The 57,331-nt window shown below is 64.6% G+C and carries 50 protein-coding genes and 1 pseudogene (1 of these 51 cut by a window edge); 16 read left to right on the forward strand and 35 right to left on the reverse strand.

The window, feature by feature from the left end; translation table 11 throughout:
• Positions 1-188 (forward strand): annotated as a pseudogene (locus ACZ92H_RS28460) (IS1595 family transposase); the annotation flags it as partial.
• A gap of 61 nt (positions 189-249) precedes the next feature.
• Here the strand turns inward: ACZ92H_RS28460 and cheY are convergent.
• The 14 genes from cheY to flhD form a co-directional block, all read right to left on the reverse strand.
• Positions 250-648: a chemotaxis response regulator CheY gene (gene cheY / locus ACZ92H_RS28465; RefSeq protein ID WP_010396677.1), complete on the reverse strand. Its 399-nt coding sequence runs from the start codon at positions 646-648 to the stop codon at positions 250-252.
• Positions 649-795: 147 nt separating this feature from the next.
• The gene (locus ACZ92H_RS28470; protein ID WP_092799765.1) at positions 796-1,866 is read right to left on the reverse strand and encodes a protein-glutamate methylesterase/protein-glutamine glutaminase; all 1,071 of its coding nucleotides are present in this window, start codon (positions 1,864-1,866) and stop codon (positions 796-798) included.
• A 113-nt stretch (positions 1,867-1,979) separates the two neighbouring features.
• Complete coding sequence (cheD, locus tag ACZ92H_RS28475) at positions 1,980-2,588, reverse strand: chemoreceptor glutamine deamidase CheD (protein WP_131378402.1); 609 nt, start codon at positions 2,586-2,588, stop codon at positions 1,980-1,982.
• Positions 2,589-2,597: 9 nt separating this feature from the next.
• Positions 2,598-3,470 carry a CheR family methyltransferase gene (locus tag ACZ92H_RS28480; protein ID WP_131378400.1) on the reverse strand — a complete coding sequence of 291 codons (873 nt, stop codon included), beginning with the start codon at positions 3,468-3,470 and terminating at the stop codon, positions 2,598-2,600.
• A 70-nt stretch (positions 3,471-3,540) separates the two neighbouring features.
• Positions 3,541-5,274: a methyl-accepting chemotaxis protein gene (locus ACZ92H_RS28485; protein ID WP_465051884.1), complete on the reverse strand. Its 1,734-nt coding sequence runs from the start codon at positions 5,272-5,274 to the stop codon at positions 3,541-3,543.
• A 181-nt stretch (positions 5,275-5,455) separates the two neighbouring features.
• The gene (locus ACZ92H_RS28490) at positions 5,456-5,962 is read right to left on the reverse strand and encodes a chemotaxis protein CheW (RefSeq protein ID WP_092799771.1); all 507 of its coding nucleotides are present in this window, start codon (positions 5,960-5,962) and stop codon (positions 5,456-5,458) included.
• A gap of 30 nt (positions 5,963-5,992) precedes the next feature.
• Complete coding sequence (gene cheA / locus ACZ92H_RS28495) at positions 5,993-8,203, reverse strand: chemotaxis protein CheA (protein ID WP_465051883.1); 2,211 nt, start codon at positions 8,201-8,203, stop codon at positions 5,993-5,995.
• Positions 8,204-8,246: 43 nt separating this feature from the next.
• Positions 8,247-8,612, reverse strand: a complete 366-nt coding sequence (locus tag ACZ92H_RS28500; protein WP_034758362.1) for a response regulator — start codon at positions 8,610-8,612, stop codon at positions 8,247-8,249.
• A gap of 83 nt (positions 8,613-8,695) precedes the next feature.
• Positions 8,696-9,244: a chemotaxis protein gene (locus tag ACZ92H_RS28505; RefSeq protein WP_092799775.1), complete on the reverse strand. Its 549-nt coding sequence runs from the start codon at positions 9,242-9,244 to the stop codon at positions 8,696-8,698.
• A 47-nt stretch (positions 9,245-9,291) separates the two neighbouring features.
• The gene (gene motB, locus ACZ92H_RS28510) at positions 9,292-10,269 is read right to left on the reverse strand and encodes a flagellar motor protein MotB (RefSeq protein ID WP_131378394.1); all 978 of its coding nucleotides are present in this window, start codon (positions 10,267-10,269) and stop codon (positions 9,292-9,294) included.
• A 58-nt stretch (positions 10,270-10,327) separates the two neighbouring features.
• The gene (gene motA / locus ACZ92H_RS28515) at positions 10,328-11,188 is read right to left on the reverse strand and encodes a flagellar motor stator protein MotA (RefSeq protein WP_092799779.1); all 861 of its coding nucleotides are present in this window, start codon (positions 11,186-11,188) and stop codon (positions 10,328-10,330) included.
• Positions 11,189-11,407: 219 nt separating this feature from the next.
• Positions 11,408-12,169, reverse strand: coding sequence for an SAM-dependent methyltransferase (locus tag ACZ92H_RS28520; protein WP_465051882.1), 762 nt, complete (start codon positions 12,167-12,169; stop codon positions 11,408-11,410).
• A 117-nt stretch (positions 12,170-12,286) separates the two neighbouring features.
• Positions 12,287-12,847 carry a flagellar transcriptional regulator FlhC gene (flhC, locus tag ACZ92H_RS28525; protein WP_131378390.1) on the reverse strand — a complete coding sequence of 187 codons (561 nt, stop codon included), beginning with the start codon at positions 12,845-12,847 and terminating at the stop codon, positions 12,287-12,289.
• Positions 12,848-12,979: 132 nt separating this feature from the next.
• Complete coding sequence (gene flhD, locus ACZ92H_RS28530; RefSeq protein ID WP_034758381.1) at positions 12,980-13,297, reverse strand: flagellar transcriptional regulator FlhD; 318 nt, start codon at positions 13,295-13,297, stop codon at positions 12,980-12,982.
• 606 nt (positions 13,298-13,903) lie between these two features.
• Here flhD and kynU point away from each other — a divergent pair.
• The 5 genes from kynU to ACZ92H_RS28555 all read left to right on the forward strand — a co-directional run bounded on the left by kynU (position 13,904) and on the right by ACZ92H_RS28555 (position 19,941).
• Complete coding sequence (gene kynU / locus ACZ92H_RS28535; RefSeq protein WP_131378388.1) at positions 13,904-15,154, forward strand: kynureninase; 1,251 nt, start codon at positions 13,904-13,906, stop codon at positions 15,152-15,154.
• Between the two features lie 20 nt (positions 15,155-15,174).
• Positions 15,175-16,047, forward strand: a complete 873-nt coding sequence (gene kynA, locus ACZ92H_RS28540) for a tryptophan 2,3-dioxygenase (protein ID WP_465051881.1) — start codon at positions 15,175-15,177, stop codon at positions 16,045-16,047.
• A 136-nt stretch (positions 16,048-16,183) separates the two neighbouring features.
• A complete protein-coding gene (locus ACZ92H_RS28545; RefSeq protein ID WP_465051880.1) occupies positions 16,184-16,732 on the forward strand; it encodes an RBBP9/YdeN family alpha/beta hydrolase in 549 nt (182 codons plus the stop codon).
• Positions 16,733-16,858: 126 nt separating this feature from the next.
• Entirely contained in the window at positions 16,859-18,913 is a 2,055-nt protein-coding gene (locus ACZ92H_RS28550; RefSeq protein ID WP_465051879.1) for a toxin-antitoxin system YwqK family antitoxin, read from the forward strand.
• Between the two features lie 2 nt (positions 18,914-18,915).
• Positions 18,916-19,941, forward strand: coding sequence for a leucine-rich repeat domain-containing protein (locus ACZ92H_RS28555; RefSeq protein WP_465051878.1), 1,026 nt, complete (start codon positions 18,916-18,918; stop codon positions 19,939-19,941).
• A gap of 15 nt (positions 19,942-19,956) precedes the next feature.
• On the opposite strand, the gene ACZ92H_RS28560 is transcribed toward ACZ92H_RS28555, so the two are convergent.
• Positions 19,957-20,988 (reverse strand): hypothetical protein, encoded by a 1,032-nt coding sequence (locus tag ACZ92H_RS28560; RefSeq protein WP_131378382.1) that lies wholly within the window; start codon positions 20,986-20,988, stop codon positions 19,957-19,959.
• A 134-nt stretch (positions 20,989-21,122) separates the two neighbouring features.
• Here ACZ92H_RS28560 and ACZ92H_RS28565 point away from each other — a divergent pair, with 134 nt between their 5' ends.
• Entirely contained in the window at positions 21,123-21,854 is a 732-nt protein-coding gene (locus ACZ92H_RS28565; protein WP_465051877.1) for an alpha/beta fold hydrolase, read from the forward strand.
• Here the strand turns inward: ACZ92H_RS28565 and ACZ92H_RS28570 are convergent.
• The 3 genes from ACZ92H_RS28570 to htpG all read right to left on the reverse strand — a co-directional run bounded on the left by ACZ92H_RS28570 (position 21,843) and on the right by htpG (position 24,662).
• Complete coding sequence (locus ACZ92H_RS28570) at positions 21,843-22,208, reverse strand: hypothetical protein (protein ID WP_465051876.1); 366 nt, start codon at positions 22,206-22,208, stop codon at positions 21,843-21,845. The two genes, ACZ92H_RS28565 and ACZ92H_RS28570, sit on opposite strands and share 12 nt — an antisense overlap.
• Complete coding sequence (locus ACZ92H_RS28575) at positions 22,205-22,654, reverse strand: hypothetical protein (RefSeq protein WP_465052386.1); 450 nt, start codon at positions 22,652-22,654, stop codon at positions 22,205-22,207. Before ACZ92H_RS28575 ends, ACZ92H_RS28570 begins: the two co-directional genes overlap by 4 nt.
• An 88-nt stretch (positions 22,655-22,742) precedes the next feature.
• Complete coding sequence (htpG, locus tag ACZ92H_RS28580) at positions 22,743-24,662, reverse strand: molecular chaperone HtpG (RefSeq protein WP_465051874.1); 1,920 nt, start codon at positions 24,660-24,662, stop codon at positions 22,743-22,745.
• 67 nt (positions 24,663-24,729) lie between these two features.
• Here htpG and ACZ92H_RS28585 point away from each other — a divergent pair, with 67 nt between their 5' ends.
• Entirely contained in the window at positions 24,730-25,731 is a 1,002-nt protein-coding gene (locus ACZ92H_RS28585; protein WP_465051873.1) for a hypothetical protein, read from the forward strand.
• A gap of 36 nt (positions 25,732-25,767) precedes the next feature.
• Here ACZ92H_RS28585 and ACZ92H_RS28590 read toward each other — a convergent pair whose 3' ends face one another.
• Entirely contained in the window at positions 25,768-27,201 is a 1,434-nt protein-coding gene (locus ACZ92H_RS28590; protein ID WP_131378370.1) for an aminotransferase-like domain-containing protein, read from the reverse strand.
• A 130-nt stretch (positions 27,202-27,331) separates the two neighbouring features.
• Between ACZ92H_RS28590 and ACZ92H_RS28595 the strand changes: the two genes are divergently transcribed.
• The 3 genes from ACZ92H_RS28595 (at position 27,332) to ACZ92H_RS28605 (ending at position 31,383) form a co-directional block, all read left to right on the forward strand.
• The gene (locus ACZ92H_RS28595; protein WP_465051872.1) at positions 27,332-28,252 is read left to right on the forward strand and encodes a DMT family transporter; all 921 of its coding nucleotides are present in this window, start codon (positions 27,332-27,334) and stop codon (positions 28,250-28,252) included.
• Positions 28,253-28,429: 177 nt separating this feature from the next.
• On the forward strand, positions 28,430-29,623 hold the full coding sequence (locus ACZ92H_RS28600) for an aminotransferase-like domain-containing protein (RefSeq protein WP_131378366.1): 1,194 nt from the start codon (positions 28,430-28,432) through the stop codon (positions 29,621-29,623).
• A 401-nt stretch (positions 29,624-30,024) separates the two neighbouring features.
• Entirely contained in the window at positions 30,025-31,383 is a 1,359-nt protein-coding gene (locus tag ACZ92H_RS28605) for a diguanylate cyclase domain-containing protein (RefSeq protein WP_131378364.1), read from the forward strand.
• 93 nt (positions 31,384-31,476) lie between these two features.
• On the opposite strand, the gene ACZ92H_RS28610 is transcribed toward ACZ92H_RS28605, so the two are convergent.
• The 5 genes from ACZ92H_RS28610 to ACZ92H_RS28630 all read right to left on the reverse strand — a co-directional run bounded on the left by ACZ92H_RS28610 (position 31,477) and on the right by ACZ92H_RS28630 (position 39,151).
• Positions 31,477-33,780 (reverse strand): TonB-dependent hemoglobin/transferrin/lactoferrin family receptor, encoded by a 2,304-nt coding sequence (locus ACZ92H_RS28610; RefSeq protein WP_465051871.1) that lies wholly within the window; start codon positions 33,778-33,780, stop codon positions 31,477-31,479.
• Positions 33,781-34,031: 251 nt separating this feature from the next.
• Entirely contained in the window at positions 34,032-35,609 is a 1,578-nt protein-coding gene (locus ACZ92H_RS28615) for an FGGY-family carbohydrate kinase (protein ID WP_131378360.1), read from the reverse strand.
• Between the two features lie 3 nt (positions 35,610-35,612).
• The gene (locus tag ACZ92H_RS28620) at positions 35,613-35,897 is read right to left on the reverse strand and encodes a hypothetical protein (RefSeq protein WP_131378358.1); all 285 of its coding nucleotides are present in this window, start codon (positions 35,895-35,897) and stop codon (positions 35,613-35,615) included.
• 78 nt (positions 35,898-35,975) lie between these two features.
• Positions 35,976-37,544, reverse strand: coding sequence for a glycerol-3-phosphate dehydrogenase/oxidase (locus ACZ92H_RS28625; RefSeq protein WP_465051870.1), 1,569 nt, complete (start codon positions 37,542-37,544; stop codon positions 35,976-35,978).
• Positions 37,541-39,151 (reverse strand): FAD-binding oxidoreductase, encoded by a 1,611-nt coding sequence (locus tag ACZ92H_RS28630; RefSeq protein ID WP_465051869.1) that lies wholly within the window; start codon positions 39,149-39,151, stop codon positions 37,541-37,543. Before ACZ92H_RS28630 ends, ACZ92H_RS28625 begins: the two co-directional genes overlap by 4 nt.
• 139 nt (positions 39,152-39,290) lie before the next feature.
• Here ACZ92H_RS28630 and ACZ92H_RS28635 point away from each other — a divergent pair, with 139 nt between their 5' ends.
• The 3 genes from ACZ92H_RS28635 to ACZ92H_RS28645 all read left to right on the forward strand — a co-directional run bounded on the left by ACZ92H_RS28635 (position 39,291) and on the right by ACZ92H_RS28645 (position 42,266).
• Positions 39,291-40,367 (forward strand): AraC family transcriptional regulator, encoded by a 1,077-nt coding sequence (locus ACZ92H_RS28635; protein ID WP_465051868.1) that lies wholly within the window; start codon positions 39,291-39,293, stop codon positions 40,365-40,367.
• 95 nt (positions 40,368-40,462) lie between these two features.
• Positions 40,463-41,245 carry a 3-hydroxybutyrate dehydrogenase gene (locus tag ACZ92H_RS28640; RefSeq protein WP_131378350.1) on the forward strand — a complete coding sequence of 261 codons (783 nt, stop codon included), beginning with the start codon at positions 40,463-40,465 and terminating at the stop codon, positions 41,243-41,245.
• A 172-nt stretch (positions 41,246-41,417) separates the two neighbouring features.
• Entirely contained in the window at positions 41,418-42,266 is an 849-nt protein-coding gene (locus ACZ92H_RS28645) for a DUF2071 domain-containing protein (protein WP_465051867.1), read from the forward strand.
• Here the strand turns inward: ACZ92H_RS28645 and ACZ92H_RS28650 are convergent.
• The 3 genes from ACZ92H_RS28650 to ACZ92H_RS28660 form a co-directional block, all read right to left on the reverse strand.
• Complete coding sequence (locus ACZ92H_RS28650) at positions 42,238-43,878, reverse strand: methyl-accepting chemotaxis protein (protein ID WP_465051866.1); 1,641 nt, start codon at positions 43,876-43,878, stop codon at positions 42,238-42,240. The two genes, ACZ92H_RS28645 and ACZ92H_RS28650, sit on opposite strands and share 29 nt — an antisense overlap.
• Positions 43,879-44,125: 247 nt before the next feature.
• The gene (locus ACZ92H_RS28655; protein ID WP_465051865.1) at positions 44,126-44,716 is read right to left on the reverse strand and encodes a hypothetical protein; all 591 of its coding nucleotides are present in this window, start codon (positions 44,714-44,716) and stop codon (positions 44,126-44,128) included.
• A 61-nt stretch (positions 44,717-44,777) separates the two neighbouring features.
• Positions 44,778-45,149 (reverse strand): winged helix-turn-helix transcriptional regulator, encoded by a 372-nt coding sequence (locus tag ACZ92H_RS28660; RefSeq protein ID WP_131378342.1) that lies wholly within the window; start codon positions 45,147-45,149, stop codon positions 44,778-44,780.
• A gap of 115 nt (positions 45,150-45,264) precedes the next feature.
• Between ACZ92H_RS28660 and ACZ92H_RS28665 the strand changes: the two genes are divergently transcribed.
• Complete coding sequence (locus ACZ92H_RS28665; RefSeq protein WP_465051864.1) at positions 45,265-45,972, forward strand: glutathione S-transferase family protein; 708 nt, start codon at positions 45,265-45,267, stop codon at positions 45,970-45,972.
• 119 nt (positions 45,973-46,091) lie between these two features.
• A complete protein-coding gene (locus ACZ92H_RS28670; protein WP_131378337.1) occupies positions 46,092-48,176 on the forward strand; it encodes a S9 family peptidase in 2,085 nt (694 codons plus the stop codon).
• Positions 48,177-48,350: 174 nt separating this feature from the next.
• Here the strand turns inward: ACZ92H_RS28670 and ACZ92H_RS28675 are convergent, their stop codons facing one another.
• The 8 genes from ACZ92H_RS28675 to ACZ92H_RS28710 all read right to left on the reverse strand — a co-directional run.
• The gene (locus tag ACZ92H_RS28675; protein WP_465051863.1) at positions 48,351-50,402 is read right to left on the reverse strand and encodes an esterase-like activity of phytase family protein; all 2,052 of its coding nucleotides are present in this window, start codon (positions 50,400-50,402) and stop codon (positions 48,351-48,353) included.
• Between the two features lie 73 nt (positions 50,403-50,475).
• A complete protein-coding gene (locus ACZ92H_RS28680) occupies positions 50,476-51,411 on the reverse strand; it encodes a helix-turn-helix domain-containing protein (RefSeq protein WP_131378333.1) in 936 nt (311 codons plus the stop codon).
• Positions 51,412-51,468: 57 nt separating this feature from the next.
• Positions 51,469-52,386 (reverse strand): helix-turn-helix domain-containing protein, encoded by a 918-nt coding sequence (locus ACZ92H_RS28685; RefSeq protein WP_465051862.1) that lies wholly within the window; start codon positions 52,384-52,386, stop codon positions 51,469-51,471.
• Between the two features lie 16 nt (positions 52,387-52,402).
• Positions 52,403-53,878 (reverse strand): mannitol dehydrogenase family protein, encoded by a 1,476-nt coding sequence (locus ACZ92H_RS28690; protein WP_131378329.1) that lies wholly within the window; start codon positions 53,876-53,878, stop codon positions 52,403-52,405.
• Positions 53,878-54,927: an ABC transporter ATP-binding protein gene (locus ACZ92H_RS28695; RefSeq protein WP_131378328.1), complete on the reverse strand. Its 1,050-nt coding sequence runs from the start codon at positions 54,925-54,927 to the stop codon at positions 53,878-53,880. The genes ACZ92H_RS28690 and ACZ92H_RS28695 overlap by 1 nt, the downstream gene beginning before the upstream one ends.
• 147 nt (positions 54,928-55,074) lie before the next feature.
• The gene (locus ACZ92H_RS28700; protein WP_092799841.1) at positions 55,075-55,893 is read right to left on the reverse strand and encodes a carbohydrate ABC transporter permease; all 819 of its coding nucleotides are present in this window, start codon (positions 55,891-55,893) and stop codon (positions 55,075-55,077) included.
• 10 nt (positions 55,894-55,903) lie between these two features.
• Positions 55,904-56,764, reverse strand: coding sequence for a carbohydrate ABC transporter permease (locus ACZ92H_RS28705; RefSeq protein ID WP_465051861.1), 861 nt, complete (start codon positions 56,762-56,764; stop codon positions 55,904-55,906).
• A gap of 148 nt (positions 56,765-56,912) precedes the next feature.
• On the reverse strand, positions 56,913-57,331 hold the final stretch of the coding sequence (locus ACZ92H_RS28710) for an ABC transporter substrate-binding protein (RefSeq protein ID WP_465051860.1). The gene runs 892 nt beyond the window's last position; the window shows 419 of its 1,311 coding nt (coding positions 893-1,311); the start codon falls outside the window, past its right edge; it ends in the stop codon at positions 56,913-56,915.

Here is a 57,331-nt window from a genome sequence, read left to right on the forward strand (position 1 = left end):
ACGTGCAGAACGTCAATGCGTATCACAGCCGCCTGCGCGAATGGTTAAGGCCGTTTCACGGCGTGGCGACGCGCTATCTGCCAAACTACCTGGGATGGCGCTGGATACTCGACGCCAGACGCATCCGTTCACCAGAAACGTTATTGAAAGCAACGCTGGGAGCGTTCCCACACTTGACGGTGACATAGCCAAAAAAAACGCTGCCGGTTTGCACGGGCAGCGTTTTTCGCAATAACGCTCCAAGCTGGATCAGGCGCCGGCTTTTTCCAGCTTCTCGAAAATCTTGTTCAGCTTTTCATCGAGGGTCGCGGCCGTGAACGGCTTGACCACATAACCGCTGGCGCCCGCTTGTGCGGCGGCGATGATGTTTTCCTTTTTCGCTTCAGCCGTCACCATCAGCACGGGCAGCTTGGCCAGTGCCGGATCGGCGCGGATATGCTGCAGCATCGTCAGGCCATCCATGTTCGGCATGTTCCAGTCCGAGACAACGAAATCGTACGATTCCGCGCGCAGCTTGGCCAGGCCCATGACGCCGTCTTCCGCCTCGTCGACGTTGGCATAACCCAGTTCCTTCAACAGATTCCGGACAATGCGGCGCATCGTCGAAAAATCGTCAACGACTAAAAATTTCATCTTTGGATCAGCCATGAATAACTCCGTTGTTTCTGTAGCGGTTTGTTAATAATATCGACATGAATGCCGACATTATGGTCGACACTACGGCAGCAAGTTGTAGGATAGCATTTTCGTTGCTTTTAGGCGAACAAACTTGCCTCAGATCATATAAAACGTGGCTTACACGCGCAAAGCGCGCATGCCATGTGCCGCCAGGTGGCCCAGCACCATGCCGGGCAGCGCCGTCAGGGCACCGACCTCATGTGCAGCCCCGATGGCGATGGCCTCGCGCGGCATGCCGAACACCACGCAGCTGGCTTCATCCTGGGCGAAATTATACGCTCCTGCCGCCTTCATCTCCAGCATGCCTTGCGCGCCATCCTTGCCCATGCCGGTGAGGATCACGCCGACGGCATTCTTGCCGGCCGACTGCGCGGCCGAGCGGAACAGCACGTCGACGGACGGACGGTGGCGGTTGACCGGTTCGCCCTGGTCGATCTTGGTCATGTAGTTGGCGCCGCTGCGCGTCAGGGTCAGGTGCGAATGGCCGGGCGCGATGTAGGCGTGGCCGGGGAGCACCCGTTCGCCGCCCGCCGCTTCCTGCACCGAGATCTTGCACAGGGAATCGAGGCGCCGCGCGAACGAGCGCGTGAAGCCTTCGGGCATGTGCTGCGTGATCAAAATGCCGGGGCAATCGGACGGCATCTGCATGAGGAATTCGCGGATCGCTTCCGTGCCGCCCGTCGAGGCGCCCACGATGATCAGCTTTTCACTCGACGTCAGCGGGCTGCGCAAGGCCGGCAGCGGCGCGGCCGTCTTGTCGCTGGCCGACGGCAGGGTGCGCGCGCGGATGCGCGCCTTGGAGGCGGCGCGGATCTTGTCGGCGATCATGTCCGTATATTCGCGCATGCCGCTCTGGATCGAGATCTTCGGCTTGGTGACGAAATCGACGGCGCCCAGTTCCAGCGCGCGCATGGTGATCTCCGAACCGCGCTCCGTCAGCGACGACACCATCAGCACCGGCATCGGGCGCAAGCGCATCAGCTTTTCCAGGAAATCGAGGCCATCCATCTTCGGCATCTCGACGTCCAGGGTCAGCACGTCCGGATTGGTCTGCTTGATCATCTCGCGCGCCACCAGCGGATCGGGCGCCGCGCCCACGACTTCCATGTCGGGCTGGCTGTTTACAATTTCCGTCATGACGCTGCGGATCAGCGCCGAATCATCCACGATCAATACCTTGATCTTCATAGTCATCCTTCCAGGCCTGGCGGCCCTTATTCTTCATCGGTAAGTACACCTGGCAAGCCTGTATAGCGCATGGGACAAAAGCCCGGCGCACAGCAGGTTTGGCCCGGTGTTTGTTAAAACAGCTCGATCTCGCCGCCGACCGGTGCGACTTTCAGGCGGCTGGCGTAATCGAGTTCGCGGCGCACCAGCGTATCGTTATGCGTCTGCATCAGCTTTTTCACCAGCACCTTGCCGCTGCGGGGGAAAAAATACACCTTGCGCGGGTGGATGTCGTTCAGGTCTTCCGCCACCACGCGCATCTTTTCCGCCTTCAGGTAGTTGATGACGAAGGCCGCGTTGCGCTCGCCCACGTTGATGGCCGTGAAGCCGCGCAGCACGGCGCCGCCGCCGAATACCTTCGCTTCCATGTTCTCGCGCCGCGCGCCCGCCTTCAGCAGGTCGTTGATCAGGATTTCCATGGCGTAGGTGCCATAGCGCATGGAGGCCGAGATCGGGCTATTCGGGTCGCTGCCGCCGTCCGGCAGCATGAAATGGTTCATGCCGCCCAGGCCCGTCACGCGGTCGCGGATGCAGGCCGAGACGCAGGAGCCCAGCACGGTGACGATCAGCATGTCCTTGTTGGTGAAGTAGTACTCACCGGGCAGGATCTTGGCGGCGTCACAATTGAACGTCCTGTCGTAATAGACGTTAGTGGCGAATTGCTCTTTGGGTTCCAGGCTCATATTTCACTCTCATGTACGATGCAACGATGCCTTGGGCGCGCTGCCCCTTGGCTGGTCGAGCTCATAGACTGTTTTACCGCGCAGCTTCAATGAATCCGACACGTACAGAAAATTCTCCGAATGGCCCGCGAACAGCAGGGCATCGGGTTTCATCAACGGCACAAAGCGCGCCAGGATCTTGCGCTGGGTCGCCTTGTCAAAATAAATCATCACGTTACGGCAGAAGATGACGTCGAACTGGCCCGTCAGCGGCCAGCTGTCGGCCAGCAAATTGAGCGGCTTGAAGGTGATCATCTGGCGCAGTTCCGGGCGTACCCGCACCTGCCCCTCGCGGTCGCCCTTGCCGCGCAAGAAGAAGCGCCGCGCGCGGTCGGCCGGCATCTTGTCCAGGCGGTCCAGGTTGTAGACGCCATTGGCGGCCGTGGCCAGCACGTTCGTGTCGATATCGGTGGCGATGATGGTGACCGGCGGCGTCAGGGTGTTGAACGCCTCGCACACCGTCATGGCGATCGAATACGGCTCTTCGCCGGTGGAACTGGCCGAACACCAGATGGTGATCGGCCCGCTCAATTTCTTCACGTGCTCGGCCAGCAGGGGGAAGTGATGCGCTTCGCGGAAGAACGACGTCAGGTTGGTCGTCAGCGCATTCGTGAAGGCCTCCCACTCGTCGCCCATGCGACCCGCTTCCAGGTCGTCCAGGTAGCGGACGAACGAGGAAATGCCGGTCGCCCGCAAACGCCGCGCCAGGCGGCTGTAGACCATCTCCTGCTTGCTGTCGGCCAGCGCGATGCCGGCCCGCTTGTAAATCATGGCGCGGACCCGCTCGAAGTCCTTGCCGGTGAAGTCAAACTCCTTGACCGAATCCGTTTTAGTTTGCGGCATTTGTTTTTACCTCTCTATGACTACTCTGAACAATGCCTTTGCAGTATAACTAGCGGGACCGGGGGAGGTCTTAAAACTCTTCCCAATCGTCGCCGCCGGCCGCCGCCAGCTTTTTCGCGGGTGCCGGCGCTGCCGCCTTTTCCGCCTTTGCAACCCTTGCCGCCCGCGCCGTGCCGGCCGCCTTCAGGGCCGGACGCGCCGCCACCGCCTTGGCAGGCGCGGCAACGGCCGCCTGCACCGCGGCGGGCGCGCGGCTTTCGCCACCGAGCTTGAAGATGCTGACGGCGTCCGCCAGCATCTGCGCCTGGTCCTGCATGCTTTCGGCCGCCGCCGCCGCTTCCTCGACCAGCGCCGCGTTCTGCTGCGTCATCTGGTCCATCTGCGCGATGGCCTGGTTGACCTCTTCGATGCCATGGCTTTGCTCCTGCGTCGCCGCCGTGATCTCGCCCATGATATCGGCCACCTGCCGGATCGAAGTGACGATCAGGCCCATGGTCTGCCCCGCCTCGTCCACCAGGCGGCTGCCCGCGTCGACCTTGTCCACCGAGTCGCCGATCAGGCCCTTGATCTCTTTTGCCGCGCCAGCCGAGCGTTGCGCCAGGTTGCGCACTTCCGTCGCCACCACGGCAAAACCGCGCCCCTGCTCGCCCGCGCGCGCCGCTTCCACGGCCGCATTCAAGGCCAGGATATTCGTCTGGAAGGCGATGCCGTCGATGACACCGATAATATCGACGATCTTGCGCGAACTGTCCTTGATGGAACCCATCGTATCGACCACTTGCGCCACCACCTTGCCGCCCTGCTCCGCCACCGACGATGCCGACACGGCCAGCTGGTTGGCCTGGCGCGCATTGTCCGCGTTCTGCTTCACGGTCGACGTCAGTTCTTCCATCGACGACGCCGTCTCCTCCAGCGAACTGGCCTGGTGTTCCGTGCGCGCCGACAGGTCCGCATTGCCGCTGGCGATCTCGCGCGACGCCAAGGTGATGGTTTCCGTTCCGTTGCGCACGTTGCTGACCGTCTGCACCAGGCTGTCGTTCATGTCCTTCAATGCCTGCTGCAGCGCGCTCGTTTCATCCTTGCCTTCGACCACCACGCGCGACGTCAGCTCGCCCGCCGCCACCTTCTGCGCCACTGCCAGCGCGCCAGACAAGGGCTGCGTGATCGAGCGCGTGATGAAGACGGCGCACCAGGCGCCGATGGCCACGGCCACGCCGCCCAGGATCAATAGTACCGTCATCAGGCGCGCATCGGCCGCCAGCGAGCCATCCATGAAGCTTTGCTGCGCCACGTGCTGCAGGTCGAGCAGCTTGTTGATGTCGGCCAGCGTCTTCTTGTTCAGCGGGTCGATGCGCGTGGCGATGACCTTGGCCGCGCCTTCGCTGTTAAACGCCAGCACCTGCCCCATCGCCTCCTTGAAGGCGGCATCGACGTCGCCATCGACCTTGGAAATATTCGCCAGCAGCGCCTGCTCGCTATCGGACAGGCCCAGGCCAGCGAGCTTCGCGCGCGCGCCGTCGTACAGCTTGCGCTGCTCGCGCACCTTGTTTTCTTCCGCCTGCATCAGGCCCACGTCGCCCTGCAAGCCGATATTGCGCATGGCGATGCCCGTTTCCAGCATCGCGCTTTTCATCAGCGATGCCTGCGTATTCTTTTCGCTTGCCACTGCCAGCCCGCTCAGCAGCTGGGCCTTGTTACGGTAATTCAGTGCATTCGCCGAAACGACCACCACCACCAGGATGGCGAGGATGCTGCCAAAGCCAAACCCCAGCCGCGTGCCTATCTTAAAATCGCGCAAACTCATTACAGTCTCCAATATAGATGTGTGAACGGCGCCCGTTCAACCGGACGGCGCCGTGTTGTGGCCTGGTCTCTGACGGACCTTGCAGCCTGCCGGCACACCTCTGGCTGTGCCGGTACATGCATATCTGTAGTGATACTTTGCGGTGAAACGGCGGCGCCCCTGGCGCCGCCTGCCAGCCAGCTTACGCGGCCAGCTTGTCGATCAGGCCCATCTCGCTGCTCGACATCAGCTTGTCGATGTCGACCAGGATCAGCATGCGCTCGTCGATGGTGCCCAGGCCGATCATGTAGTCGGTCGAGAAGGCGGTGCCCATTTCCGGCGCCGGCTTGACCTGCTCCGGGCTCAGGGTGGTCACGTCGGAGACGCTGTCGACCACCATGCCGACGATGCGGCCACCGATGTTCAGGATGATCACCACCGTGAACTGGTCGTACACGGGCGTGCCCAGGTTGAACTTGATGCGCATGTCGACCACGGGAATGATGATGCCGCGCAGGTTGATCACGCCCTTGATGAATTCAGGCGCGTTGGCGATGCGGGTGACCGCTTCGTAGCCGCGGATTTCCTGGACTTTCAGGATATCGATGCCGTACTCTTCCGAGCCCAGGGTAAAGGCGAGGAATTCACGGCCGGCGATGTCCTTGCCGTCGCCCGGTTTGCTGCCGGAAAGTGCTTGAGTATCTGACATGGTGCGTTTTCCTATCTTTATCTATCGGTGTTACGAAAAAATGGACTCGTCCGCCAGCTGGCGGGAGGAGCGGATCAGGGCGGCGACGTCGAGAATCAGCGACACGCCGCCGTCGCCCAGGATGGTGGCGCCGGAGATGCCCACCACCTTGCGGTAATTCGATTCGAGGTTCTTCACCACGACTTGCTGCTGGCCCACCAGGTCGTCGACGAACAGCGCCGCCTTGCGCCCTTCCGTCTCGAGGATCACGCAGATGCCTTCGGACGGGCTGGTAAAGCGCGGCGCGATGTCGAACATCTGGTACAGCGGGATCAGTGGCAGGTATTCGCCGCGCACCTTCACCACTTGCCCCTTGCCGCTGATGTCCTTGATGTCTTCGACGGCCGGCTGCAGCGATTCGATGACAAAGCCAAGCGGCAGAATATATACCTCGTCGCCGACGCGGATCGACATGCCGTCGAGAATGGCCAGGGTCAGCGGCAGCGAGATGGAAATCGTCGTGCCGAAGCCCTTGGCCGAGCGGATGTCCACCACGCCGCCCATGGCGCTGATATTGCGCTTGACGACATCCATGCCCACGCCGCGGCCCGACACGTCGGTCACCGCTTCGGCGGTGGAGAAACCGGGCGCGAAGATCAGCTGCCACACTTCGGCGTCGCTCATCGTCTCGGACACGTCCAGCCCTTGCTGCATGGCCTTGGCCAGGATGCGCTCGCGGTTCAAGCCCGCGCCGTCATCGGATACTTCGATGATGATGTTGCCGCCCTGGTGGCTGGCCGACAGGAACAAACGGCCCGCTTCCGTCTTGCCGGCGGCCACGCGTGCGGCCGGCATTTCCACGCCGTGGTCGATACTGTTGCGCACCAGGTGCGTCAGCGGATCGACGATGCGCTCGATGAGGCCCTTGTCGAGCTCCGTGGCGGCGCCGTTCGTGATGAAATCGACCTTCTTGCCCAGCTTGGTCGCCAGGTCGCGCACCATGCGCGGGAAGCGCGAGAAGACGAAATCCATCGGCATCATGCGGATCGACATCACCGCTTCCTGCAAGTCGCGCGTATTGCGCGTCAGGTGGCTGACGCTGTCGAGCAGTTTTTCATGCAGCATCGGGTCGAGCGCGCCGGCGCGCTGCTCGATCATCGCCTGCGTGATCACCAGTTCGCCCACCAGGTTGATCAGCTGGTCGACCTTTTCAATCGAGACGCGGATCGACGACGATTCGGCACCCGCCTTGTCGCCCTCTTTCTTGGCCGGCTTCTTGTCCTGCTCCGCATCGGCCGCTGCCGTCACGGGCGCGGCGGCAGCCGCGGACGCCACGGGACTGGCCTTGGCCGCGTCGGCGCGGATCTGCTCCAGCGGCTGGAAGAAGCCGTAGCCGCGTTCGGCGTCGCTCTGCACGCCGGCGGCGGCGCGGATTTCATCCAGCGGCTGGAAAAAGCCATAGCCGGGATCGGCCGGTGCCTGCGCGGCGGCCGGTGCCGGCAAGGGATCGAAGAAACCGTAGCCCTGGGCTTTTTCCTGTGCCGCGCGGGCCGCCTGGGCCGCATCGGCTTCGCCGGGCGCCAGCGGCGGCGCCTGCGTGATCACCATGTCGTCCGGATTGAGCACGAACGAGCAGATGGCCAGGATATCGTCCAGGCTTTCATGCGTCGTGACTTCCAGCACCTTGCGCGCGTCGGCCAGGCTCGATACGACGACGTCGCCCAGCAAGCCCAGTTCGGCCGCCAGCGCGTCGACTTCGCGCGCTTCCATCGTCGGCAGCTCCAGGCGGTAGCGCTGGCCGCCGGCATGGCTGACGACTTCCTTTTCCGCCGTATGGAAAGCCGGCGCGACGGGCGTGAGCGCCGCCACGGGCACGTCCTGCGAGAACGACTGCAGCATCATGCGCACGTTGGCGACGGCATCCTGGTCGACGGGGCTGCCCAGGCGGTGGCCGTCGAGCTGCATCTTGAGGATATCCTTGGCCGCCAGGAAGGCGTCGACGTGTTCCGCCGTCAGGGCCATCTGGCCCTGGCGGATGCGGTCGAGCAGCGACTCGAGGATATGCGTCACCTCGCTCATGTCGGACAGGCCGAACGTCGATGCGCCGCCCTTGATCGAATGGGCGGTGCGGAAAATGGCATTCAGGTCTTCGGCGTCGGGCGCCGCAATATCGACGGCCAGCAGCAGCCGTTCTTTTTCAGCCAGCAGTTCTTCGGCCTCATCGAAAAAGACCTGAAAAAACTGGCTAATATCGATGGTCATAGGGTGACTCCGTCATGTGCATCGTTGCGCTGCGCGGCTGGCATCAGCCAATCACCTTCTTGACCACTTCGATCAGGCGTTGCGGATCGAACGGCTTCACCAGCCAGCCATTGGCGCCGGCGGCACGTCCCTTCGACTTCATTTCATCGGACGATTCCGTCGTCAGCATCAGGATGGGCACCTTCTGGTAGGTCGGCAGCTCACGCAGCAGCTTGATCAGCTCCAGGCCGTCCATGCGCGGCATGTTCTGGTCCGTCAAGACCAGGTCCACGGTTTGCAGCTTGGCTTTTTCCAGTCCATCCTGGCCGTCGACGGCCTCCACCACCTGGTAACCGGCGGCTTTCAGGCTGAACGCCACCATCTGGCGCAATGAGCTGGAATCGTCCACTGCAAGTATCGTTTTGGCCATCTTTGCTCCCACTTATTCCGGGCATCCTGCCCGAGTATTTGATTAATCAATCCATGCAACCGCAAGCGCTCCGCATTGGCATGCTAGAACAGCTCGATGTCGCCACTTTCCAAATGCTGCTGGCTGACGGCCTTGCGCAGCACGCTGCGCAGCTCCAGGCTTTGTATCGCCAGCGCCATGCTGACCCGCCCCAGCAGGGCGACGATTTCTTCATTGTCGCTCTCCGGCAGCATTTCCGCGCCGTGCGAACCGAGGGTGCCGAGGAATTCGCGCAAGCCCGTCACGCGCTTCAAGGTGCGCTCGATCAGCTGGCTGGTCATGTCCTGGAACTGCAGGCTGGTGATGGCGGCATTCACATAGCCCCCCACCTCGTCCTGCAGCGCCAGCAGTTTTTCCCGCTGCTCCGCCGGCGGCACGCCGCCGTCGAGCAGCATGGCGATCGTGTCCTGCTGCGCCGCAACGGCCGCATGGATCGCCATGAAATTGAAGGACAGCTTCTCGATCGCCTCTTCCAGCAAGATGCCGGTCTGCACCAGGTCGGTTTCCACCTCCGTCAAGTGCTTGCGGCCATGGTCCGACACGCCAGACAGCAGGCGCTTCACATGCGAGCCAAGTATTTTCTTTCTTGTCATAAAGGTCTCATTGTTTCAATACACCACGCGTTGACGGGCCTTGCGTGTTATTTTTTCGCCGCTGCCGGGCTGGGGACGGGAGCTGCCGCAGGCGGCGAACTGGCCACCAGCCCCGAGGCGACGGCGGCGGAAGCGGCGTCGCTCACCGGCAGCTCCATCGCCGAACCATCGCGCAGGACGTTTTCTTCCGTGCGCTTGTTCATGACGATGATGCTGATGCGCCGGTTGATCGGGTTGAACGGGTCGAGCTTGTCGAGGTGCGCGGCCGAGCCCAGGCCCACCACGCGCAATACTTTTTCTTCCTTCATGCCGCCGATCACCAGTTCGCGCCGCGACGCATTCGCCCGGTCGGCCGACAGTTCCCAGTTGCTGTAGCCGGCATCGCTCATGTACGGCGTCGAATCCGTATGCCCGGACAGGCCGATCCGGTTCGGCACTTCATTGAGCACGGAGCCGATGGCATGCAGGATTTCCTTGGTGTATGGCTGCAGATTGGCATTGGCCAGCGCAAACATCGGACGGTTCTGCTCGTCGACGATCTGGATGCGCAAGCCCTCGCTGGTGATGTCGAGCAGCAGCTGGTTCTTGTACTTTTTCAGCAGCGGATTGGCGTCGATGGTCGCTTCGATGCGCGCCTTCAGCGCCTGCAGGCGCCGGCCCTCTTCGCGCTCCAGCGCGGCCTTGGCCGAATTGAGGTCGAAGGACTTGCGCTGCTGCTCTTCCTGCGCCTTGCGCACCTGCCCATCCTGGCGCGACAGGTCCTGGCCGCCGCCCTGGATCACGGAATTGCTTTCGCCGCTGCCGGAACCGCCCGCCATCGCCACTTTCAGGGGCGTCTTGAAGAATTCGGAAATGCCGTTCAAGTCGCCCTTCGACGTGGAGCCCAGCAGCCACATGAGCAGGAAGAAGGCCATCATGGCCGTGACAAAGTCGGCGTAGGCGATTTTCCACGCCCCGCCATGGTGCCCGCCAGCCGTCTTCTTGATACGCTTGACGATAATCGGGCGCATGCCTTCATCGGCCATGGCGTCCCCCTTCCGTGTGCTGCAAATGACTCATGGTATCCAGGCGTATTTTCACTGCTTACTTCGTTTTCGATTTCTTGATGTGGTCTTCCAGCTCGTTGAACGTCGGGCGTTCCGTCGAGAACAGGACCTTGCGGCCGAACTCCACGGCCAGCGCCGGCGCATAGCCGTTCAGGCTGGCCAGCAGGGTCACCTTCACGCACTGGAACATCTTGCTCGACTCTTCCAGCTTCTGCTCCAGCAGGCTGGCCAGGGGACCAACGAAGCCGTAAGCGAGCAGGATGCCGAGGAAGGTGCCGACCAGCGCGTGCGCGATCAGCATGCCCAGTTCGGCCGGCGGAATGCCCACCGATTCCATCGTGTGCACCACGCCCATGACGGCGGCGACGATACCGAAGGCGGGCAAGCCGTCGCCCACCTTGGCGATCACGTGGGCCGGCACGGCGCCTTCGTGATGGTGCGTCTCGATCTCGTTGTCCATCAGGTTTTCGATCTGGAACGCATCCATATTGCCCGACACCATCAGGCGCAGGTAATCGGTCATGAATTCGACGATGTGATGGTCGGCCAGCACGGCCGGATACTTGGAAAACAGCGGGCTTTCTTCCGGCTTGTCGATGTCGCCTTCGATCGACATCAAGCCTTCCTTGCGCACCTTGCTCAACACTTCAAACAGCAGCGACATCAGCTCCATGTACAGTTCTTTGGTGTAGCGCGAGCCCTTGAACAGGCTGGGCAAGGCGGCCAGGGTAGCCTTGATCGCCTTGTTATTGTTACCAACAAGAAAGGCGCCCAGGGCGGCGCCGCCGATCATCAGCAGTTCCAGCGGCTGGAACAGCGCCGCCAGATGGCCGCCCGCCAGCGCGAAACCGCCAAAGACCGAGGCGCAGACGATGATGTATCCGATTATGACTAACAAGTGCCCTGACTCCCAATTAGGACCGGGCTGACGCGCCCGGCATGCTCAAACCAGCTCCCTGCGGCCGGCGGCTGTGCCGCGGGCGGAGAGCAGCGGCAAAAAAGTAACCGAAGGTAGATTGAAACGGCCCGCATTTCAACACTATTTCAACAAAATGCCGTGTGGAACTACAATAACGTGAGATTGTCCTCCGGGCAAGCAAATAACGCAGACAATTGCTTAAAAGCACCATATGTAGAGCAAGGGGCCACGCTCTGTGGCGGCAATGGTCTTATCCGGTGCCCGCGCGGCAATCTTGAATTCGTAACTAAGAAGCATACTACCAGGCAACATTTCCCTTTCCGCCTTGACCCACAGGGCCGCCATCGCCGCCGGCGACAGGTAGGCGAACACCGCATCGTACTGGCCGAAATCAAGCGCCTCATAGTCGCCGCGCAGGAAACGCGCGCGGCTACGCCCCAGCCGCGCGCGCAAACGGCTTACCAGCCAGGGCAGCGGCGCCAGTTCGATGCCGTCGAATTGCCCGTCCGGCCGGCGCCTCGCCAGGTCCAGCACCAGTCCGCCCAGGCCGCTGCCGATATCGACCAGGCGCACGCCGGGCCGCTGCGCGATCAACTCCGCCACGGCTTGCCAGACCTTCGGCCCCGAGGGATAGAACGGCACTTGCGTGCGAAAGGTGGACCAGTACAGGCTCAGCAGGAAAATAAAGGCCAGCAGGAAAACGCCGGGCGGCAGATCCAGCCGGCTGGCGCCCAGCAAGGCCGGCGCGAACAGCAGGCCGATGGCGCACCACCAGCGCGCCAGGCCCGCGCGCCAGGTGATGGCCGCCGCCAGCGCGCCCTGCACGCCCGCCACGGCCAGCAGGGACATGGCGACGCCGGCACGCGCCAGTCCATACACCAGCAGCAACATCAAGGGAAAAGCCAGCACCTGGATCAGGATGGCCTTGAGCGCGGGCGCGCGGAGGATTTGTTGCAGCATGGCCAAGTGAAAGGAAAAAACGCCAGTGTAAGCGATGCCGGCATGACAATGGAGACATGAAAAAGCCGGAGCGCGGTCAGGCGACCGGCTCCGGCTTTCCTTATATCGAGGTGCAGCTCAGACAGGCAAGCCCGGCACTGCGGCGGCCGCCTCATCGCGCGCCTTCTTGGTCTTGCCGGCCCGCGAAGGCATGTGGCACAGGCCGCAGACATAATCGGCATTCAGGTCCAGGCAGTTGACGACAAACTTGCCGCCACACTTGCCGCAGGGCGCCATGGCCAGCATCTTGCTGCTGAAAAAGCGCACCAGGGTCCAGGCGCGCGTCAGCGACAGCAGCGGCTCTTCGCCCGCCTCAGGCGGCATTTGCTCCAGGTACAGTTTATATGCCTTCATCACGGCTTCGATGCCCGTGGCGCCGGCGTGCTCGACGAGAAATTTATGGATATTGATGAACAGCGAGGAATGGATGTTCGGCTGCCAGGTGAGGAACCAGTCGGTGGAAAACGGCAGCATGCCCTTCGGCGGGGAAACGCCCTTCAATTCCTTGTACAGGTTCAGCAGGCGCTCGCGCGACAGCGACACTTCCGTCTCCAGCAATTGCAGACGGGCGCCCAGCTGAATCAATTCGATGGCCAGCTGGATTTCCTGCGCTTCCGATACGACACTTTTCTTGGCCATGCTGGCTGCTCCACATTTTACTGATGCTAACTGAAGGTTTCCGGCAAAATATTCAGGCCAGGCCGCGTCGCCGAAGGCAGTACGCATGCACGACGAGGCAAGCGACGCCGCCATGGACGTCCTGGCGGGAACCTAGGCGATTTCTTCCACGCCCTGGCCGGCCATCAGGATGGCGGCGTGCGACTGGGCCAGCGAGCGGTCTTTATTGTAGTTCGTCAGCATGCCCAGGATGGCGCTGTCGTCGAAACGGAAGCGGGCCAGCATCATGTTGCCGCCAGCCAGTTTCAGGATCTGGGCATTACTCATGCCTTCGATCAGTTCGGCGATTTCGGCGGCAATGCCCAAACGGAAGATGGCCGTTACCTTGTCTGCACGAATCATTTGCTGGGCCAGCATCAGGTAGCTCAGGTTAGCGTCGCGAATCTCAGCCATCATATCGTTAGCAGTCATTTCCATCTCCTCAATCCGTTGAATTCTGCTGGCAGTGTGTATTGCCAGTGAGATACATTCTGCAGGAGCAACATCAAACGCAACAGAGGTGCAGCTCTGTATTTTTGGTCGGGGAATGACGGATAGGATCGTAGGTGTTTGTCTGACAAACACCACGCGATCATGGTCGCACGCCTGTGGCGGCGCGGATGTGGGAAGTACGCAGGACACCAGATTTGGCTGGTTTACGGCCTGCAATTAATATCACTTTTTTACAACAACTTGACCTTAATCAAGCCTACTAAGCTATGTAACGGCGGCCTCGACAGGAACTTTAGGGCTTTTTTGAAAAATATTTCAAAAACCTGTTCCGCCTGCGCGACCGATTTCTGCCGTTCATGTAATCGTTGACGGCAGCGTTTGGCGGAACTTTAGGGTTTTTTGAAAATATTTTTAAAAATCGTGATTTTTTTCGTTGACGCCCCGCAGACAGGGATTTTTCGGATGCCTTTCCCGCCGCAAATCTGGCGTTATTGACGGGATTTGTTACACTGCCGGCTCCTGCGTGATACTTCAAGCCTCAAGTAATATCATGCCATCCTGATAAGTATCAACATGAAAGCCACCATGATTTCTCGACACGACTGCAGTGCGCGCGACCTCGACGACCCGCTGGCGCCCCTGCGCCTGCAGTTCGACCTGCCCGCCGGCGTGATTTACCTCGACGGCAACTCGCTCGGCGCGCGGCCGACAGCGGCGCTGGCGCGCGCCCAGCAGGTCATCACGGCCGAATGGGGCACGGACCTGATCCGCAGCTGGAACACGGCCGGCTGGTTCGACCTGCCCCGGCGCCTGGGCGACCGCCTGGCGCCGCTGCTGGGCGCGCACACGGGCGAAGTGGTCATCACCGACACCACCTCCGTCAACCTGTTCAAGGCCTTGGCCGCCGCCCTGCAGATGCAGGCCGCCGATCCGGCGCATGCCGCGCGACGCATCATCGTCAGCGAGCGCAGCAATTTCCCGACGGACCTGTACATGGCGCAAGGCCTGGCCGCATGGCTGGACCGTGGCTACCAGTTGCGCCTGGTCGACAGCCCCGCGGAGCTGGCGCACGCGATCGACGCCGACTGCGCCGTCGCCATGCTCACGCACGTGAACTACCGCACCGGCTACCAGCACGACATGGCCGCCATCAGCAGCCATTGCCACGCGCGCGGCGCGCTGGCATTGTGGGACCTGGCCCATTCGGCCGGTGCCGTGCCGCTGGACCTGAATGGCGCCGGCGCCGACCTGGCCGTCGGCTGCACCTATAAATACCTGAATGGCGGTCCCGGCTCGCCCGCCTTCATCTGGGTGCCGGAAAAACACCAGGCGCGCTTCCGCCAGCCTTTGTCCGGCTGGTGGGGCCATGCGGCGCCGTTCGCCATGGAGCCGGGCTTCGCGCCCGCCGACGGCATCGCCCGCGCCCTGTGCGGCACGCAGCCGATTCTCTCGCTGGCCCTGGTCGAATGCGGCCTGGAGATCTTCGCGCAGACCAGCATGGAAGCCATCCGCCACAAATCGCTGGCCCTGACCGATATGTTCATCGCACTGGTGGAACAGCGCTGCGCCAGTCATCCGCTGGGTCTCGTCACGCCGCGCGAGCACGCACGCCGCGGCAGCCAGGTGAGTTTCACGCATCCGCACGGCTATGCCGTGATGCAGGCGCTGATCGCGCGCGGCGTGATCGGCGACTACCGCGAACCGGCCATCATGCGCTTCGGTTTCACGCCGCTGTACACCAGCTTTGCCGACGTGTGGGATGCCGTCGAAATCCTGCGCGACATCCTCGACACGCAAGCCTACGACATCGCCGCCAAGCGCGATGCCGTCACCTGACCCCGGACCAGGATAACACCATGAGCAAAGACAATAGCAGCGGCTGCCCCATGCACGCAGGCGCCCGGCAAGGCGCGGAGTGGCATGGCGCGCAGATGGACTTCAGCGAATCGATGAGCTATGGGAATTACCTGGCACTGGACCGCATCCTCACGGCCCAGCATCCGCTCTCGCCCAACCACAACGAGATGCTCTTCATCGTGCAGCACCAGACCAGCGAACTGTGGATGAAGCTGATGCTGCACGAGATGCACGCCGTGCGCGCCAACCTGCAAAGCGGCGATCTGGCGCCTGCCTTCAAGATGCTGGCCCGCGTGGCGCGCATCATGGACCAGCTGGTGCATGCCTGGGATGTGCTGGCCACCATGACGCCGCCGGAATACACGGCCATCCGCCCCTACCTGGGCGCCTCGTCCGGCTTCCAGTCCTACCAGTACCGCGAAATCGAATTCATCCTGGGAAACAAGAACGCCGCCCTGCTCAACGTGCATACGACGGCGCCCGAAACCTACAAGGTGCTGGACGCCGCCCTGCGCACGCCATCCGTCTACGATGAAGCCATCAAGCTGCTGGCGCGCAGCGGGCTGCCTATCACCCCCGAGCGCCTGGACGCCGACTGGACCCTGCCCACGGCCGCCGACGCCTCCGTCAAGGCGGCGTGGCTGGAAGTCTACCGCGACCCGTCGAAGCACTGGGCCCTGTATGAACTGGCCGAAAAGCTGGTGGACCTGGAGACGGCGTTCCGCTTCTGGCGCTTCCGCCACGTGACGACGGTGGAACGCATCATCGGCTTCAAGACGGGCACGGGCGGCACGGCGGGCGTGAGCTACTTGCGCAAGATGCTCGACGTGGTATTGTTTCCTGAACTCTTCGCCCTTCGCACGGAGCTCTGAACATGCCAGATCAAGTCTGCTGCGCGGCGCGCCTTGCGGCCTGCGATGCCCGCTGTGCCTGCGCACGGCTGCGCGTCTCGGCCACAATGCTTTGCCGCTCGCTATGATTTGATCAGGCGTTTCAAAAGGAGAAAAAATGATGTCGCCTCTCGTCCTGACCCTGGCCGGCCTGTGGAATTCCGGGCCGCAGCACTGGCAAACCCGCTGGGAAGCGCGCCACCCGCAATGGTCGCGCGTGCCGCACGGTGAATGGCAGACGCCGGACAAGGACGCCTGGGTGGCGGAACTCGATCGCGCCATCGCCGCGTGCGCCCGCCCGCCCGTGCTGGCGGCGCACAGCCTGGCCTGCGTGCTGGTGGCCCACTGGGCTGCCAGCGGCTCGCCGCACAAAATCGCCGGCGCCTTCCTCGTCGCCCCCAGCGACGTGGAAGCGCCCTCCTACCCCGCCGGCACGACAGGCTTTGCGCCGATGCCGCTGCAAGCCCTGCCCTTTCCCAGCCTGGTGGTCGCCAGCGGCGATGATCCCTACGTGAGCTTCGCGCGGGCGCGCGCCTTCGCCGCCGCCTGGGGCAGCGATTTCACCATGATCGGCGACGCCGGCCATATCAATGGCGACGCCGGCTACGGCCCCTGGCCGGAAGGCGAGCAGCTGCTGCTGGACTTCTGCGCCGCGCACCAACCCTAAAGCGCGCGCCGGTGCGCGGGCACGCCTGCGCACCCACGCACGATAGGTGCGCGTGCATTTGCCCACAAGGAAGATCGCAGGCAGAATCGTGGCCTTTCCATAGCGGCGCCCGGCGCCAGCCTCACGATGAAACGTCTGCTTCTGCCTTTGCTCCTCTGCTCCGCGCTGGCCCACGCCAGCCCCTTTTACGAAGGCAGGAGCCTCGCCCATCCCGCCATCAGCGCCTCGCAAGACAGCGGCCTCGATATCGCCTTCCTCAAGGACAAGGACGGCGTGAATGGCTACTACTGCGAGTGCAAGAGCGGCAGCGCGAAACCCGTGCTGCTCGACCAGTTCGGCAATGCCGTCATCCGCTCCGTCTTCTACGCCTCGCTGGACAAGGAAACGGACGACAGCGTGCAAACCATGCTGGTGCTGTTCCGCCAGGGTGACAGGAACGGCTTGCGCGCCTACCGCTACCACCGCAGTTCCGGCAAGTACCGGCGCCTGGACGGCTTGCAGCCGGCCCTGAACCGCATCGTGGCGCAAAACGCCAATCCGAACGCAGGGCAAGTCAAGGCGGCGCTCGCCAAGCTGGCACCCATGGACTACAGCGTCGCCCGCGGCAAGAGCGGCAATGCGGACTTCGACGCCATCGACCATACGCAAGGCACCGTCGTCGGCTACTACAGCGACGACGGCCAGCCCGTGGCGGCCGGCGGCAAGGACGCCATCACCTACAAGAAAACCTTCCTGAAAAAAGCTGGCCATTACCTGACGGCCAGCTATACCCTGTACAGCGATGCGGGCGCGGGCATCCTGCCCAATTACCGGCTGTGGCAAGTGACGTGGGAAACGGCGCCGCGGCAATTCACGGGCAGCGAAGACGGCCCGTCCGTCATCTACAGCCTGGCCTGGGATGACGGCTCGGTGGTCGAGCGGGGCCAGTACGTGAAGGGCAAGCGCCAGGGAATGTGGGTGCGCGAAGGCATGCATGAAGGCAGCGTCAAGGGCAATTACGTCAACGGCCTGCAGGAAGGCCTGTGGCGCTTCGATTATCCCAGGCAGAGCGAGAGCGGCATGTACCGGGCCGGCAAGCGCGAAGGCCGCTGGACGGTGGTCAACTATGCCGACGCGGAGGAAGTGACGGGCTTCGACACCTACGCGGGCGGCCAGCTGAATGGCCCGCATGAGCGCCGCATGGGAGGCAAGCTGCAAACGCGCGGCAACTACGTCAACGGCACGCGCCACGGGCCATGGATCACGGAAGATGGCGACGGCAACTTCATCGAGGGCTTGCGCGACGGCCCGTGGAAGCTCAAGCTCAAGGACAAGGCCACGCAAAGCGTCACTTTTGTGCAAGGCAAAAAACAGGGAGAGGCGCTGGACACGGATGCGCAAGGCGCGCTGCGCCAGCGCGACCACTACCAGGCTGGCGTGCTCGAAGGCGCGCGCACGCGCTACCTGGGGCCGGCCGGCAAGGAATACGTGGTCTACACGGCCACCTACCGCAATGGCCAGCTGGACGGGCGCGAACAGGCATTCGACGACAGCGGCAAGATCCTGCGCCTCGACACCTTGTGGGACAACGGCAAGAAGCAGGGCCTCGACGCGCGCTATTACCCGAACGGCAAGCCGGAACGCCTGGCCATCGTCGACCAGGGCCGGCTGCTCACCCACCTGCGCGAATACTACGAGGACGGCCAGCTGCTCAACGACATCCACCGCTGCACCTTCAAGGAGTACGGCAGCACGCAAGAGGACGTGTGCGAGTACCACCACATGTACTACCCGGACGGCAAGCCGCAGGTCTACTACGCCTTCCAGTACGGCCAGCGCCAGGAGGGATACGAAAACTACCCGAACGGCAAGCGCAAGACCGAACTGCTGGTCGACCGCTCCGCCGACACCTCCGTCTTCAACGCCTATTACGAAAGCGGCCAGCTCAAATGCACGGAGCCGCGCAGCGGCCACCGCACGCGCACGGTGAATGGCCAGTCCATGATCAGCTACGCGTCGGCCGACCGCGACGGCGACAATATCTGCTACCACCCGAACGGCAAGGTGGCCAGCTTCTACACCTTCCGCAAACGCGTGCTCGTCGATTGCGGCAAGCGCTATGACGACACGGGCAAGCAGACCTTCCCCGGCCCGGAAGGCTGCCCGCCCCCCAGGCAAGTGACTTACCCCATCGGACTATGACAATGACGGAAACCAGGCAGCCGCAGCGCATCCACAATCCAGCCAGCATCGATGCCGCAAGCCTGCGCGCCGCCATCGCCGCCGACGGCAAGGTCATCGTGCAGTTCGGCGAGCACCATGATGCGACACCGCTGCTGGCGGACCTCGACGCGCTGGCAGCCAGCTGCGGCGCGGCGCTGGAAATCCGCTTCTACGGCCATCACTTCACGCCGTTCGACGCCGCCATCCTGCGCGCGCTGCCGCATGCGGCCAACCTCTCGCTCGACTGCCATACCAGCGCCGTCAATCTGGACACGCTGGGCGAGCTGCGGCACCTGCGGCGCCTGCAGCTGGGCGTGTACGACATGCAGGAACACGACATCCTGGCACTGGAGAACCTGCGCGCGCTGGAGTACCTGAGCCTGGGCGAGACGCGCAAGGCCAACATCGACCTGGCACCGCTGCGGCACTGGCCGCAACTGGGGCAGCTGCACACCACGGGCCATGTAAAAAACATCGCCGCCATCACGGCCCTGCCAGCACTGGCCAGGCTGTCGCTGTCGCAAATCAAGAGCAAAGATGCCGTGGACTTCATCGGCGCCATGCCGGCCTTGAGTCAGTTGCGCTTCATCCTGGGCGGACGCGCGTCGATCGCCCACGTCACGGCGCCGCTGCTGGAGGAACTGGAAGTGGTGCGCGTGCGGGGCCTGGAAGACCTGGGCGACATCGGCCGTTTTCCCCGCCTGCGGCGCCTGTCGGTGGAAGACCAGATCAAGGTACGGGAAGTGCGGTTCGGTGAAAATCCCGCGCTGGCATGGCTGGTCCTGCGCAACTGCAAGACCCTGGCGCAGCTGCATGGCGTCGCGGCCCTGCCCGCCCTCGGCAACCTGGCCGTGTACCTGACGCAGCTTGACGTCGATGCGCTGCTGGCAGGCGGCTTGCCGTCGACCCTGCACCATTTGACCCTGGCGACGGGAAAAAGAAAGCGCGATGAAGCGGTCCGGGCGCAATTGGCGGCACTGGGCTACGCCGGGGCGCGCTTTTATTGAGCGCGCAGGCTGGCCTCAGCGGCTGGCCGCCAGCCTGCGCTGCCACAGCGCCACGTCGATCATGACGCCATCGGCGCCCGTGTTGCGGATGTAGACGCGGTAGCTGCCCTGCCCCATGTCGCCATCGAGGTAGGCGGTGCGTTCGTTGCGCTGCACCCGCGCGCCCTTGGCCAGCTGGCGGTAGCGCTCCACCACCGTGTCGAAGCTGGCGTAGCTGCGCAGCGCCACTTCCAGGTCGCGCGGCGGACGGCCTTCGGCCTGGTCCAGCACATTGTTCTGCTTCTTGCCCTTCAGCGTCAGCGGATAGGCAAACACGCCGGCACCGGCCGAAGTGAGCACCGTGGATTTGTCCAGCAGCAGCGGCAGCAGCGCCGGCGGGAACGCGGGCGGCAGCTGGGCGCGGTTCCAGCCGGGCAGCGGCGGCTGCGCCAGCACATACTCGACCGTGGCGATCTTCTGCCCGTCGGCGCCCGTATCCTTGTCGCCCGCGATCAGCGCCAGCATGGGCGGCAGCTGCCTGGCCCAGGTCAGCAGGGGCGCCGCCTCGCCGACCAGCATGCCCTTGCGGTGAAACACCGTCAGCACCGTGTTCGGATCAGGATTGCAGACCTTGGCCAGCGGCTGGCCCTCCAGGCGGCAATGGCCGTTGACGAGGCCGAAGGCGATGATGGCGCCGCGCTTGTCGAGCAGCATGGCGCCCCGCTCGCGGCCCTGGTTGCGGTCGTTCATCGACGCCAGCAGCTGGCGGCCGTCGGGCAGCACGGTGCGCGTGGCGTCGCGCTTTTCGCTGACCGCCTCGAGCGCCTGGGCCAGCAGCAAGTCATCGTCTTCCGTGTAGCTGCCGCGCGCATAGCCGAAAAAATCGAACAGGGCGGCGCGCACTTGCGGGTCTTCGCTCAGGCGCGGCAAGGGTCCGCCCGCCAGCAGCGACGCCAGGCTTTTCGTGGCCGCCGGACTGGCCGTGGCGCTGGCCGGCTGCGCAAGGAGGCTGGACGCCACCAGCAAGGCCCCGCCCAGGGAACGGTATGTCGATAAAGTGATATGCATGTTTCTGTCTGCCCGGGATCTACCCGTTATTCCGGCCACGCGTGGCGCGTCGGTGATTCTAGCATGGCGCCAGCGCCCATGCCGTGCGCCTGGTGCGCCAGGCGCGCGCGCCATGGGCTGCTATGATGGCCGCAATGACGACATTCGACCACGCTTCCCCCCTGCTTGTTCTCCTGCCCGGCATGGATGGCACGGGCCAGCTGTTCCAGCGTTTTGACGCGGCCCTGCGCGCGCGCGCGGACAGCCGCACCGCCATTGCAACCCGGGTCGTCGCCTACCCGACGGCACCGCTCGACTATGCGGCGCTGGAAGCGTTCGTGCGCGAGCGCCTGCCGCAGGAGCGGCCTTTCATCGTGCTGGCCGAATCGTTTTCCGGGCCGCTGGGCGCCGCCCTGCGCGCCGATCCGCCACCCGGCATGCGCGCGCTGATCCTGTGCTGCTCCTTCGTGCGCAATCCCCGCCCCCTGCTGGCGCCGCTGCGCCATCTGCTGGACCTGCTTCCCTTCGGCGCCATGCCCGGCGTCGCCCTGCGCCAGGCGCTGCTGGCCCCCTTTTCCACGCCGGAACTGCAGGCGCAGCTGGCTGCCGCGCTGGCGCGCGTGCCGCCCGGCGTGCTGCGCCAGCGCCTGCGCGCCGTGATCACGGCCGACGCCGCGCAGGCGTTTGCGCGCGGCAGCCTGCCCGTGCAGTACCTGCGCGCGCGCCACGATCGCCTGGTGCCGCCCGCGAACGCCCTGCAGATACTGCGGCTGGCGCCCGGCACGCAACTGGTCGACATCGACGCGCCGCACATGCTGCTGCAAGCGGCGCCGGCGGCGGCCGCCGACGCCGTCGTCGCCTTTTGCGCCAGCCTGTCAATCCCGTAGATAACGGCTCAGGCGCTCGCCGGCCAGCACGGCCAGCCAGCTCAAGCCGCCCGACAGCACGCTGAAATAGAGGGCCCGCAACGGATGCTGCGACAGCAGATAGGCGAGCACCGCCGCCCCCAGCACGCCGCACAAGAGCGGCTTGACGCGGCCATCGGGCAGCAGCGCCAGCAGCAGATTCGTGCCCGCATAAACATAGAACACCAGCAGCAATGCCAGCCCCCCGGCCACGCCGCGCGAGCCCAGGCTGCCAAACAGCTGCGTGTACAGGAAAAAACCCAGCCAGCTCAAGGCAATAAACAGCAGGCAGCCCAGCGCATGCGCGCCCAGGCCCGCCATCAGGCGGTGTTTCATGGTTGCTTCAGCACGGGAACGAAGCGGTGGCCGCAGGCATGGCACATGAAGGTACGCGCATACTTGTCCTGCAAGGCGGCGGCCTCCTTGTCCCAATTGGCGACGAAGGTCGTTTGCGACAAGGCGACAGAGACGACACCCCCTGCCACGAAGATCCAGAACAAGCCATTCGCGCCGGCCTGGTAAAAGATGACGGCGGCGATGACAAAAAAGATCACGCCTAACACGATCAACCCTGCCTTCTGGTGGGTCTGCATCGTCGGCCCTGCGGCCTGGCGTGACAGCAAGGTCTGGCTGCGCGTACGCGCATGGCCGTGGATGAAATCGCCATCGATCCTGCCCGACATATGAGTCGATGTGCCTGAAATGCCGGAGGCATGCACCATGGAGAGGCGTTGAACGTTGGAACTGTCACATGCCGGGCAATGCGCCATTGCTTTTTCCATAAAATAAAATAATGGCGCACTGTAGCATAAAAAAAAACGGCCCTTTCACACAGAAAGGGCCGGCTTACTTACGTCGACAGCAAGGCGTTTACTTCGCCGAATTGAGCAGCAACTCGTTCAAGCGCTTGACGAAACTGGCCGGATCGGCCAGCGAACCGCCTTCGGCCAGCATGGCCTGGTCGAACAGGATGTTGGCCCAGTCGCCGAACTTGCCGCCTTCCGCGTCTTCGTACTTCAGGCGCGTCACCAGCGGGTGGTTCGGGTTGATTTCCAGAATCGGCTTCGATTCCGGCGCGCTCTGGCCCGCAGCCTTGAGCATGCGCAGCAGGTTGCCCGACAATTCGTTCTCATCGGCCACCAGGCAGGCTGGCGAATCGGTGAGGCGGAACGTCACGCGCACGTCCTTGGCCTTGTCGGCCAGCACGGTCTTCATCTTGCCCACCAGGTCGGCGTACGACGTTTCCGTTTCTTCGTGCTCTTTCTTTTCCGCTTCGTCTTCCAGCGCGCCCAGGTCCAGGCCGCCCTTGGCGACGGAAACCAGTTCCTTGCCTTCGAAGTCCTGCAGGAAGGACAGCATCCATTCATCCACGCGGTCCGTCAGCAGCAGCACTTCGACGCCCTTCTTGCGGAAGATTTCCAGGTGCGGGCTGTTCTTGGCGGCGGCGTAGTTATCGGCCGTGACGTAGTAAATCTTGTCCTGGCCTTCTTTCATGCGCGCCACGTAGTCGGCGAACGAGGTGATCTGTTCGTCGCTGTCGTTGGCCGTCGAAGCAAAGCGCAGCAGCTTGGCCAGGCGCTCCTTGTTGGCCGCGTCCTCGCCGATGCCTTCCTTCAGCACCTGGCCGAATTCCTTCCAGAAGACGGCGTACTTGTCTTTCTTGTCCTGCTCGTCCGCGTTCGCCAGTTCTTCCAGCATGCCCAGCACGCGCTTGGTCGAGCCTTCGCGGATGACTTTCACGTCGCGCGATTCCTGCAGGATCTCGCGCGACACGTTCAGCGGCAGGTCGGCCGAATCGATCACCCCGCGCACGAAGCGCAGGTAGGTTGGCATCAGCTGCTCGGCATCGTCCATGATGAAGACGCGCTTGACGTACAGCTTGATGCCGCCGCGCTTGTTGCGGTCCCACATGTCGAACGGCGCCTTGGCCGGGATGTACAGCAGCTGCGTGTATTCGCTGCGGCCTTCCACGCGGTTATGCGTGTGCGTCAGCGGCGCCTGGAAGTCGTGCGACACGTGCTTGTAGAACTCGTCGTACTGTTCTTCGGTGATGTCCGCCTTGTTGCGGGCCCACAGGGCGCTGGCCTGGTTGACGGTTTCGTATTCGTCTTTCAGGACGGTTTCTTTTTTCTCTTCGTCCCACTCTTCCTTCTGCATCACGATCGGCAGCGAGATATGGTCGGAATACTTGCGGATGATGGACTTGATCTTCCAGCTCGACAGCAATTCGTCCTCGCCTTCGCGCAGGTGCAGGATGATGTCCGTGCCGCGCGATGGCTTGTCGATGGTTTCGATGCTGTAATCGCCTTCGCCGCTTGACTCCCAGCGCACGCCTTCCGAGGCGTCCACGCCGGCGCGGCGCGTCTCGACGGTGATCTTGTCGGCGACGATGAAGCCCGAATAGAAGCCCACGCCGAACTGGCCGATCAGGGCCGCGTCCTGCTGCTGGTCGCCCGACAGCTTGCCGAAGAATTCCTTGGTGCCCGATTTGGCGATGGTGCCCAGGTGCGAGATCGCCTCGTCGCGGGTCATGCCGATGCCGTTGTCGGAAATGGTGATGGTGCGCGCCTCCTTGTCGAAGCTGACCTTGATCTTCAATTCATGATCGTTGCCATACAGGGCGTCGTTATCGATCGCTTCGAAGCGCAGTTTGTCGGCCGCGTCGGACGCGTTCGAGATCAATTCGCGCAGGAAGATTTCCTTGTTCGAGTACAGGGAATGGATCATCAGATGCAGCATCTGCTTTACTTCAGTCTGAAAACCCAGGGTTTGCTTTTCGGAGACAGCCATTTTTACCTCATAGTCTTGTGGATGGGACGGATGCTACGGAGTTGGGGATTGTACAAGCGATTTCAAGATGCTCTTGCGCAAATGTGACCGCGTGCACATCGAACGGCGGCGCGGGCGGCGCACCAAGCATAGCAAAAACAATAACAAAACAAGCCAATCAATTGAGCGCCATGCAGATGGGGCGGGCATTAATATTAATTTTCTACCAATTAAAAAAGGGGATACGCTCGTGAAATGCCTATCAAAGATGTCTGCCTGGACGCACATGCCGCTGTACATGGCGGGTTCCTACCGCACACAAAATGAGGCAGCTGCCGCATCCGCAAAAACCATGGCCACACGCCAGCCCAGAGTCCTGATGCTCGCCGTGCGGACCGGCATCCTGGCGGGCATGCTGGCGCTGCCCGCCTTGGCCCGCGCAACCGTGATCGAGTTCAGCGTGAGCGGCATCGTCGCCCAGGGCGTGGACGAATTACGACTGTTCACCAATTCCGGAGAATCGCTGGTGGGCAAGGCGTATACGATGAAGTTCCTGCTCGATACCTCGACGCTTACCGAAAGCCAGTCCGGAAGCATCCACGGCGCCAGTAACGCAAACACTGGCGCCCCGGTATATTTTTCCGGCGAGATCACGATGGGCAACCGCCGTCACAACTGGACCCTGGACCCCGAGGGCTACGCCAGCATGTATCTGCGGCCCACAAGCAATATCCTGATGACGGGCTCCGGCGGCTACGACGCCGGGCGGTACGAGGTGTTCTCCATGATCGACGTCTCTACGGGTGGCGGATCGACTTCTTACTTTGACAGCTCGGAGTTTGAGCAGCGTATCGAATTCAAGGATTTCTTCGATCCCTGGGGCTATAGCTCCCAATTCCAGCTGACCTATACGGCTCCGCGCTATCCGGACGACCATGGCGCCTATGTCGCCACCACCAACTTCGTCGGCACCGGCACATACGCGCTGTGGCAAGTACGCGAAGTACCGGAACCCGCGCAAGCAGGCATGCTGCTGGCTGGCGTGGCACTGCTGGCAGCCATGGGCCACCGGCAGCGCCGGCGCGCCTGACCCGCTGGGGCGTGCAGGAGGCGGCAGTGTGGCACCCTACCCCAGCGCGCGGTCAAAAAAAGCCCATACCCGGTCATCCTGCACGGTGGCCAGGTTCAGGCGCATGAAGCTGGACGGCAGCTGGCGCGGCGAGAACAGGCTGCCCGGTCCCAGCACCAGGCCTTCGGCCAGCGCCTTTTCGGCCAGGACATTCGTGTCGCAGCCCGCATCGGCCCAGATGAACATGCCGGCCGGCGCTGGATCGAAGCGCAGGCCGGCCCGCTCGGCGCGGCGGTACGTGCCATCGCGTACCTTGTCGAGACGCGCGCGCAGGCGCTCGGCGTGCTTGCGGTACAGGCCCTGCGACAGGATTTTATACACGACCCGCTCGCCGATGTCGCTGGTGGTCAGGGTGGCCAGCATCTTGCGGTCGGCCAGGCGCTGCGCCCGCTCCCGCGAAGTGGCGATGAAGCCCACGCGCAGGTTCGCCGACAGGCTCTTGGAAAAGCCGCCCAGGTAAATCACGCGGCGCAGCTGGTCCAGCGCGGCCAGGCGCGTGGCGGGCTGCACCGCCCCACCGGGATGCATGTCGCAATAGATATCGTCTTCGACGACGAGGAAGTCATGCTGCTCGGCCAGGCGCAGCACCTGGAAGGCCTTGGCCGCCGACAGCGAGGTCGAGCTGGGATTGTGCAGCACCGAGTTGATCACATACAGCTTGGGACGATGCACGGCCGCCAGTTGCTCCAGCACGCCGATATCGGGACCGTCCCCCAGGCGCGGGATGCCGATGACCTGCACGCCCATGGCGGCAAAGGCGCCGAACATCAGCCAGTAGGCGGGATCGTCGACGAAAATGCAATCGCCGGGGCGGGCAAACTCGCGCGCCACCAGGTCCAGCGCCTGCATCACGCCCACCGTGGTGACGATCTGCTCGGGCGGGCAGGCGATTTCCAGGCCCGCCAGTTTGCGCTGCAGCTGCTGGCGCAAGGGCAGAAAGCCCTGCGGCGCGCCATAGCCGAGCAGCAGATTGCCCGGCTGGCGGCTGACGTCGCGCAAGGCCCGCGCCACCAGGTCGCCGTCCAGCCATTCGGCCGGCAACATGCCCGTGCCGGGCGCGGGGATGGCGGGCGTCTGGCGGAACATATTGCGGATCAGCCAGACGACATCCATGGGCTGGGCGCCCGCCTCCAGGGCGCCGGGCGGCGCCGCCGGCGTATTCAGCGACGAGCGCTCGCGCACGAAAAAGCCGGCGCCGCGCCGCGATTCCAGGTAATCGCGCGCCACCAGCTTGTCGTAGCTGGCCACCACCGTGGCGCACGACACGCCAAAGCTGGCCGCGCACTGGCGGATCGACGGCATGCGCGCGCCGCCGCGCAGCAGCTTGTCGTCGATGCGCGCCGCCAGCGAGCGCACGATCTGGTCGATCAGGGTTTCGCCCGAGGCGCGCGACAGCAAGGGCAGTGCCGGGGATGCAGGTGTATTGCTCATATGACCATTACAGTATGGGAGATTATGCGTTGAAGTGTATTTGTACTGTACTGCTATTCGACTCTAGGATAGCAGTACAGGGCAGCTTAATCCACGCCCATATATTGATCACGCCAGCACCAGGAACCCCATGCCATCGCACACCAGCATCCGCACCGCCCCCGCCAGCCAGCCACCCAGCCTCCGCGACGACCGCAAGGGCCTGCTGCTGGGATTGATCGCCGTCGCCCTTTTCAGCCTGACACTGCCGTTCACGCGGCTGGCCGTGGCCGAACTCGACCCCACCTTCGTCGCGCTGGGCCGCGCCCTGGTGGCCGCCGGCCTGGCCGGCCTGTGGCTGTGGCAGCAGCGCGCGCCCTGGCCACGGCGCGAACAATGGCTGCCGCTGGCGTTCGTGTCGCTTGGCTGCGTGCTGGGTTTCCCCTGGCTGACGTCGATCGCCATGCGCAGCCTGCCCGCCTCCCACGGCGCCGTGCTGGTGGGGATTTTGCCGCTGGCCACGGCCGTGTTTGCCGTGCTGCGCGGCAAGGAACGTCCATCGTTCGGATTCTGGCTGATGGCCGTCATCGGCACGGCGCTGGTGGTGGCGTTCGCGCTGCGCCAGGGCGGCGGCAGCTTTCACCTGGCCGATGTGCTGATGTTCGCCGCCGTGCTGCTGGGCGCGCTCGGCTATGCCGAAGGCGGACGCCTGGCGCAAGCCATGCCCGGCCAGCACGTGATTTCCTGGGCCCTGCTGCTGGCCGTGCCTTTTGTCTTGCCGGTGGTGCTGTGGGACGCCTGGCCGCAGCGCGCGCTGATGGCGCAGGCCAGCGCCGCGGCCTGGCTGGGTTTTGCGTATATCTCCGTGTTTTCCATGTTCATCGGCTTCTTTTTCTGGTACCGGGGCATGGCGCTGGGCGGCGTGGCCCGCGTGGGCCAGACGCAGCTGCTGCAGCCTTTCCTCACCCTGATCGGCGCCGCCATCCTGCTCGGCGAGCCATTGACCACGGACAGCCTGCTGTTTGCCGGCGCCGTGATCGCCGTGGTGGCGGCCGGGCGCAAGCTGAAATAAGGCGAAATGACGCCCGTTTGCAACGCTGCCCGACGTGCGCGGTGGGCAGACCAGCTTGCAAGCCGTACAATACCGCAGCACCATGGCGGCGCCTACCCGGCGCCGCTTGCGCAAGCACCGCCACAAGCGGGCCAACAAAACCAGCCGGCGCAGCTCGGCATCTTCCGTGAGACTCGTATGAAAATTGAAAATCCGAATCCGATCCAATGGCGCTTTGCCGAACGCGCGGAACAGCTGCAAAGCTCGTTCATCCGCGAAATCCTGAAGATCACGCAGCGCCCTGAAATCATCTCGTTTGCCGGCGGCCTGCCCTCGCCCGCCACCTTCCCCGTCGAGGAAATGAAGGCGGCCTTCGACAAGGTCCTGTCGAACAATGGCAAGGTGGCCCTGCAATACGGTCCCACCGACGGCTACCTGCCGCTGCGCCAGTGGATCGCCGACTCGCTCTCCAGCCAGGGCAGCACGATCGCGCCGGAACAGGTGCTGATGACGTCCGGCTCGCAGCAGGCGCTGGACTTGCTGGGCAAGGTCCTCATCGACGAAGGCAGCAAGGTATTGGTGGAAACCCCCAGCTACCTGGGCGCCTTGCAGGCGTTTTCCGTCTACCGTCCCGAATTCGTGTCCGTCGATACCGATGACGAAGGCCTGGTGCCGTCGTCGATCAACCCCGTCGCCGATGGCGCGCGCCTCTTGTACGCGCTGCCGAACTTCCAGAACCCGACGGGCCGCAGCCTGTCCGTGGCGCGCCGCGTGGAACTGGTGGAAACCTGCGCCCGCCACGGCCTGCCGCTGATCGAGGATGATCCGTACGGCGCCCTGAGCTACAGCGGCGAGCCGTATCCGAAGATGCTCAACATGAATCCGGACGGCGTGATCTACATGGGATCGTTCTCCAAGGTGCTCACGCCCGGCATCCGCCTTGGCTACGTGGTGGCCCCGCCGCCGCTGGTGCGCCGCCTGGAGCTGGCCAAGCAGGCAGCCGACCTGCACACGTCGCAGCTGACGCAAATGGTGGTGCATGAAGTGATCAAGGATGGCTTCCTGGAACGGCATATTCCCAGCATCCGCAGCCTGTACGGCAACCAGTGCCAGGCCATGCTGTCGGCGCTGGAAGAACACTTCCCGGCCGGCGTCAGCTGGACCAGACCGGAAGGCGGCATGTTCATCTGGGTCACCCTGCCCAAGCATATCGACGCCATGCAGCTGCTCGACGAAGCCATCGCCAACAAGGTGGCCTTCGTGCCGGGCGCGCCGTTCTACGCCAACACGCCGGAAACGCACACGCTGCGCCTGTCCTTCGTGACGGTGCCGCCGGAACGCATCCGTGAAGGCATCGCCATCCTGGGCAAGCTGATCGCTGCCAAAATGTAATCGCACTCTCCACGCCCCGCTCCCCGCGGGGCGTGCCGGCTGCCCGCAGCGCCAGCGGGCACGCGTCTTTTCCCCTTAAAAACAGCCTTTACGGCAACAACTACGTGTATTTATTTTTAAAAATAGCATAAAAATAATGATTTACCACGTCTTTGAACGTCGATTTTTCACCCAAAGAATTAGCAAAGCGGTATGATTTGGCCGAAGCAGCAGACTTGAATCCGGTCAGCCTTTGACTACACGTGTACATGCGCTCACGGTCCGCGGTTCGCGGCCAGGGCTACACTCCTGGCGCTATCCTGCCCGACCGCCACGCGCGGGGGCGGCTTGCCGGGCTTCGGCATCACCGAAAGTGCAGCAAACGCTGGCCTCGCGCAGCACATCCGAAAAGGCCGGTAGCAATGAGTCCAGGCAGTGTGGGGTTTCCCCAACGGCGCGAAGCCGCCATTTTGATTGTCGATGATGCGCCGGCCAACCTTGAGCTGCTGCGCAAGCTGATGAGCGAACAGGGATACCAGACCTATGTCGCCACTTCCGGCGAACGGGCGCTGGCGATCGCCCAGCGCGCCCATCCCGACCTGATCCTGCTCGACGTGCTGATGCCGGACATGGATGGCATCGAAACGTGCCGCCGCCTCAAGCAGCATCCGCTGACGCAGCGCATCCCCGTCATCTTCATGAGCGCCAAGACGGAAACGGAAGACGTGGTGGCCGGCTTCGACTGCGGCGCCGTCGACTACATCAGCAAGCCGCTGCGCATGGCCGAAGTGTGCGCCCGCGTGCGCGCCCAGCTGCAAATCCGCAGCAACAATGAAACCCAGCAGGAACAGGCCGAGCGCCTGCGCACCATCGTCAACAACATGGCCGAGGGCTTGCTGATCATCGAGGCCGATGGCCGCATCCAGTACACCAATCCGGCCTGCGACGAATACCTGGGCTACCGCGAAAACGAACTGGCCGGGCGCTCCATCGGCGAGCTGCTCAGCCCTCTCGTGACGCAGGAATATCTCGATTACTTCGCCATGTACGCCGCCAATCCGGACACGGCGCACAACCACGGCACGCGCGAAGTGACGATCCGCCACCGCAATGGCGAAGCGCTGAGCATGGACCTGACCCTGACGCCGATGTATCTGCGCCAGCCCCTGTATATCGGCCTGCTGCACGACATCACGCACCACAAGCAGTCGGAAGACGCGCTGCAGCGGGCCGCCTACCTCGATCCGCTGACAAAAATCGCCAACCGCCGGCATTTCGACAGCTTCCTGGAAAAGGAATGGCAGCGCGCCGTGCGCGGCGGCAGCGCCCTGTCGCTGGTGGTGCTCGACGTCGACCACTTCAAGCTGTACAACGACAGCCTGGGCCACCCGGCCGGCGACAGCTGCCTGCAGCAGGTGGCGCAGGCCATCGCCTCGCACGCCAGCCGCCCCGGCGACCTGGCGGCGCGCTATGGCGGTGAGGAATTCGTGCTGCTGTTCGCCGACACCGGCGCCGACAGCGCCCTGGCGCTGGCCGAGTCCATCCGCGCGCACATCGAAGCGCTGCAACTGCCGCATCCGCGCTCCGCCACCTCGCCCTGGATCACCGTCAGCATCGGCGTGGCCACCATCGAACCGCACCAGCTGGACGACCGCAAGGCGCTGTTCGTCGCCGCCGACCGCGCCATGTACGTGGCCAAGGAAGGGGGACGCAACCAGGTCCGCGCCACGCACTCGGGCAGCACGGCCTGGGAGACGGTCAAAGCGTTGGTGTTACGTTAAGGATACGGCGAACCGGGAGTAGGCCCAAGTCACAAAAAAAGGCACCCCGGGCCAAGCGGGCCCGCGTCTCCGGCCCGCCATTCTTAAAATTAATCAAAACTTACGTGACACGCTCAACTTTGCATTGCGTCCCACGCCCGTCACCGCCTCGCTCAGGTACGGCATGTAATTGCGGTTGAAGATATTGTCCACCGTCAGCCGCACTTCCGTGCCGCGCCAGACGCCCTGCCGGCCATTCCACGAGGCGAACAGGGTGTGCAGCGCATAGCCTTTCGACGGCGGCAAGCGGTACACATTGCCCACTGGCAGGACGCGCTCCTGTTTGGCGACAAAGCGCCCCTGCCAGCCGATGCTGGCGCCCAGGTCCGGCATGCGCCAGCCCAGGCCCGCCATCAGCTTGTCGGGCGCAATCGTCGACACGGGTTCGTCCGCGCCCCACGGGTCGCGCTGGGAACCGGTGCGCGTGCCGCGCTGCTTCGACAGCGACGCGCTGGCGAACAGGCGCGGCGAGTTGTAATAGGACTCGACTTCCACGCCCTGCGTATGGAAGCCGGCCAGATTGCGGTAGTCGGACAGGGCCGGCGGCACCTTGCCCGATCCCGGCACGTAGCCTTCGATCAGGATGCCCAGGCGCGGGCCGATATTGTCGCTGACCTTGTTGCGGTAGGCCGTCAGGCGCAGCTGCGCGTCGTCGCGTTCCATGAGCACGTTCTGGCGGTGCAGCATGACGCCGGCGCGCACGGCCGTCACCCGCTCCACGGCCAGGTCGCGGCTGGTGCCCGGCGTTGACGAGCCGAGCTTGGACGAGACATAGTATTCGTTCGAATACATCTCGTCGATGGTGGGCGCGCGCCAGGTGCGGCTCAAGTCGCCGAACAGCGCCACGGCGCTGGACGCTTTCCAGAACAGGCCCAGGCGCGGCGACCAGTCCTCGTGCGCCTTTTCGCTGAAGTCGTGGCCCGCCTCGGGCAGCGGGCTGTTGTAGCGCGACGCCTTGTTCGGCACGCCTTCGGAGACGACGCGGTCGTGGCGCAGCGCCGCCGTCAAGGTGATGCTGCCGTAGGTCATCGCGTCCTGCAGGTACAGGCCCGTGGTTTCCTGGCGCCCGGCCGGCATGTAATAGGGCTGGAAGTAGCCATAGTTGTACGTCGGGTCCTTCAGCGCCGTCGACGACGGGTAGTACATCAGGGTATCGCGCACGTTCTTGTGCCATTGCAGGCCCGTTTGCAGCACGTGCGACACGGCGCCCGTGGAAAACACGCTTTCGTTGCGCACTTCGGCGATGCGGTCCACGTACGAGGCCCAGCTCTCGTTGCCCAGCGACCCCAGGTAAGACCCCAGCGAAGCCGATGGCAGGCGCTTGTCGTGCTGGTCCGTGTGCGAATAGCCGGCGCTGGCCGTCAGCTTGATCCACGGCTTGTCCTGCGGCGCGTACTGCCACTTCACGGAATACGTGTCGTCGTTCTGGTCGCGGTAGACGGCCTTGCGCTGCCATGCTTCTTCCAGCCCGTACTTCTTGATTTCCGCCTCGGTCGGCGTGGGCACGTCCTCGCCCATGGCGGCGAACGGGCCCCAGCCCGTGCTGCCGCTCTTCATCGCCGTCAGCGTCAGCAGCTGCTCCGGCGTCAAACGGATATTCAGCTTCGCCAGGCTCGATGGCGCGTCGATAGCGGAAAAGCGGAACGGCTTGCCGTCCGGCTTGCGCAAATCGTCGGACTTGCGCTGCGTGGTAAACGCCATCGCATCGAAGCGGCCATCCTCGGTGCGGCCATACACGGCCACGGTGGCGTCGTTTTCCCCGTTGTTCGAATGGCGCGAATACTTCACCATGGCGCCGATTTTCTCGTCGCCTTCCAGCATGTCCTTGGCATCCTTGGTCTCGACCGTGATGACGCCGCCGAAACCGCCATTGCCGTACAGGCTGGTATGCGCGCCCTTGTTGACTTCGATCTGCTTGATCAGTTCCGGCTCGATGAAGATGGAACCCTGGCGGTATTTCTCGAAGCCCTTGGGCACGCCGTCGAGGATGACCTTCACGTCCTGCACCTTGTTGAAACCCCAGATATTGAGGCTCTGGCCGCTGGGACGCGCCGTGCCGGCCAGGTCCACGCCGGGCAAGGTGTCGAGCAGCGAGGCGACATTGTCCGCCTGCTGGCGCTCGATGTCGGCGCTGCTGATGTACGAGCGCCCGGCCGTGCCGGCGCTGATGGCGTCGCCAAACACGCTGATGGCCGGCATCTGCGTGTCGTTTCGCGCCGCATCGTCCTTGCCCGCCTTCTCGGCCGCCCAGGCGCTGCCGCCCATGCCGCCCAGTACCAGCGCCAGCGCGGCGGCCATGGGCGTCAATGCGCCCGTGCGCGCCGTGGCGCGCCATCCTTGTTTGCTGCTGATCTTCATTGCTATCCTTGCCTGGGGTTGCTCACTACTTCATGCTTCTGGAATGAAAAAATGCTGGGCAGAGGGAACAGACAGTGCACGATCAAGCGGCGGCGTTGAAGGAAGCGTGGCGGCGGCATTCTGCCCGCGCGAAAACGCGCCGGCGCGTGGCCGGCGGCGTAGCGCACTCACCGTGGATTTATTGCCTAAGTGAAATGCGGGACACATCATAACTCGGATGCGAATGATTCGCAATACGATTTGAAGCCCGACTATTCCGGATAGCCCGTGATATCGGCAATCTCGCGGTACAGGGGCTGCAGCCGCGCATACATCTTCCGGTACACGCGCCGGTACAGCTGTTCGTAGATCTTGCGGTGTTCGGGATGCGGCTGGAACACCTTGCCCTTGCGCGTCATCGCCTGCACGGCGGCGGGAAAATCCGCATGCCAGCCCAGGCCCACGCTCGCGGCGATGGCCGCGCCCAGGCCCGAGCTTTCATACACATGGGCGCGCGCGGCCGGCAAGCCGAAGATGTCGGCCGTCAGCTGCATGGCGGCGTCGCTCTGCGAGCCGCCGCCGGCGATGCGCAGCTCCGTGATCGCAATGCCGCTGCGCCGTTCGATGCGTTCCTTGCCCTCGCGCAGCGCATAGGCCAGGCCTTCGAGGATGGCGCGGTAGATGTGCGCGCGCGTATGCACGTCGCCAAAGCCGATCATGGCGCCCTTCGCTTCCGGGCCCGGCACCTTGATGCCGGGACTCCAGTACGGCTGCAGCATCAGGCCCATGGAACCGGGCGGCACGGCGTCGACCAGGCGGTCGAACAGCGCTTCGGCGCAGAGGCCCGTGCCGTCTTCGGCGGCGGCCGCCCGTTCGCGGTCGCCAAACTGCTCCTTGAACCAGTTGACCATCCAGTAGCCGCGGAAGATCTGCACTTCCGTGCTGTAGGCGCCCGGCATGGCGGCCGGATAGGGCGGAATGAAGCGCGTCACTTCCACGTACTTGCGGCTGGTCGTGTTGATGGTGGCGGTGGTGCCGTAGCTCAGGCACGCCACGTGCGGCTCGACGCAGCCGGCGCCCAGCACCTCGCAGGCCTTGTCGGCGGCCGCCGCCAGCAGGGGAGTACCTTCCGGTATGCCCGTCGCGGCGGCGGCGGCGGCCGTGATGGCGCCCATGCGCGTGCCCGGCGTCACCAGTTCCGGCAGCATGGCGGGCCGAATCGCCAGCGCCTGCCACTTCCAGTCGAAGCGCCCGGCCCACGCATGGCGCTTGTAGTCGAACGGGATGTACGCCACCTGCGATCCCGTCGAATCGACGTAGTTGCCGCACAGGCGGTGGTTCAGAAAACCCGACAGCAGCAGGAATTTGTGCGTGCGGCGCCAGATGTCTGGCTGCTGCGCGCTGATCCAGTTGATCTCGGCCTCGCGGCGGAAATACGCGATCGTGCCATCGAGGCGCGTGGCGCGGAAGATGGCGCGCCACCACGGCGCCAGCGGGGGAATCTCGCGCGTGCTGCGCTGGTCCAGCCAGGTGATCGCGGGACGCAGGGGCGCCCCGTCTGCATCCACGTTGACGACCGTGCCGCGCTGCGTGGTGACAGCCACGCCTGCGACCGACGATTTTGCGATGGCGGTGCCGCGCCACAGCTGCTGGCACGCCGCGCACACGGCTTGCCAGTAGCCCTCGGCGTCATGCTCGGCCCAGCCGGGGTGTTCGGAATAATACGCTTCCAAAAAGACTTGCGCCTTGGCGGCCAGCTTGCCGTCCCGGTCGAACAGCAGCGCGCGCACGCTTTGCGTGCCGTTGTCGATGGCAAGGATGTACGGGCCATCGCCCGCTGCGCAGGCCATGGCTTATGCCACGCTGGCCAGCGCGGCGCGCAGCGCCTGCAGCAGCGCCTGCGGATCCTTATCCGGCCGGGCGCTGTAGACGGGCGCTTCCCAGTCCTGGCCGCGCACGGCCACCACGCGCAAGCGTCCTTTTTCATTCCAGGCCGGATACCAGCCCACGTCGACGATGTCGCCATTCGCGCAGGTAATTTGCAGCAGGTCTTCGCCCAGGTCGTCGACAAGGGCAGCCACGGGCTGGCGCAAGTCCAGCGCCGACAGGCTGTCATAGGTGATGCGGGCTTCGCCCAATGCCAGGGGCTGGCCGAACAGGGTGGTCTCGATGATGCTCTCCTCTTTATATTTTTTATCGTTGTTGTTATCGCTGCCTTAGTCACCCGGCGGCACGCTGTAATGCCGCCGCCACAGTGCCAGGTAGCGCTGCAGCTCCGCGTCCCAGCGCGCATCGTCCCAGCCCAGCTCCGCCTGGCAAATGGCGCGCAGGCGCGGCATGATAGCAAGCGCGCCGCCGGCCAGCTGCAAACCGAGGCGCGTGCGCCGCAGCAGCAAGTCGTCCAGGTGCTGCACGTCTTCCCTGCGCGCGCCCCAGCGCAGCTGCGCCCACAAGGTCTGCGTGCCCGGCACCGGCATCAACTCGCCGTCCAGCGCCGCATCGCACAGCGCCTGCGCGTGCGCCCCATGGCGCCCCAGCAGGCGGGCGCGCTGTTCCGCGTCCAGCGCCAATGCCTTGCCCGCCAATGGCGCCGCCGCATCGAAGATGGGCAGCGGCCGCAAATCCGCCTGCCAGCCAGGCAGCAGCGGCGCGGCGCGGCGCAGCGCATCAAGGGCGATCACGCGGAAGGTCGTCAGCTTGCCGCCCGCCACCGTCAGCAAGCCATTTTCCAGCCATAGCGCATGTTCGCGCGCTTCCTTCGACGGGTCAAGCTGGCCGCTGTCGATCACGGGGCGCACGCCGGAAAACGTGGCCAGCACATCCTGCTCCCCCAGATCGAGCGCGGGAAACTGCCAGCGCAGCGCCGCCAGCAGATAATCGAGTTCGCCGCGCGTGATGGCGGCCTCGTTTTCCAGGCCGCCGGCATGGTCCACGTCGGTGGTGCCCACCAGGGTCACGCCCTCCCATGGATACGCAAACACCGGGCGGCCATCGCGCGGATGCATCAGGCTGACGGCTTGCGCCAGCGGCAGGCGCCAGGCGGGCAGCAGCAGGTGGCTGCCGCGCAGGGGCCGCAGCTTCGGCTGTTCTCCCACCTGCCCGCGCAGGCCATCGGCCCACGCGCCCGTGGCGCTGATCACCAGGCGCGCGCGCACGGCAGACGCCGCGCCATCGACCGCATCGAGCAAGGTGGCGCCGGCGACCTTGCCGCCCTCGCGCAGCAAGGACGCCACGCCCAGGTAATTGACGGCCACGCCGCCATGGCGCCGCGCCTCCTGCAGCACGCGCAGCACCAGGCGCGCGTCGTCCGTCTTGGCGTCCTGGTACAGCATGCCGCCGCGCAGGCCCTCGCGCTGGACGTGCGGCGCCAGCATGGCAAAATCGGCCGCGTCGACATAGCGCCGCGCGCGCCGCCCCGCCATCAGGTCATAGATGGCCAGTCCCAGCATGAACTGGCGCCGGCCCGGCTTCCTGCCCGCGTAGTCGCCAAAGGCAAAGCCCTGCGGCTCGACCAGCCCCGCCGCGTCCGCCAGCAAGGCCTGGCGCTCGTGCACCGACTCGCGCGTCATGGCGAACTGCCCCTGCTTCAGGTAGCGCAAGCCGCCATGCACCAGCTTGGACGAGCGGCTCGACGTGCCCCAGGCGAAATCGCGCTGCTCCACCAGCAGCGCCGTCAAGCCGCGCCGCGCCGCTTCCAGCAGGATGCCGGCCCCCGTGATGCCGCCGCCGACGATCAGCACATCCCACTCGCGCGCCAGCAGCGCGGGCAGCTCCGCCCTGTTCACAATCCTGTCCCCGGTTCAGGCAGCAGCTTGCCGGGATTCATCATGCCCTGCGGGTCGAACTGGCGCAGCAGCGCGCGCATGGCGGCGATGCCCAGCTCCCCCTTTTCCGCCGCCAGCCATGGCGCATGGTCCGTGCCCACGCCGTGCTGATGGCTGATGGTGCCGCCGTTGGCGACGATGGCGGCGCCGGCCGCATCCTTCAAGCTGCGCCAGCGCGCCAGGTTTTCCTCGTACGTGGGCGCCAGCCGGTACACATACGTGGTGTAGACGCTGGCGCCCTGCGCATACACGTGCGACAGGTGCGTGTACGCGTGCACCTGCTCGCCGTGCCGGGCCAGCGCGCCGGCCCCCGCCTGCTCCAGCGCCGCCATCATGGGCGTGACGCGGGGCCAGTCGACGGCCGTTTCCACCGTGTCGATGACATAGCCGTGTTCCCAGGCGCCGTTGCGCAGGTAGACATTGCGAAAGCGCCCCTGCTTCCACTTGTCGCCCATGTGCCGTCCCACGTGCGCGCCGCCGTGGCGCCGCGCCAGCTTCAGGGCGGCGCGCAGGGCCGCGCGCGCCGGTGCAGCTTCGCCGCTGACGCCCACCATCAGCATGCACTTGCCGTCGCCGCAGCCGCGCAGCGACAGGTAGCGTTCCAGCAGCCCCACCAGTTTCGGATGGCCGGCCAGGGTCAGCATGGTCTGCGTCTCGAGCGCGTTCGACAGGCGCAGCATGGACAGGGAGAGGCGCGACTGGGCCAGCGCGCGCACGGCGGCCTGCGCCTGCTCCCAGCCGGCAAAGAACACGGCGTGGAACGCTTCGTACGGTGGCAGCGGCGAGACGCGCACCGTGGCCTGCGTGACGATGCCCAGCCGCCCCTCGGAGCCGAGCACCATTTCGCGCAGGTCGATGCCGGCCGCCGAGGCGGGGAACGTGGGGATCGCCAGGGTGCCGGCCGGCGTTTCCACCACGCCGCCCGCGAACAGCTGCTCGATGCGTCCATAGCGCAGTGATTGCTGTCCCGACGAGCGCGTGGCGATCCAGCCGCCCAAAGTGGAATACTCGAACGACTGCGGATAATGGCCCAGCGTGTAGCCATGCGCGCGCAGCTGCGCTTCCAGGTCGGGGCCATACACGCCCGCGCCAAACGTGGCCAGCTGCGCTTCGCGGTCCAGGTGGCCCAGCGCGGACAAGCGCCGGAGGCTCAGCGCCAGCACGGGACGCGGGCCCGGCGCCACCGTCAAATGTCCCGCCACGCTGGTGCCGCCGCCGTGGGCAATCACGGCCACGCAGGCCTGGCGCGCGTAGTCGAGCAGCTGGCGCACCTGCTGCGCGCTGTCGGGAAAGGCCACGCCATCGGGCACCGCGCCGAGACGTCCGTGGCGCAGCTTGAACCAGTCGGGCAGGCTCTGGCCCAGCGCATGGCGCACGCGCTGGGCCGGCGTGGTGTCGATCAGCGGATGCGGCGCCAGGCGCGAGACGGGCACCTGCGCGCAGGCGTCGTCGAACGTGGCGTCCGCGATGGGACTGCCCGGCCCCAGCCGCGCGCGCAGGAAGGCCAGCGCGTCCTCGCTCAGCGCATACACGATGCGCGCGTCCCCCCAGCCATTCCAGCGTTGCATCGCCATCCCCTTGTATTGGCCCGGCTTGCAGCCTCAGTTGCGCGCCACGGCGGCTTGCTATACTGTCTTCTCTGATCAACAGCATATGCCGCCACGCAGCACGGGTATTGGTTTTTCATGACAATCGCATTGTTCCATCATGACAGGCACTGACCGCCACCACGTGGAAGGCCGGGTCGCCATCGCCTATCTGCAGCCGCTGCTGGAGGCGGCGGGGGCGCACGGCATCGCTGGCGCTGTCCTGGCGCAGGCGGCCGGCATGGCGCCGCACAGCCTGGACGCATCCGCGCCCGGGCTGGCTGCGCGCGACTATGTGCGCCTGCTCGACGCGGGCGCGCAACTGGCGGGCGACGCGCATTTCGGCCTGCACGTGGGCCAGCGCGTGCGCATGGGCACGTACAGCGCCTATGGCTTGATACTGCTCAGCTGCAAGGACGTCGGCCAGGCGCTGGAACAGACGGCCCGCTACGAACGGCTGGCGCACGACCTGGGCCGCTCCACCCTGCAGCGCGATGGCGCCGTCGCGCATTACCGCTGGAGCAGCCATTACCCGGGGGCCAGCCGGCACCTGGTCGACAGCGTCTTTGCCGGCGTCAAAGTGTGCGGGGACTGGCTGGCCGGCATGCCGCTGCCGCCCGCCCGCCTGGCGTTCACGCACGACGGCGGCGGCGAAGCATTGCTGCGCCACGCGGCGCACCGCGACGAATATGTGCGCGTGCTGGGCAGCCTGCCCGCCTTCGGCGCGCACGCCAACACGGCCACCTTCGACGCGCAACTGCTGGACTGGCCCGTGCCGAACGCCGACGTCAGCCTGTATCCCGTGCTGTGCCAGCATGCGGAACAATTGCTGGCGCAGCGCCAGGCCGCCACGGACCAGGGCGGCGCCATCGACGCGCAGGTCCGCGCGGCCATCGTCGCGGGCTTGCGCCACGGTTCGGCCAAGCTGGCCGCCATCGCCGCCACCTTGGCCATCACGCCGCGCACCCTGCAGCGCAAGCTGGCCGATGCGGGCACCAGTTTCCAGGCCCTGCTGGACCAGGCCCGCTATGGCCTGGCGCGCGACTATCTGCGCCAGCCCGGCCTGTCGCTGGTCGATATCGCATTCCTGCTGGGCTACCAGGAACAGAGCGCCTTCAACCACGCCTTCCGTGCCTGGGCCGGCACCAATCCCGGCGCCTGGCGCCTGCAGGAAATGCAAGCGAGGCAGGCGGATTGACCGGCGCGTGCGGACCATGCCAGGGGCGTTTTCTGGCTATACTGGCATAGGCAAGCTTTCCACGATCACTCCAACCCGCAATGCAAAGGATTAATATGCAACTCAAAGACAAAGTCGCACTGATTACCGGCGCCGCCAGTGGTATCGGCAAGGAAATAGCTATTGAATACGCGAAACAAGGCGCCAAGGTCGTCATCGCCGACCTGGCCCTCGATGCGGCCACCAAAACGGCCGAGGAAATCCAGCAGGCGGGCGGCCAGGCATTTGCCGTCGCCATGGATGTCACCAGCGAAGAGCAAGTCGACAAGGGCGTGGCCGATGCGGCAGCCCACTTCGGCGGCATCGACGTGCTGATCAGCAACGCGGGCATCCAGATCATCAGCCCCGTCGTCGACTATCCGTTCGAGCAATGGAAAAAGATGCTGGCCATTCACCTGGACGGCGCCTTCCTCACCACGCGCGCGTGCATGCGCGAAATGATCAAGGCGGGCCGCGGCGGCGCCATCATCTACATGGGTTCCGTGCACTCGCACGAAGGCTCGCCTTTCAAGAGCGCCTATGTCGCCGCCAAGCATGGCTTGCTGGGCCTGGCCAAGGTGGTGGCCAAGGAAGGCGCGAAAGACCATATCCGCGCCAACGTCATCTGCCCCGGCTTCGTGCGCACGCCGCTGGTCGACAAGCAAATCCCCGAGCAGGCTGCCCAGCTGAAGATCAGCGAAGAAGACGTGATCAAGAAAGTGATGCTGAAAGACACCATCGACGGCGAATTCACCACCACCCAGGACGTGGCGCAAACGGCCATCTTCCTGGCAGCCTTCCCGTCGACGGCCCTGAGCGGACAGTCGATCGTCGTCAGCCACGGCTGGTTCATGCAGTAATGCCGGCGCCCGCCCGCGTCGGCTGCGCGGCGCCGCGTGCGGCCTGCAACGCTCGCCGTGCTCCGGCACGGCCGGGCGCCCCGGCCACGCATCGCTGCCGCGCGCGATGATGCGGGCGGGCGTTGCCGGGTCAGCATCTCCCCTTTCCGTATCCCACCCGAAAGTTCTTCCCTTGCACGACAACACTTACCGCCACCCGCGCGCGGGCTGGCCAGGGCGCCTGCTTGCCGCGCTCGCCAATAGCGCCCGTTTCGCCACCATCCGCCAGGCCATCCTGTCGCGCCTGCCCTTCCTGAGCTTGCACAGCGACGTGCGCGACGTCGTCTACGTGAGCTGGCTGGTGGATGCCCAAGCCGCGCAGCAACGCGTGCCTGCTGGCGTCACCTTGTGGCAGCGCGACGGCAAGACGCCGTTCACGGTGCTGACGTATCGCCACGGGCATTTCGGCCCGGCCCTGCTGGGCCCGCTGCGCCGGCTGCTGCCGTCTCCGCTGCAAAGCAACTGGCGCCTGTATCTGGACCCCGCGCCCGCGGGCGCGCCCGCCGTGCCCTGCGTGTATTTCCTGAAAAACGTCATGGACAGCCTGCCGCATGCGCTGGGCACGCGGCTGTTCAGCGACATCCTGCCCACGCACCTGGCCGATGCCATGACCCTGGACGTGTCCGCCACGCAGGCGTGCTGCAGCATTACGCCCGGTGCCGGCAGCGCGCCCGCGCTGGATATCCAGGCAGGCTTTACTGATAGCCAGACGCTCGATGGCGACTGGCAGCAACTGTTCGGCAACTGGCGCGACGCCGTCGCCTTCCTCGCCTGCCAGGATGCGGCGATTGCCCACGTGCCGCGCAACGGCAAGCTGGCGTTGGGCGAAATCCACTTGCCCGTTGAGCTGGATCACGTGCAGGCGCTGACGGCCTTGCGCGCGGACTGCGGCTTGCTGGGGCAATTGCCGCCCCTGTCAGCGCCGTTCGCCTTTCTCGTGCCGACAGTCCCCTTCAAGGCGTTGTCAGAGCGCCTGCTGTAGCGCGGCGGCGCTCGGCTGTGCGCAAAGGCACGGCGGCGCCGCGCCGCCGCTCCAGCTTGAACAAGGCCATGGCTTGCTCCAGCTGCAGGGTCTGGTCTTGCAGCGAGGCGGACGCGGCCGCCGACTCCTCCACCAGCGCCGCGTTCTGCTGCGTCACTTCATCCATCTGCGTGACGGCCATGTTGACCTGGCCGATGCCGTGGCTTTGCTCGCGCGAGGCGGAAGCGATTTCTTCCATGATGCCGTGCACGCCCTGCACGGCGCCCAGCATTTCGGCGCTGCTGGCGCCCGCCTGTTCCGCCAGCTTCGCGCCTTCCTGCACCTGCGCCAGCGACGCCGTGATCAGCTGCTTGATTTCCGTGGCGGCCGAGGCGCTGCGCTGGGCCAGGCTGCGCACTTCGCCCGCCACGACGGCAAAGCCGCGTCCCTGGTCGCCCGCGCGCGCCGCTTCCACGGCCGCGTTCAGGGCCAGGATATTCGTCTGGAAGGCGATGCCTTCGATGATGCCCGTGATATCGCCGATCTTCTTCGACGAGGCGTTAATTTCCCCCATCATCGTCACCACCTGGCCGACGATTTCGCCGCCGCGCCCGGCCAGGCCATGCACCTTGCCCGCCATGTCGCTGGCCTGCACGGCATTGCCGCTGTTTTGCTGCACCGTCGCGGCCAGCTGTTCCATGCTCGACGCCGTTTGCTGCAAGGCCGAGGCCTGCGCTTCCGTGCGGCCCGACAAGTCCATATTGCCGGCCGCGATTTCCTGGCTGGCCGTGCTGATGCGCAAAAAGTTGCCGCGCACATCGCCGACGATGGAATGCAGGTTGACGCGCAGCTGGCGCAGGGAGCGCAGCAGCTGTCCCATCTCGTCGCGCCGCGTCGTGTCCAGTTCGCCCGTCAGGTCGCCGCCCGCCATCACGTCGCAGGCCTGGCGCGCCTGTTGCAGCGGCTGCAGCACGGCACGATGCAGGGTGTGCCAGAAATACAGGGTCGCCAGCACGGCTACCACGGACAAGCCCGTCAGCCAGCTGCCCGCGCGCGCCGGCAGCCAGCCCCCGTTCCACGCCAGCTGCAGCAGCAGGACGGCCGTCAGCAAGCCCAGGTTCCAGCCGATGCGCTTGCCCAGCGCCAGGTCGCGCAAGCTGAGCAATTTCGCCATCCAGCCCGTGCGCCCGGCGGCGCCCTGGCTGATGGCGATGCCATCCGCCCGCCCCGCCTTGATGCGCGCGTACAGGGCCGCCGCCTGCGCCACCTGCTGGCGCGTGGGCTTGGTGCGCACGGACATGTAGCCGACGGCCACGCCATCTTCCACCACGGGCGTGACGTTGGCCAGTACCCAGTAATAATCGCCATTCTTGCAGCGGTTCTTGACCATGCCGCTCCACGAGCGGCCCGAGCGGATGGTGGCCCAGAAATCGGCGAATGCTTCCACGGGCATATCCGGGTGGCGCAGGATGTTCTGCGGCGCGCCGATCAATTCTTCCGCACTGTAGCCGCTGACGGCGATGAAGTACGGGTTGGCATACGTGATATTGCCTTGCAAGTCGGTAGTCGAGACGATGGTCTCGGTATCGCTCAGATTGATCTCGGTATCGCTGACGGGAAGATTAAGTCGCATGGTCGGATCCTTGGCTGTAGCCCGTGCGCAGACGGCAAACGGGGGAAATGCAGGGCGGCACCGCCGGGGCGGCAGTCTGCACCGATACATTAATTTTAATATTTAATTGTTAATTTAAATCGGCAATTTTTACTGGCGAAATTGCCTTGCGAATCTGCAAATGTTGCAGATGGCGGAGGGGCCGCAGGGGAGTGGAGCGCGCGGGACCGGAACAGCGTGACTGTCCCGGTGGCAAACAGCGAAGCGTTTAACGGGGCACGTAGCGCCAGCCTGCGTTCTCGAGCATGAAGGTCAGTTCCGTCTTGATGCCGTCCGGGCGGCTCGGCACGCTCAACTGCGTATCGCATACCAGGTAACCGGTCTGGCGCTTGACTTCGCATTCGTTGATGGCCTTGACCTGCATGGTGGTCTGCGCTTCCTGCATCTGCACATCCTTGGCCGCTTCCGGGTCGCGCGCCACTTCTTCCTTGGCCCAAGCGCGTATCATGGCTTGCGCCTCGGCCGGCGACGGTCCGGCAAATTTTGCGTGCTTGCGCTCGACGCCGACCCAGGTGCCGTTCTCGTTACGCAGCGGCAGCACGGTAAAGCCATCGCGCATGCCGGCGCTCATGCCCACCAGGCAGACGACTTCACCGGGCACTTCCAGCGAATCCTGGCAGCCGCGCAGGCTGGTGACCTTGATGGCGATCGGCACGCCCGATTGGGTCTTCGCCTGGGTCTTGGCCACGCCCGCCTGCACGGCGGCGTGGATTTGTTCGAGTGTCGGCATGGTTGCCGCCTGCGCGGGCAAGGTGGCGAACAGGGCGGCGGCGGTGAGGGCGAGAGTAGTCAGGCGCATGGGTGTCGGGAGTAGTCGTCAAAGGCCGGCAGTCTAGCACTTTACTAAAAGACAGCTGTTTCTATTGAGAATTATCGGCCGGCTCCGCTTCCGCGGCCAGGAAGGGACCGCCCGCATCGGCCTGCCCGCGCAGGCGCAGGCCGATGCCGCGCAACATGTCGACCAGTTCGCGCAAGCGCAAGCCCTCGTCCGTCAGCCGGTATTCCACTTTCACGGGCACTTCCGCGTAGATCGTGCGCGTCAGCAAGCCCGCTTCTTCCAGCGCGCGCAAGTCCAGGGTCAGCATGCGCTGGGAAATATTCGGCACGGCGCGGCGGATTTCGCTGAAACGCTTCGGCCCCGCCATCAGATAGCTGAGCAGCACGATGCGCCAGCGCCCGCCCAGCAGGCGCATGGCTTCCTCCACGGCGCAGCCGGAGACATTGTGTTTCATGATGCTACTCCAGTCTGGTATAAAAAATGTACCTATACCACATTATTCTGCCTTCTTCCAAATAGTAACTGCAGCGGCTAGACTGCCCTTCCCTCAACCCACATGGAGTGTCGACTTGGAAACCACCCTGATCTACAGCGTGCCGTTCGGCTGCTCGTTCGCCGCCATCGCCGCCCTCGAATGGAGCGGCTTGCCGTTTCGCCTGGCCCGCGTGGAAGCGCGCGATCCGGCCAGCAAGCAGCATCCGGCCTTTCTCGCCATCAATCCCCTGAGCCAGACGCCGGCCCTACTCACGCACGCGGGCATGCCGTTGCTGGAAAGCATGGCGATCCTGCTGCATATCGCCGCCCGCGCGCCGCATAAAGGCTTGGGCCATGCGCAAGGCACGCCCGGCTACGACCACCTGAACAGCGTGCTGTCTTTCCTGCACACGACGTTTCATGCGGCCTTCATGCCCGCCTTCCAGGCAGCGCGCGCGGCGCAAGGCGATGCACGCGCCGCCGTCTGGCGCGAGATGGCCATCGAAAAGGTCAACCAAAGCCTGGCCCACCTGGAGCGCCTGCTGATCGGCCGCAGCTGGCTGGCCTCGGACACGGCGCCGAGCGTCGCCGACGCCTACCTGGCCGCCACGGCGCGCTGGGCCGAACCCCTGCAACTGGCGCGCCTGGACGACTACCCCCGCGTGGCGCGCCTGCTGGCGACGCTGGAACAAGACCCCGGCATCCGCTTCGCCCATGCCATCGAAGACGGCGTGCCGGCGGCCAGCCAGGGCGGTTTCCTGGGCCACGTGGCGCTCGACCAACTGGCAGCCAAGGCCGGTTAACCGGCGGTCAACTCCCGCTGGAGGCGCCGCTTTATTGCTATGATGTCGGGCTGCCGGCGGTACAGCCGGCCTCGTCAATATCATATCCATAACGTCGCACTATAAAAACGGGAGTTTGAATGAGTTTACGTCTGCTGCTCTTGGGAGCATTCAGTGCCGCCCTGGCCACCACCGCCGCCGTGCCGGCATGGGCCGCGCCACGCGGTTTCACCGTCGAAGACATGGTTGCCATGGAGCGCGTGGGCAGCCCCGTGCTGTCGCCGGACGCCACGCGCGTCGTCTACACGGTGCGCACCACCAACCTGGACAAGAACCGCGGCAACACGCAGCTGTGGATGATCGACCTGCGCGCGCCGAACGCGGCGCCACGCCAACTGACGCGCGGCGATGCCAGCGCCAGCGACCCTCAATGGTCGCCGAACGGCGACGCCATCTACTTCCTGTCCGGCCGCTCCGGTTCCTCGCAAGTGTGGCAGCTGCCCCTGGCTGGCGGCGAGGCGGCCAAGGTCACCGACCTGGCGCTGGACGTCGACACCTACCGTTTGTCGCCGCAGGGCGACCGCCTGGCCTTCAGCATGGGCGTCTTCCTCGACTGCGCGGACATCGCCTGCACGAAAAAACGCCTGGACGACAAAGCCAGGAACAAGGCGAGCGGCATGGTCTACGACCAGATGTTCGTGCGCCACTGGGACACCTGGGCCGACGGCCGCCGCAACGCGCTGTACTCGGCGCCCATCGACGCGGCGGGCAAGGTCAGCGCAGCGCCCGTCAGCCTGAGCGGCACCCTCGACGGCGACGCGCCATCGAAGCCGTTCGGCGACAACGGCGAATACAACTTCAGCCCGGACGGCAAGACCGTGGCCTTCTCCGTGCGCGTGGCCGGCCGCACGGAATCGTGGTCGACCAACTTCGACGTCTACACGATTCCGGCTATCGGCGGCCAGGCGCCGCGCAATCTCACGGCCGACAATCCGGCCTGGGATGCCAAAGCCGCCTACTCGCCCGATGGCCGCACCCTGGCCTATGTCGCCATGACCAGGCCAGGCTTCGAGGCCGACCGCTTCCACCTGGTCTTGATGGATGTCGCCACGGGCAAGAAGCGCACCGTGGCCGACGACTGGGACCGCTCCGTGGCCGACTTCCGCTGGACGCCGGACGGCAAGGCTTTCCTGGTGACGGCCGATGACGTGGGCCAGCACCGCCTGTTCCACATCGACGCGTCCAGCGGCAAGGTCACTGCCCTGACGGGCAAGGGTGCCGTGGGCGGCTTCGACGTGCGCGGCAATACCATCGTACTGGCGCAGGCTAGCCTGGCCTCGGGCGCGCAGCTGTACACGCGCAAGCTCGATGCCAAATCGGAAACGGCGCCGATGCAGCAGTTGACGAAGCAGAATGCGGCAGCCCTGGCCGACGTGCGTTTCGGCGAATATGAACAGTTCTCGTTCGCGGGCGCCGATGGCGAAACCGTGTACGGCCACGTCATGAAGCCATGGAATGCCAAGGCCGGCGAAAAGTATCCGGTCGCCTTCCTCGTGCATGGCGGCCCGCAGGGCAGCTTCGGCAACAGCTGGAGCTACCGCTGGAATCCGCAAGTGTATGCGGGCGCCGGCTACGCCACCGTCTTCATCGACTTCCACGGTTCGACCGGCTATGGCCAGAAGTTCACGGACGCCATCAGCGGCGACTGGGGCGGCAAGCCGCTGGTCGACCTGCAAAAAGGCCTGGAAGCGGCCGCCAGGAAGTTCCCATGGCTGGACCGCGAACGCAGCTGCGCGCTGGGCGCGTCGTACGGCGGCTACATGATGAACTGGATCGCCGGCAACTGGCCGGACGGCTTCAAATGCCTGGTCAACCACGATGGCGTGTTCGACAGCCGCGGCATGGCTTACGCAACGGAAGAGCTGTGGTTCACCGAGTGGGAAAACGGCGGCACCTACTACGATGCGCCGGCCAAGTACGAGCAGTTCAATCCCGTGAACTTCGTGAAAAACTGGAAGACGCCGATGCTGGTGGTCCAGGGCGACCTGGACTTCCGCATCCCCACCGCGCAAGGCCTGGGCACCTTCACGGCGCTGCAGCGCCGTGGCATCCCGAGCAAGCTGCTGGTCTTCCCGGACGAAAACCACTGGGTGCTGAAACCGGCGAACTCGCTGCTGTGGCATCACACGGTGCTGGACTGGCTCAATACCTACACCAAGAAGTAATCGGATGAATGTCGGATTACAGCCTTTGGCCTCGGCGGCCCCGCCTAATCCGACCTACGTTCACTCTTCATAACAAAAAAGCCGCACGGTGCATCCCGGCACAGCGCGGCTTTTTCCATGCGTAGGTCGGATTAGCGGCGCGCGCGCCGCGTAATCCGACACATCCACCATCGTTCAATACGCAGTGAGCGCCTTGGCAAACTTCACGATCCACAAGCGGCTTGGCCGCTCGCGGTCGTCGCCGCGCGCCACGCGGATGCTGTTGGCGGCGTTGCAGCCGACAGCGCTGCTGGTGACGATGACGCCGCCGGCGTCGACCGTGCACTTGGTCACGTCGGCATCCTTCACTTCCACGCCGGCCGCATCAAACACCTTGGTTTTCATGCCGAAGTCATTATCGTTGGCCAGCGCGATGGTCGAATCGTCGACCAGGGTCAGTCCTTCCGCCTTTTCCGCCGCCCAGCCGATGGCATTCAAGTCCAGCAGCAGGGTTTTCTTCAGCGGCGTGACGGCGGCCCAGTCGGCGCCGTTCACGGCCACGCCGCCCATGCTGCTTTTTTCCAGGTCCGACGTGGCGGCGTTGAAGGCGGCGGCCGAAATATCCGTGGCGGCCTTCAGTTCCACCAGCATCAGCTTGTTGAATACCTTGCCCGAGGGCGCGGCGCCCTGCTCGATGACGAGGAACTTGCCGCCGCCCAGCGCCACCATGTCGCCCAGCTTGGCATTGCCCGTCCGGCCATCCTGGTAGTCGGCGGCATTGAGCGGATACGCATACATCTTGCCGCTCGTGCCCGTCACCGGGTCGAATTCGATCCAGCGCGTGAAGCCGGCAAAGCGCTCGACCTGCTCGGCCTTCTTCGTCACCGCATACATGGCCGTGCCGTCGCTCAAGGGACTTTGCAGGAAGGCGTACAGCTTGTCGTTGCTCGTGTCCAGGGTCATGCCTTCCATGCCGCGGTTGGCGCGGCGCTTGGCGAACAGCGCCGGCAAGCCCTTGCCCGGCTCATACCTGGCCTGGATGACGCCGGTGGCCGCGTCGATCCTGATGATGAACGGGCCGTATTCATCCGAGACCCACAGCGCATTGCGCTTGGCGTCGACGACGATGGCTTCCGAATCGAGGCCGCCCGCATTGAAGACGGCCTTGCTGCCTGCGTCGAACTTCATCGCATCCATGACGGGGATCTCGGCTGAATTGCCCACCGCGCCCACCGGCACGGGCAAGCCAGAACTGTTCACGGTGGCGGACACCCTGATCGGCGTCGACGAGGCCAGCACGGCGCCGTTCTTGCCCACCGTGATCACGCCAAACGACGGCGTGAAGCTGGGCGAAGGAAAGATCTTGCTGCCGATCGTGCCCTTGCCCGATGGATCGGGCACCAGCGGGCCGTCGCCATTCGGGCCGCGGTCCGTCAAACCGTAGAATTCCAGGTCGCCCGCCGCATTCTTGCCTTTGTACGCCAGGCCCGATCCGTACGATGGCAGGAAGCCGTTCGGGAACTCGCCCTTGATTTTCGCGTTGGCGCCTTCGTACGGCACGTAGAATTTATCGGCCGCCTGGATCTGGTAGCGCGTCACCGTGACTTTTACCTCGCCCACGGGATTGGCCTGCGTCAGCGCCTCGTTGACGGGCGCGCCGATTTTTGACGCCAGGGTGTCTTCGAAATGCTCGCGCACCAGGGCGCGGCGCTCCGCATCGACCGTGCGTCCGGCGAATTTTCCGCCCACCGCCGCCAGGTGCGCGGCCAGCGCCGTGTTGAAGGCGGCGGGAGCGCCCGCAAAGTCCAGGGTCTTGCCGGCCAGCGCGGCCTTCACGTCGTCAGTCAGCTTGATGCCGTTCGACGGATCGCTGTCGTCATCGAGCAGTTGCAGCGCCAGCAGGCGGTTGACGACCTTGTCGTCCGCCACGTTCGTGCTGGCGGCCAGGGCCAGCGGCGTGACGATGGCGCCGCATGGCGCCGAGCCCAGGGCCAGGCCGCCCACGCTGAACGCCACCGTCTCGCCGGCGTTGCACATGAATTCGCCCTTGGCATTGGTGCTGGCCTTGGCCGCGCCGCCCGCCACATATTCGAGCCCTTCCACCGCGCCGTCGAGAAAGACGCCCGTTTGCGCCACGGGTTTGGCTGGCTCGTCATGGTTGTCGCTGCCGCCGCAGGCGGACAGGCACAGGGCGGCGGCCAGCGCCAGCAGGGTCAGTTTCGGGGTCGTCGTCACGGCAGTGTTCATGCATTCCTCGGCTAAGGTGGGTGGAATCAGCCGGGAAGATTAACTGGACAAAGTGACAAGCCCGTGACAGGCCTCACGCCTGTGGCATATCCGCCACGGGTCCGCCGATGCCGCCGAAGCGGCCGTCGGCCTGGCGCCGGAATTGCTTCGGCGTGACGCCCTTCACCTGCAGGAAGCGGCGATTGAAATTGGCCACGTTCTGGAAGCCCACGTCATAGCAGACGTTCGACACGTACTGGTCGGTATCCATCAGCAGCTGGCACGCCTTGTTGATGCGCAGGCGGCTGATGAAATCCGTGAAGCTGTTGCCCGTCGCCTTGCGGAAGAAGCGCGAGAATTTACTCAGCGACATGCCCACCTGCTCGGCCAGCATTTCCGCCGAAATGGGCTCGCGGTAATTGTCCGTGATGTAGTTGAGGACGGAATTGACCTTGGCCAGGGTGGCATCGTCGTCATACGAGCGCAAGGAGGCGCTCGACAGCAAGCGGTAATTGGCCGTGCGCGCCAGCTTGCTCATCAGCTGGACGAATTCGGCGAAGCGCTCGGCGCCGTGCGTGGCGCGGATGCGCGCCAGGTGCTGCTCCGCCGCGTGCCCCATCTCGAAAAACTCCACGCCGTAGCTGGAGCGCTCCAGCAGCGGCAGCAGCTCGCGCAATTCGGGGATGACGCGCGCGGCGCCCGCCAGCGGCGCGTGGGCGAACTGCACGATCATGTCGCGCAGGGCCACGCCCCCCTCCGGCACCACGTTCGAGATCCAGTTGTGCGGCAGGCGCGGCCCCGTCAGCACCAGATGGCCGGGCGAGAATTCGCCGATGTAGTCGCCCACGAACAAGCGTCCGCTGGTGGCGACGATCAGGTGCAGTTCGTATTCCTCGTGGCAGTGCCAGCGCACGCGCGAACTGGGGTAGCCGTGTTCCAGGTAATTGATGATGCCGTCATAGCTCTCGCGTTCCAGCTCGGGCGCCTTGCGCTCGCTGTCACGGTAGCCGTTCTGCCATGTGTGTTCCATGCTCGTCTCTTTGCAGGCTGTCTCCCGCCTTTGCCGCTAATGTACCGCAAAAAAAAACTACTCGCCAAAGCGGCCCAGCGCCTGCTGGCGGAATTCTTTCGGCGTCATGCCCTTGAGTTCGAGGAAACGCCGGTTGAAATTGGCCACATTATTAAAACCCGCCTCGTAGCAGATGTTGCTGACGTAGCGCTCCGTCTCCATCAGCAGCTGGCATGCCTTGTTGATGCGCAGGCGGTTGACGAAATCCGTGAAGCTGTTGCCCGTGGCGCTGCGGAAGAAGCGCGAGAACGTCCGCTCGGGCATGTCCACCTGCTCGGCCAGCTGCTTCAGCGAGAACTGGCTGCTGTAATTGTGCACGATGTAATTGATGGCGGAACTGATGCGCGCCAGGGCCGCGTCGTCGTCGCTCGACTGCATCGGCACCGTCGACAGCAGCTGGTAGTCGCTGGTCTGCGCCAGCTCGCCCAGCAGGGTCAGAAATTCGATGAAGCGCGGCAGGCCGCTGCTGTCGCGGATGCGCTGGAAGCGCCGCAGCGACTGCTCGCTGGCGCCAAAGAATTCCACGCCATGCAAGGCCCGCTGCAGCAGGGGGAAAATTCCCTTCAGCTCCGGGATGACGGCCGCCATCGAGGCCAGCGGCGGGTGCGAAAACTGGATCACCATGTCGCGCAGCTCCAGGCCTTCCGGCGGCGTGTCGAGCGAGACCCAGTTGTGCGGCACGCGCGGCCCCGTCAGGACCAAATGGCCAGGCGTGAACTGGCCGATATAGTCGCCCACAAACACCTTGCCGCTGCTCTCGACGATCAGGTGCAGCTCGTACTCGTCGTGATAATGCCAGCGCACCAGCGAATTCGGAAAGCCGTGCTCCAGGTAGCGGATGAAGCCGAAACTGCCTTTCGGCTCGAAGCCGGGCGTGGCGTCGCGCTGCTGTTCCAGCTCCATCTGCGGCTGCGGATATTCGGCCTTGCGTTGCATGGCGCGCCCTCCTCCGTCAAGCCACGATCCGTTCGAGCGCGGCGCGCGCCCCCAGTGCATACAGGCTGGCCAGCGCCTCGCCCACCGCCTGCGTGAACGCCGGCGTGTCGCTCAAGTCGCCGAACAGCTGGCGCAGGGACAGCAATGCCGTGGGGTCCGCGCCGCCATGCAGCGCCAGCTCGCGCAGGCGCGCCGCGTACGGATCGTTCAGGGGCATCTCGCGCCCCTGCTCGTCGCGGCCTTCCAGGTAGCGGAACCAGCATGCCACCGTGAAGGCCAGCAGCTTGATGGCACCGCCCCGGGCCAGCGCTTCGCGCACGGACGGCAGCACGAATTTCGGGATGCGCGCCGAGCCTTCCGTGCCGATGCGCGCCAGCTGGTCGCGCACGGCCGGATTCGAGAAGCGCTCGATCAGGGTCGCCTTGTACAGTTCCAGGTCGATGCCTTCCACCGTATCGAGCAGCGGCGTGACTTCGTCATCCATCATGCGCCGCACCAGCGCGCGGATGCCAGGGTCAAGCATCGCTTCATGCGCAAACGTGTAGCCCAGCTGCATGCCGATGTAGCACAGGGCCTGGTGGCCGGCGTTGAGCAGGCGCAGCTTCATTTTTTCATAGGGCAGCACGTCGTGCGTCATCTGCGCGCCGACTTTCTCCCAGGCCGGCCGGCCCTGCGGGAATTCATCCTCGATGACCCATTGGCGGAACGGTTCGCACACCACGGGCCAGGCGTCGATGATGCCGAACGTGTCGCGCACCAGCGCCCGGTGCTCATCGGTGGTGGCGGGCGTGATGCGGTCGACCATGCTGTTGGGGAAGCTGCAGTGCGTGGCCAGCCAGCGCGCCAGCTCCAGGTCGCGCAGGGCGACAAAAGCCAGCAGCATCTTGCGCGTCACGTCGCCATTGTTTTGCAGGTTATCGCAGGACATGATGGTAAACGGCGCCAGGCCCCGCTGGTGGCGCAGGGCCAGGGCCGCGGCCAGGTAGCCGAACGAGCAGCGCGGCGCCTGCGGGTGCGCCAATTCGTAGACGATGTCGGGATGCGCCGCATCGAATTCGCCCGTGCCCTGGTTGACGTAGTAGCCGCCTTCCGTGATGGTCAGCGAGACGATGCGCGTGCCCGCATCGGCCAGCTTTTCCAGCACGGCCTGCGGATCGTCGGGCGCATACAGATAATCGGCCACGCAGCCGATGATGCGCGCGACATCGCCTGCCGCGCTGCGCTCGACCACCGTATACAAGCCGTCCTGCGACTGCATGGCGTCGCGCATGGCCGCGTCATGCTCCAGCAAGCCCACGCCGCAGTAGCCCCATTGCGCATGGCCGGGCAAGGCCAGCAAATCGTCGAGATACACGGCCTGGTGGGCGCGGTAGAAACCGCCCACGCCGATATGCACGATGCTGGGCACGAGCGTCTCGCGCGCGTATGCGGGCACGCCGACGCTGGCCGGCAGCTGCGCCAGGGTCCCTTGTTTCAATGCGATGGCATCCATTACAGCGCTCCTTTCGCCGCCGCGTAGGTCTTGCCGGCGCGGTCAAAATAATGCACGAAGCCCGGTTCGAACGTCAGGTGCGTCTGCTGGCCCGGCTGCAGGCTGCTGCGCTCCGCGCCGCGCGAGACCACCTGCACATTGTTCGGCAGGCGCACATAGGTCAGGGTTTCCACGCCCAGCGACTCCACCAGGTCAACGGTGACGGGCACGCTGCCCGGCTGCGCCGCGCCCAGGTGAACGTGCTCGGGGCGGATGCCGACAAAGCCGTCGGCCTGCGCCGCGCTGCCCGCCTGTGCCAGCAGCTGCGGCGCGGCGTCGGCGGGCACCACGTTCATGCTGGGCGTGCCGATGAATTGCGCGACGAAGCGGTTGGCCGGACGGTCATACAGTTCCAGGGGCGAGCCGTGCTGCTCGATCTGCCCGTCGCGCAGCACCACCACGCGGTCGGCCAGGGTCATCGCTTCCACCTGGTCGTGCGTGACGTAGATGGTGGTGGCGCCCAGTTCGCGGTGCAGCTTGGCGATCTCGATGCGCGTCTGCACGCGCAGGGCCGCGTCGAGGTTCGACAGCGGTTCGTCGAACAGGAACACCTTCGGGTCGCGCACGATGGCGCGGCCGATGGCCACCCGCTGGCGCTGGCCGCCCGACAGCTCCTTCGGCGTGCGCTCCAGGTATTTTCCCAAGTCGAGGATGGCGGCCGCCTTGTCCACCTTTTCGCGGATGATGGCCGCATCGACGCCGGCCAGCTTCAGCGCGAACGACATGTTCTGGAACACCGTCATGTGCGGGTACAGCGCGTACGACTGGAACACCATCGCCAGGTCGCGCTTGGACGAAGGCAGGGCCGTGATGTCGCGTCCGTCGAGCGACAGCTTGCCGCCGTCGATCGGCTCCAGGCCCGCGATCAGGCGCAGCAGGGTGGATTTTCCGCAGCCCGATGGTCCCACGAAGACGACGAATTCGCCCTGGCGGATTTCCAGGTCGATGCCCTTGATGGCGCGGTGCTCGCCAAAGAATTTTTCGATATTGCTCAGTTGAAGGTAGGCCATGATTGTCTCATTTCTGATGTGTTTTCGATGCTTTCAGAAACCGCAGCGAGCGGTTCAAGTTCGGTTGGAGTAGCGGCGCTGTGCGGATGCGCAGCGAGCAACGGAGAGCCGAAATCGGGCCGCGCAGCAGGTTTATGGGGGCATCATTTATTTGACGGCGCCGAAAGTCATCCCCTGCACCAGTTGTTTCTGGCAGAACCAGCCCAGCGCCATGATCGGCGCGATGGCCATCAGCGACGCGGCCGACAATTTGGCCCAGAACAGGCCTTCGGGGCTCGAATACGAGGCGATCAGCCAGGCCAGGGTGCCCGCGTTGGAAGCACCCAGGTTCAGCGACCAGAACGATTCATTCCACGACCACACCATGCACACGAGGGCCGTGGAAGCGATGCCGCCCACGGACAGGGGCAGCACGACGTGGCGGAACTCGTCCCACACGGTGGCGCCGTCCATGCGCGACGCTTCCAGGATTTCGCGCGGCAGTTCCTTCATGCTGGTATACAGCAGCCAGATCATGATGGGCAGGTTCATCAGCATGAACATGATGGTCAGGCCGATGCGCGTGTCGAGCAGGCCGAAGTACTGGTAGCAGATATAGATCGGCATCAGGGCGCCCACGCCGGGCATGTAGCGCGAGCTGAGCATGAATTTCAGCAAGCCGATGGTGCCGCCCGTGGGAAAGAAGGCCATCGAATACGCGGCCGGGATGGCGATCAGAAGGCCGATGGCCGTCGACACGACGCTGGTAAACAGCGAGTTCCAGGCATAGCCGAAGTAGTTGTCGCGCGCCAGCACTTCGCGGAAGCTGTCGAGCGTTGGCGTGAAGAACAGCAGCGGCGGCGTGGAAATGGCTTGCCCTTCCGTCTTGAAGGCCATCAGGCCCAGCCAGAAGATGGGAAAGAACAGCAGCAGCGCGCACAGCCAGGCGGCGGCCGTGCGGCCATACAAGTTGAATTTGCCATGCATGATGGTCTCCTTATTTCGACAGGTTCTTGCCGATGACGCGCATCAGGAAGAAGGCGGCGATGTTGGCGATGAGCACGGCGAACAGGGCGCCGGCCGAGGCCGCTCCCACGTCATACGACAGCAGTGCCTGCTGATAGATCATGAAGGTGATGGTGGTCGTGTCGAAGCCGGGACCGCCGCCCGTGGTGGTAAAGATTTCCGCAAAGATCGACAGCAAAAAGATCATCTCGATCATCAGCACCACCGAGACGGCGCGCCCCAGGTGGGGAATGTAGAGGTAGCGCAATTGCTGCAGGTAGGTGGCGCCATCCATGCGGGCCGCTTCCAGCTGCTCGCGGTCCATCGATTGCAGGGCTGTCATGAAGATCAGGCAGGCGAACGGCAGCCATTGCCATGAGACCATCATGATGATGGAAAACAGCGGGTGGGCCGACAGCCAGTCGACGGGCGTGGCGCCAAAGAAGAGGCTGATCTGCGCGAACAGGCCATAGATCGGATTGAGCAGCATGTTCTTCCACATCAGAGCGTTGACGGCCGGCATGACGAGGAAAGGCGAGATCAGCAGCACGCGCACGATGGCGCGCCCCGGGAACGCTTCATTGATGAGCAGTCCCAGCGCCGTGCCCAGCACGACCGTGATCAGCATCACGGAAAACAGCAGGGTGAAGGTGTTTTGCAATGCCGGCATGAACGAGGCATCGGTAAAGAAAAAGTGGAAATTGGCCAGACCGTGGAAAGGATGGCCGCTCGGATCGAGCATGGAATAACGCACGAATGCGTAATACAGCGTGATCAGCAGCGGGATCACGGAAATGACGGAGACGGCGACCACGGCCGGCGTCAGCAAAGTCCGGGGGATAATGCGTTTCATAGGATTTCTCTTGGGGCAAGAAGGAACAATCGCCGGCAAAAATCTGGAGTCAGACCCGTCGGGGGAATGCGGCCCTATGGGACGCATTCCGATCCGAAGGACTGACCCCGGCTTTACGCTATTGGAGCAAGCAAACTATGCAGCAGGCTTACTTGTAGTACCCGCCCTTGCGCATCTCTCTTTCCGCCGTCTGCTGCGACAATTCCAGCGCCTGATCCACCGTCACCTTGCCCAGCAGCGCTGCCGCCATCTGCTGGCCGGCGGCCACGCCGATCACCTGGAATTCGGGGATGGAGGCGAACTGCACGCCCACGTACGGCGAAGGCGGCAAGGTGCTTTGCACGGCGCGCGTGGTGGCCAGGGCCTTGCCTTCGGCGGCGGCAAATTTCGCCACTTTCTGGAACTCGGGGCTCGCATAGGTCGATTTGCGCGTGCCCGTCGGCACGTTGGCCCAGCTGGTTTCCTTGGCCACCAGTTTCACGTAGTCCGGCGATGTGGCCCAGTTGATGAAGCGCTGCGCTTCATTCGGGTGCTTGGAACTGGACGGGATGGCGAGCGACCAGATCC

It is taken from the genome of Janthinobacterium foliorum (assembly GCF_978021625.1).

Coding starts and splice junctions, on each gene's coding strand:
- cheY (WP_010396677.1), bottom strand. CDS start 648: ATGGCTGATCCAAAGATGAAATTTTTAGTCGTTGACGATTTTTCGACG.
- ACZ92H_RS28470 (WP_092799765.1), bottom strand. CDS start 1,866: ATGAAGATCAAGGTATTGATCGTGGATGATTCGGCGCTGATCCGCAGC.
- cheD (WP_131378402.1), bottom strand. CDS start 2,588: ATGAGCCTGGAACCCAAAGAGCAATTCGCCACTAACGTCTATTACGAC.
- ACZ92H_RS28480 (WP_131378400.1), bottom strand. CDS start 3,470: ATGCCGCAAACTAAAACGGATTCGGTCAAGGAGTTTGACTTCACCGGC.
- ACZ92H_RS28485 (WP_465051884.1), bottom strand. CDS start 5,274: ATGAGTTTGCGCGATTTTAAGATAGGCACGCGGCTGGGGTTTGGCTTT.
- ACZ92H_RS28490 (WP_092799771.1), bottom strand. CDS start 5,962: ATGTCAGATACTCAAGCACTTTCCGGCAGCAAACCGGGCGACGGCAAG.
- cheA (WP_465051883.1), bottom strand. CDS start 8,203: ATGACCATCGATATTAGCCAGTTTTTTCAGGTCTTTTTCGATGAGGCC.
- ACZ92H_RS28500 (WP_034758362.1), bottom strand. CDS start 8,612: ATGGCCAAAACGATACTTGCAGTGGACGATTCCAGCTCATTGCGCCAG.
- ACZ92H_RS28505 (WP_092799775.1), bottom strand. CDS start 9,244: ATGACAAGAAAGAAAATACTTGGCTCGCATGTGAAGCGCCTGCTGTCT.
- motB (WP_131378394.1), bottom strand. CDS start 10,269: ATGGCCGATGAAGGCATGCGCCCGATTATCGTCAAGCGTATCAAGAAG.
- ACZ92H_RS28520 (WP_465051882.1), bottom strand. CDS start 12,169: ATGCTGCAACAAATCCTCCGCGCGCCCGCGCTCAAGGCCATCCTGATC.
- flhC (WP_131378390.1), bottom strand. CDS start 12,847: ATGGCCAAGAAAAGTGTCGTATCGGAAGCGCAGGAAATCCAGCTGGCC.
- flhD (WP_034758381.1), bottom strand. CDS start 13,297: ATGACTGCTAACGATATGATGGCTGAGATTCGCGACGCTAACCTGAGC.
- kynU (WP_131378388.1), top strand. CDS start 13,904: ATGATTTCTCGACACGACTGCAGTGCGCGCGACCTCGACGACCCGCTG.
- kynA (WP_465051881.1), top strand. CDS start 15,175: ATGAGCAAAGACAATAGCAGCGGCTGCCCCATGCACGCAGGCGCCCGG.
- ACZ92H_RS28545 (WP_465051880.1), top strand. CDS start 16,184: ATGATGTCGCCTCTCGTCCTGACCCTGGCCGGCCTGTGGAATTCCGGG.
- ACZ92H_RS28550 (WP_465051879.1), top strand. CDS start 16,859: ATGAAACGTCTGCTTCTGCCTTTGCTCCTCTGCTCCGCGCTGGCCCAC.
- ACZ92H_RS28555 (WP_465051878.1), top strand. CDS start 18,916: ATGACGGAAACCAGGCAGCCGCAGCGCATCCACAATCCAGCCAGCATC.
- ACZ92H_RS28560 (WP_131378382.1), bottom strand. CDS start 20,988: ATGCATATCACTTTATCGACATACCGTTCCCTGGGCGGGGCCTTGCTG.
- ACZ92H_RS28565 (WP_465051877.1), top strand. CDS start 21,123: ATGACGACATTCGACCACGCTTCCCCCCTGCTTGTTCTCCTGCCCGGC.
- ACZ92H_RS28570 (WP_465051876.1), bottom strand. CDS start 22,208: ATGAAACACCGCCTGATGGCGGGCCTGGGCGCGCATGCGCTGGGCTGC.
- ACZ92H_RS28575 (WP_465052386.1), bottom strand. CDS start 22,654: ATGGAAAAAGCAATGGCGCATTGCCCGGCATGTGACAGTTCCAACGTT.
- htpG (WP_465051874.1), bottom strand. CDS start 24,662: ATGGCTGTCTCCGAAAAGCAAACCCTGGGTTTTCAGACTGAAGTAAAG.
- ACZ92H_RS28585 (WP_465051873.1), top strand. CDS start 24,730: ATGCTCTTGCGCAAATGTGACCGCGTGCACATCGAACGGCGGCGCGGG.
- ACZ92H_RS28590 (WP_131378370.1), bottom strand. CDS start 27,201: ATGAGCAATACACCTGCATCCCCGGCACTGCCCTTGCTGTCGCGCGCC.
- ACZ92H_RS28595 (WP_465051872.1), top strand. CDS start 27,332: ATGCCATCGCACACCAGCATCCGCACCGCCCCCGCCAGCCAGCCACCC.
- ACZ92H_RS28600 (WP_131378366.1), top strand. CDS start 28,430: ATGAAAATTGAAAATCCGAATCCGATCCAATGGCGCTTTGCCGAACGC.
- ACZ92H_RS28605 (WP_131378364.1), top strand. CDS start 30,025: ATGAGTCCAGGCAGTGTGGGGTTTCCCCAACGGCGCGAAGCCGCCATT.
- ACZ92H_RS28610 (WP_465051871.1), bottom strand. CDS start 33,780: ATGAAGATCAGCAGCAAACAAGGATGGCGCGCCACGGCGCGCACGGGC.
- ACZ92H_RS28615 (WP_131378360.1), bottom strand. CDS start 35,609: ATGGCCTGCGCAGCGGGCGATGGCCCGTACATCCTTGCCATCGACAAC.
- ACZ92H_RS28630 (WP_465051869.1), bottom strand. CDS start 39,151: ATGCAACGCTGGAATGGCTGGGGGGACGCGCGCATCGTGTATGCGCTG.
- ACZ92H_RS28635 (WP_465051868.1), top strand. CDS start 39,291: ATGACAGGCACTGACCGCCACCACGTGGAAGGCCGGGTCGCCATCGCC.
- ACZ92H_RS28640 (WP_131378350.1), top strand. CDS start 40,463: ATGCAACTCAAAGACAAAGTCGCACTGATTACCGGCGCCGCCAGTGGT.
- ACZ92H_RS28650 (WP_465051866.1), bottom strand. CDS start 43,878: ATGCGACTTAATCTTCCCGTCAGCGATACCGAGATCAATCTGAGCGAT.
- ACZ92H_RS28655 (WP_465051865.1), bottom strand. CDS start 44,716: ATGCGCCTGACTACTCTCGCCCTCACCGCCGCCGCCCTGTTCGCCACC.
- ACZ92H_RS28660 (WP_131378342.1), bottom strand. CDS start 45,149: ATGAAACACAATGTCTCCGGCTGCGCCGTGGAGGAAGCCATGCGCCTG.
- ACZ92H_RS28670 (WP_131378337.1), top strand. CDS start 46,092: ATGAGTTTACGTCTGCTGCTCTTGGGAGCATTCAGTGCCGCCCTGGCC.
- ACZ92H_RS28675 (WP_465051863.1), bottom strand. CDS start 50,402: ATGAACACTGCCGTGACGACGACCCCGAAACTGACCCTGCTGGCGCTG.
- ACZ92H_RS28680 (WP_131378333.1), bottom strand. CDS start 51,411: ATGGAACACACATGGCAGAACGGCTACCGTGACAGCGAGCGCAAGGCG.
- ACZ92H_RS28685 (WP_465051862.1), bottom strand. CDS start 52,386: ATGCAACGCAAGGCCGAATATCCGCAGCCGCAGATGGAGCTGGAACAG.
- ACZ92H_RS28690 (WP_131378329.1), bottom strand. CDS start 53,878: ATGGATGCCATCGCATTGAAACAAGGGACCCTGGCGCAGCTGCCGGCC.
- ACZ92H_RS28695 (WP_131378328.1), bottom strand. CDS start 54,927: ATGGCCTACCTTCAACTGAGCAATATCGAAAAATTCTTTGGCGAGCAC.
- ACZ92H_RS28700 (WP_092799841.1), bottom strand. CDS start 55,893: ATGCATGGCAAATTCAACTTGTATGGCCGCACGGCCGCCGCCTGGCTG.
- ACZ92H_RS28705 (WP_465051861.1), bottom strand. CDS start 56,764: ATGAAACGCATTATCCCCCGGACTTTGCTGACGCCGGCCGTGGTCGCC.